The following is a 55,454-nucleotide window of genomic DNA, read 5'->3' as shown; positions in this document are numbered from 1 at the left end:
CCTGTACGCGGTGCACGCCAATCGGGCCGATCGGGATACCGCGGCCCACCGCTTGCTCACCAGTTTCGGGCTGACCGGCATCGTCGGCATGGCGGTGTTCGCGGGCGCGGTCGGCCAGAGCCGGGGCGTGGACGCGGGATTCGTCCTCGCGTACCTGGTGGCCCGGGCCGGTGTCGCCCTGCTGTACGCCTGGGATTCCCGGCGGAATCCGGCACTGCGGGCCGTATTCCGTTCGTTCACACTGGGTTCGGCCGTGAGCGCGGTGGGTTGGGTGGGCGGCCTCGCCTTCGACGCCGGCCCGCTGCGTTATGGCGCCTGGACGCTGGCCATGCTCGTGGAGCTGGCCCTGCCGCTGGTGGCGACCCGGCGGCTGGCCGGCGTCGAGCAGGAGACCGACCATCTGCGAGAACGCTTCGGGCTCTTCACCATTGTGATCCTGGGCGAGTCGGTGCTCGGCTTCACCAATGGCCTGGCGGCGGTGCACACCGCGGGCTGGGCGGCGGTGACCGCGGCCGCCGCGTTCGCGCTCACCGTGGGCCTGTGGTGGTCGTATTTCAATGGCAGCGGTATGCGCCCGGGTTCGCACACCGAGCTGGCGCGCACCGGAAAACTGCTGCACCTCTATACCTTCGGGCACCTGCCGCTGCTGCTCGGCCTGGCCTTGACCGGGGCATCCATGGGCATCGCCGTGACCGGCGGCAACGCGCATTCGAATGCCACCGCCGTTGACTGTGTCGTCGGCGGCGTGATCGTGTACCTGGGGTCGGTAGCGCTGACCCGGGCCGCCTTCACCGGAATTCGCGAGAGCGTCGTGGTGATCCGCCTGCTCACCGCCGTGCTGGTGGCGGGGCTGCTGCCGATCGCGACCCGCATTCCGGTGGCGGGATTGCTCAGCGCGCTGGCCGGATTGGTGATCGGCTCGGTGGTGGTAGAGACTCCAGCCCAGCGGCGCCGGCTGGCGACGTTGGGCTGAATCGCCGGTCGTCGCCGCTCATTTGGCGCGGTCGCGCCGAAACTCCAGTCCGTCCAGGATGAGTCCGAGCTCGGAGTCGAAGAAGTCGCTCCTGGACTGCGTGGGGTCGAGTTCCCGGTAGACGCCGTACCGTTTGGCGACGTGGGGGTAACCGCGTACCGCCTGTTCGGACACGGCCATCATCTTGGCGAACCATTCCTGTTCACTGAGCCCGCTGCGGGAGACGCTGGTGAGCATGGCGGTTTCGGTGCCGGCGGAGCCGAGGACGAAGGCCCAGAAGGCATTCGAGGCCCGGTCCGCCTCCCCGTCGTCGAAGCCCGCCGCTTCGAGGGTCGCGAGCATGGCGTTCGACAGGCGCATGAGATTGGGGCCGAGGTAGGCGAGTCCGGCGCCGGTGATGGCGGTGCTCATCCAGGGGTGGCGCAGGACGGTATCGCGCACATCGCGACCCAGAGCGAGTAGATCGGCGCGCCAATTCTCCGGTGCGATGGTGGCGGGCTCGTGGACCTCGCCGAACGCCTCATCGATCACCAGTTCCAGGATCTCGTCCTTGTTCGTGACATGCGTGTAGAGCGAGGTGGCTCCGGCATTGAGGCGGGTGCCGAGCTTGCGCATGCTGAGCGCGTCGTAGCCCTCGGTATCGAGCAGCGCGAGAGCTTCGGACACGATCTGTTCCCGGCTCAGCGCGGGCTGATCCCGCCGCTGTCGCTGCGGGCGGGTCCACACCGACGAGAACTCCTGTGCCTTGGCCGCCATGGCTCTTCCTCCTTTGTCTGCGGAACAGCATAACCCCAGCTAGAACGCCGTTCGTTCGACCGTACACCGTTCCTTCTTGCGAACAGTGTACGGAGACCGTACAGTGTTCGACAACGCTGCACAGTGTGCGGGAGAGCTTCTCGAAGGGGAACCGAAATGACTGCCGACAAAATGACCGAGGCGCTGACATCGCCTGCGGCCCAGCGCAACCCGAAGCGCTGGCTGATTCTCGTCGTGCTCTGCCTGGCCACGCTGGTGCTGGTGATCGACAATATGGTCCTCACCGTGGCGCTGCCGGAGATCGCGATCGACCTGCACGCCGGGTCCCAGGCCCTGCAGTGGGTGATCGACTCCTACATCCTGGTCTTCGCGGGCCTGCTGCTCACCACCGGCAGCCTGTCGGACCGCTTCGGCCGCAGGCTGGTGATGGTGCTCGGGCTGGCGCTCTTCGGCGCGGCCTCGCTCATCGCGGCCTACGCGACCAGCGCGGGGATGCTCATCTCCGGCCGCGTGATCATGGCGGTCGGCGGCGCGCTCATCATGCCGAGCACGCTGTCCATCCTGATCACCGTGTTCGACGAGGACGAGCGGCCCAGGGCGATCGCCGCGTGGACCGGTGTGTCCGTGCTGGGCATGGTCGGCGGCCCGGTGCTGGGCGGCGTGCTGCTGAACCACTTCTGGTGGGGTTCGGTCTTCCTGCTGAACGTGCCGATCGCGGCACTGGCCATCACGGCCGCCTTCGCCCTGATGCCGGAATCCAAGGGCCCCGCCCGTCCGATCGATCTGCCGGGCATGGTGCTCTCGATCGTCGGCACGGTGTCGCTGGTGTGGTCCATCATCGAGTTCCCCGCCAAGGGTCTCAGCGGTACCTGGGTGACCCTGGTGCTGGCGGTTGTCGTGCTGGTGGCCTTCGTGATTCGGGAACTGAAGGCCGAGCACCCGATGGTTCCGCTGCAGCTGTTCCGCAACCGGGTCTTCACCGGATCCAGCTTCTCGCTGGTGCTGGCCACCTTCGCCAATGCCGGCCTGACCCTGGTGCTGACCCAGTACCTGCAGTTCGTGCTCGGCTACTCGCCCATCAAGACGGCTCTTGCCTTCACGCCGTTCGCGCTGACCGCGCTGGTGTTCAACGGCCTGGGTGCCGGTCTGGTGCAGAAGCTGGGCGTGCGGCCCGTCGCCCTGGTCGGCATGCTGGTGCTGGCCGGCGGCTTCGGCGCCCTGGCCGCGCTGACCTCCGACTCCGGCTTCTGGCTGCCGGCCCTGGCCATGTCGCTGGTCGGCGCCGGTGCGGGCCTGGCCATGCCGGCCGCCGTCGGTGCGTTGATGGGCGCCATCCCGCCGGAGCAGGCGGGTGTGGGTTCGGCGCTGAACGACACCATCCAGCAGACCGGTGGCGCGCTCGGTGTGGCGGTGCTCGGCGCGGTGCTGGCCGGTACCTACACCGATGGCATGCCCGGGGATGCCCCGGCGGCGGCCCGGGAGGGCATCGCCGGCGCCTTCGCCACCGGTGACGGCACCCTGGTGGCCGCGGCCCGCGACGCCTTCACCGACGCCATGTCGAACACCTTCCTGGCCGGTGGCGCGGCGGTGCTGGCCGCCACGGTGGTCGCCTTCTTCTTGATGAAGGGCGCGAAGCCGGCTGCACCGGAAGGTGTTTCGCCCGAGTCCGAGGCCGCGATGGTCGAGGCCCGCTGAGCACAATCCGAAGGGCACACCGCGCCCCCGGCGAATCGCCGGGGGCGCGGTGCTCTTTGTCGCCGATCGACCGCGCGGAGCCGAAGGGCGGGAATCGGTTTCGCCCCGACAGCGCCGGCAGGGCGAAACACGCGAGGACTATCGGTCAGCCGAGCAGCTGCTCGATCCGGCTGGTGCAGAACCCGGTGATGTTCATCTCCGGCGGCAGTCGGACCCGATGCGACATGCGCAGCAGCGGAATCGACAGCAGCGCCGCAGAGAAGATCTCCTGGTAGCCGATATTGCGCACGGTAGTTCCGGTGCGCTTCTCGTAATAGGCGATGGTCTCCTCGCGCGACGGGGTGCCGGGCAGAGGGGGATGGCCCTCATATTCGCTGCAGGCCCAGTCCAGGAACAGCAGCCACGCGAGATCCGACTCGGGCGCGCCGAGGTGCGCGATCTCCCAGTCCAGTACGCCGCGAACCTGGAAGTGGTTGTCGTAGAGGATGTTCGACATGCGAGCGTCACCCCAGCACAGGCTGACCTGCTCCGGCTCGTAGACGTTCTCCCGCAGATACGCGATGGCGCGCCGATAGGTCTCCGGCGGATTGCCTTCACAGGCCCAGTTCAGCGCGGCGTCGAGATAGTTCACACCCTGCTCGATGACTCCGGTTCCGTATTGTGGGAGGGCGAGGAAGCTCAATCGCAGTGCGCGCCAGTCCAGCTGGTTGATGTCCGCGATGGTGTCCACGCACCCCCACCACATGCGGGCCCGCTGTTCGGGCGTGGCCTCGAAGTAGTTTCCGGCCGTGTGATACGACGGATAATCGCTCGGCGCTCGGCCTTCCAGCCGGTTCATGACGAAATACGGACTGCCGAGGGAATTGTCGCCGCGGTCCAGCCAGGCGACGGTCGGCACCGGGATTCCGGTCTCGGCAAGGCGCTGCATGACCAGAACCTGCCGCAGCAGGTCGTAGTCCGGGAACAGCGACATGTCGGGCGGCCGCCGCAGGACCAGCGGCACGGTGCCGAAATTGTCCTCGACCTCGAAAAGGTAGGTCTCGGTGGCGAATCCGCGTTCGGTGCGGGCCAGATTGCGAACCTGCGCGGTGCCCGAGCCCGGGAAGTGTGCGCGCACCAGGGGGCCCAGGGCCTCGCCCAGGTGCTCGGCGGGAATTCGGGTGGTGCTCACCGTCAGTATCCCTCGTACCCGTACCGCGTATTGCGACCCAGGAACACCATTTCGACCAGCCCGTAGCCGACCTTGCCCTCGGTCTCGACGCGGCAGAAGGTCTCGCTGAGCATGCTGGCCTGTTTCAGATCGGCCGTGTCGGTGAGGTCGACGGTCATGCCCTCGCTCCAGTTCTCACCGCGCCACAGACCCGACGCGTACCCGCGATAGAAGTCGTATCCGGCGATGCCGGGCCAGAAGTCGGAGACCGGGGTGATGGAGAATTCGCGATTGCGCCCGTCGGCCGAGCGCACGGTGAAGCTGCCGCCGCTGACGATGCGGAAGTCGTCGCGGAAGCTCAGCGCGTGGTCGGTGGTCACGATCGGCGTGGGCTGCTTGCCGGAGTCCAGGGGCGGCAGCACCGTGCCCTCGAAGTGCCAGCGCTGTCCGTCTGCGGTCTCGCGCTGTGCGAAGTGCACCAGCTCGTCCTCGAACTGGAAGATGCCCATGTAGTAGAGGACGCCGTCGGGGATCTCACCGGGCTGCAGGCCCTCGCCCTCGCCGAGGCTGCCGCCGCCACCGCCGTGCCGGGTGCCCCAGGAGTGGTCGCGACCGAACCACCAGGTCTCCGGGTCGATCTCGTAGCGCTTGCCCTCGACCTCGATCCAGCCGGAGATGCGGCCGTTCTGGTAGTAGCGCCGGGCGTCCTCGCGGACCCGGCCGCGGGTGCGGAAGAACGCGGGTTCCTGCTCGTAGGCGGGGAACTGGCCCTGGAAGTCGAGGCGCAGCCGCACGCCGTGCTCGTTGTCGCCGAGGGTGGCGCGCACCTCGCGCAGCGGTTCGAGGATCTCGTACTTGAACGGCCCGACGGTCCAGTCGGCGATGCCGTCGTACTTTCCGCCGATCTCGCGGGACAGCCGGACCACGTGGGCGGTCTTGTTGCCGATGGTGACCATGGCATACGCGTCGAGCACGTTGCGGTTGGGGTAGCGCGCCATGCCGGTCATCACGCTGATCTCGCCGGTGGTGTCGAACCCGTACATCACGACGCGTTCGGTCCAGCGCAGATCGCTCTGCTGGACGTGGTCGAAGGTGGTGGGGAGCTGGTGGGCGAGCAGTTCGTCCTGGGGCGTCAGCATCGACGTGCCTCTCGCAGTGGGTGGCCTGGGCCACACTGAATTAGAATACGGTGCGTAGCGTATTCCAAATATGACGAGAATGTAACCTGTTCCAGAAAAGTTCGCCGACCCGACCGAGGGAGACCACGTGACCGCAGCAGGGACCGCCCGCACGGGCCCCGGCCGTCCACGCGACCCGCAGCTGGACGCCCTGGTGCTCACCGCGACCCAGGAACTCCTGGTCCGCGACGGCTACCAGGCCACCACCATCGCGGCCGTGGCCCGTCGCGCCGGGGTCGTCACGACCTCGATCTACCGCCGCTGGCCCGGCAAGCGTGCCCTGGTGGAGGACGCGATCTTCGCCCTGGACACCGAGAATCACCCGGTACCCAGCGGCGATCTGCGCGCCGACCTACTGGCCTGGACCCGCCTGTTCCTCAATGCCGCCGCGCACCCGGCGGCCCGCTCGGCCATTCCCGGCCTGCTCTCGGAGTATCACGACGATCGGGAGAGTTACCGCCGCCTGCTCGACGGCGGCGAGCGGCCGACGATTCAGGCGCTACGCGAGCTGCTCATGGCCGCTGCCGAATCGGGTCAGGCGGCCGGCGCCTGCGATGTCGAGGCGATCTTCGAATTCCTGCGGGGTGCGACCCTGATGCGCGCCCTTACGCACGGCACCGAGGATGCCGACCACTTCAGCCGCCGCATCGCGGACGCGCTGCACGCGGTCGCGCAAACTCCCACGTCAGAGTAGGCCCCACCAGTAGATCAGGCAGGCCAGCACGAAGACGACCACGGTTTCCATCGGCAATCCCAATCTTCTTGGCGCACTTACCTACATGATGCCGTGTGCCGGGCGGACAAAGCCACAAATCGGACGAACAAGATCGCTAACCGTTAGCCTGCCACACAAAGAACCCGCCGTGCCCGACACCCCTCGTGGTCGGACTCGGCGGGTTCTGCGCTGGCCTACCACCCCCTTCGCGGCAGGCCATGTCCCCAATCGAGTACCGGTTGGTTGGTTTGCTGTGGCCGACCCGCCACCCCTCGTAGACGGGTCGGCCCCAGCGTTCCCACCCCCGGATGGTGGCTCGTTGGGTCCGCCGGTGTGTTCCGGCGGTGACACAAACGATGCCGAGCCGCGCTTGGCGCAGCCTTAACAAGATCTTGTAATTGTGAAAATGCCTGCTAATTGGCAGTTTTCGCGGAGTCGGGCGGCGACGATGACCGCCGTCGAGCACCACCGTGCCCGAATCGGCTATCGCGGCAGCGCAATTGGTGACCACGGCATCCACAGTCTCGAGGTCGGCTGGGGACAACTGTGGATCATCGGAGACCACACGATTCCCGGCCCTTTCGGAGAGTCGATGCTCAACGCGTGCGAAACTCTAGCCGTGCAGCGCGGCTACCAGGTCGGCGATGGCGGCATCGGTGACCTGGTAGCCCGGGAAATAGCAGCAGACGCGAGAGGCGCTGTCGCCGAAGCGGGTACTGATCAGCTCCGCGCATTCGACCGGTGTGCCGCTGACGGTGAGCGCGTCCACCATCGGGTCCTCGATCAGCCCGGCCATCTCCCGCCACCGCCCCTGCTTGGAGAGCAGGTTCAGCTCGGGTTGCAGCTCCGCCCAGCCCTCCACCTCCAGGACCGGACGGTAGGCGGGCGTGGAACCATAGAAGGCCAGCAGGTTTCGCACGGCCCGGCGCGCCTCGATCAGCTCCCGCTCCGAATCGCCCATGGCCACAATTGCTTCCACGATGATCTCGAAGGGCCGGGTCGAGTCTCCGCGCCCCTGTGCGACCGCGGCGAGAGTCCGCTCCCGGAAGTGCCGCTCGGTATTGAACGGCATGACCAGCAGGCCGTTCGCCACCTCCGCCGCCATGGTGGTCATGCGCGGCCCCAGTGCGCCGACCAGAACCGGTGGCGCCCCATGGGGATTCGGCCCGGGATCGAACTGCGGGGTCATGAGCGTGTGCTGCCAGAACCGGCCGCGGTAGTCCAGTCGTTGCCCGTCCTGCCAGGCCCGCAGGATCGCCTGCACCGCCAGCACGGTGTCACGCATTCGTTCCACCGGCTCCGACCAGGTGCTGCCGTAGCGCCGCTCGATATGGGTCCGGATCTGACTGCCGAGCCCGAGCCGGAACCGCCCGCCCGACAACGACTGCAGATCCCACGCGGTGTGAGCCAGATGCATCGGGCTGCGCGGGAACGCCATCGCCACATTGGTCATGATGTCGACGCCGGACGTGGCGGCCAGCGTCAGCGGCAGGAACACGTCGTGCGCGCCTTCGAAGGTGAACACCCCGTCCACCCCGAGCTCGCGCAATCGCGCTGCGCGGGAGCCCGATTCGGTGAGTGGCGCGTTGAGCCAGATATCGACCGGCAGGGACACCGTGACTCCTCTTGATACGAGAAAACAACAGCCCCGGGCCGAGAGGTAGTAGGCCCGGGGCTGTTTCGGGTCAGCGGTGGTCGTGAGCCACTGACCCGCGCGGGGGAGCTACCAGGGAAGTAGCAGCACGCCTCCGCGGGCTTGTGGTCAGCCGATGAATTCGGCCGCCTTCTCGCCGATCATGTAGCTCGGCGCATTGGTGTTGCCGCCGGTGATGCTGGGCATGATCGAGGCGTCGGCGACGCGCAGGCCCTCGATGCCGTGCACCTTCAGCGTCGGGTCGACGACCGCGCGCTCGTCCACACCCATGCGGCAGGTGCCGACCGGGTGGTAGATGGAGTGCACGCGGTTGGGCAGCTCGCGGCGCAGCGCCGTCTCGTCGGCCCACTCCTGGCCCGGGAAGAAGTTCTCGGTGATGTCGCCCGCGATGCTCTTGTGCGACATGACCTCCCGGATCATCTTGATGCCCTCGATCAGGAACTCGGTGTCCCACGGGTCGGTCAGGTAGCCCGGGTCGATGAGCGGCGAGGCGAACGGGTCGGCGGAGGCCAGCTTCAGTTCGCCACGGCTCTTCGGGTAGATGAGGCTGGGCATGACGGTGAGCGCCGGACGGCGGTCCACCAGGTGCAGCTTGTCGGCGTCCTGGTTGGGCGTCGGGTAGCTCCACGGCAGGGTGTGGATCTGCATGTCCGGGTGGTCGCCCTCGGCGAACTTGGTCTTGACGAAGCCGGCGGCCTCGAAGACCGTGCGGCCCATGAAGGAGCTGCCCGGGTTGCGCATCTCCTTGAGGATGCCGCGCGCGAAGTAGGTCGGGATGCCGCGGTGGATGGCCTTCTTGGACACGAAGGTCATGGGCACGAACAGGTGGTCGTGCAGGTTCTGGCCGACGGGCAGGTCGGCGACGACCTCGATGCCGAGGTCGCGCAGGTGCCCGGCCGGGCCGATGCCCGAGAGCATGAGCAGCTGCGGCGATCCGATGACACCGCCGGAGACGATGACTTCCTTGGCGGCGCGCACGATACGGCGCGAGCCGTTCTTCTCGGCGATCTCGACGCCGGTGGCGCGGCCGTTCTCGATCACCACGCGGGTGGCCTGCACGTGGGTGAGCACGGTCAGGTTCGAGTTCGGCATGTTGGTGATGAAGCCGCGCGAAGAGCTGTAGCGCACACCGTCTTTCACGCTCTGCTGGAAGATCGAGATGCCTTCCTGCGACGCGCCGTTGTAGTCCTTGATGATCGGCGCGCCGAGGGTCTCGGACGCGGCGGTCATGAACTCCTCGGAGATCGGGGTGATGTCGCGGGGGCGGGTCACCTCGATCGGGCCGCCGGTGGCGCGGTAGTCGTCCGCGCCGTCGACCCAGTTCTCGAGGCGCTTGTAGGCGGGCAGGACCTCGTCGTAGCTCCAGCCGGTGTTGCCCTCGGCGGCCCAGGAGTCGAAGTTGGCGCGGTTGCCGCGCACGTAGAGCATGCCGTTGATGGAGCTGGAGCCGCCCAGTACCTTGCCGCGGGTCATGGGGATCAGTCGGTCGTTGGCGTGCTTCTGCGGGACCGAGTACTGCTTCCACGCCACCAGCTTCTTCAGCTGCGGAACCGTGTGGACCATCGAGATCATGCCGGGGCGGGTGACCAGCTGGGTGTTGTCCTTGCGCCCGGCCTCCAACAGAATCACGCTCGCGCCACGCTGAGCGAGCCGTCCGGCCAATACTGCACCGGCGCTGCCCGCGCCAACGACGACGTAATCGGCTTCGGACGTGGAGCCCGGGGAAGCGGTCATATCAGTTACCTCATCTTCGAGTGTGCCTGGCATCACTGTAGAACAAGTTCTAGTCTGCCGACACAGTGGACATGCTGTCCAGTCACAAGATCGACTTCAGGACGGGTTGGCCGATCTTGTCGACGCGGCGAATCTTGGTTGAACATGTTGCAGATCCACTGCTGCTGGGTAGCTGCCCCCGCAGGGCGTGCGGGAACCGGGGGATCGGAGGCTGAAACGCTGCCCGGCCGCAGGTCGGCATGGTTCAATTTCTGTGAAACACGTTCCAATTTCGTGATCATAGCGGCACCTTGCTCGAGGAGGAACAGTGTCTGTTCCGTCATTACCGGCCGGATTCGATTTCACCGATCCCGCGCTCTGGGCCGACCACAGCCCCGCCGAGGAGTTCGCACTGCTGCGCCGCACGGCGCCGGTCTGGTGGAATGCCCAGACTCCCGAGCAGGCCGCACCCATGGACGACGACGGTTACTGGGTGATCACCCGTCACGAGGATGTCAAGGAGATCTCCCGCAGACCGGAACTCTGGTCCTCGAATCGCAAGGGCTCCATCATCAAAATGCCCGCCGACTCCGAACCCGAACAGCTCGAACTCGGGCGCGAGGCGCTGCTGGTGAATATGGATCCGCCCAAGCACACCAAGATCCGGCGCATCGTCTCCAAGGGATTCACTCCGCGCGCCATCGAGGGATTGCGGGCCGCGCTCACCGAACGCGCGGAAAAGATCGTACGGGAGGCGAAGGCGAGCGGCGGTGGCGATTTCGTCCAACAGGTGGCGTGCGAGCTGCCGCTGCAGGCCATCGCGGAACTGCTCGGCGTGCCGCAGGACGACCGCCACAAGCTGTTCACCTGGTCCAATCAGCTGCTCAACTACGACGATCCGGAATTCGCGGGCAGCAATATGACCGCCAATGCCGAACTGCTCGGATACGCGTACGTCATGGCCGAACAGCGCCGGGCCCACCCGGTCGGCGACATCGTCTCCCAGCTGGTCACCGCCGATGTGGACGGGGAGGCCCTGGGGTCGGACGAGTTCGGGTTCTTCGTCATCCTGTTGTCGGTGGCGGGCAATGAAACCACCCGCAATGCCATCGCGCACGGCATGAAAGCCTTTGTGGATCACCCCGATCAGTGGGAGCTGTACAAGCGGCGCCGGCCGCGCACCGCACCCGACGAAATCGTGCGCTGGGCGACTCCGGTCTCGGCGTTCCAGCGAACCGCCATGCACGACACCGAAATCGGCGGGCAGAAAGTGCTGGAGGGGCAGCGGGTGGGGCTGTTCTACAGCTCTGCCAACTTCGATGAGGAGGTCTTCGAACACCCCTTCGAATTCGATGTGGAGCGTGATCCCAATCCGCATGTCGGCTTCGGCGGGACCGGAAACCACTTCTGTGTGGGCGCGAATCTGGCGCGGCTGGAGATCGACCTGATGTTCAATGCCATCGCCGACGCCATGCCGGAGATCACCGAGGTCGCGCCGCCGCAGCGGCTGCGGTCGGGCTGGATCAACGGCATCAAACACTGGCAGGTGCGTTACTCCTGAACCGGTGACCTCCACGAACCCGTTCTAGTATTCGTGTTTGTGACGAATCTTCGCGAAATTCCGCTCCGCACGCTCACCGACAAGCCCACCACGCTGGCCGAACTGGCCGGCGACAAGGTCGTGCTGCTGGTCAATGTCGCCTCCAAGTGCGGGCTCACCCCGCAGTACACGGGCTTGGTCGAACTGCAGCAGACCTATGGGCCGCAGGGCTTCACCGTGGTCGGCGTGCCGTGCAACCAGTTCATGGGCCAGGAGCCCGGCACCGCCGAGGAGATCGCGGAATTCTGTTCCGTCACTTATGGAGTGGACTTCCCGCTGCTGGAGAAGAGCGACGTCAACGGCGAGGGCCGGATCGCGCTGTACCGGGAGCTGACCCAGGTCGCGGACGCCGCCGGCGAGGCCGGGGACATCCAGTGGAACTTCGAGAAGTTCCTGATCGGCCGGGACGGCGCGGTGCTGGGGCGGTTCCGTCCGCGCACCGAGCCGAAGGACCCGGCGGTCGTGGCCGCCCTCGAGGGCGCGCTGTAATTCAGCTTTCCGGCGGTCGTGTGCGGCGGCGGTACCGCACCGCGCACGGCTGTCGCGGCTCCGCCGCCATCCCGGAATGATCGTCGCCGTAGCTGTCCGATGGCTGCGCGAGCTCGAACTCCCAGTCCCGCAACAGGATCGAGAAGATCGCCTTCAGCTGTATGAGCGTGAATGCTTCGCCGACATCCGGAATCCGTATGGAGACGGCGGGACTCGTGGCCATCAGGTCACCGGGATCGATGATGAGCGGTGGGTGCCGGCGCAGGACTTCCTCGAGGACAGCCTCCAGATTCGGCATCTGCTGCAGCGCGGCGGAACTCGCGTCCGCGCCGTCGGCGTAGAGGCTGTCCAGTTCGATGACGACCTGCGCCAGCACCTGCGGATTCCGCAGTAATTCGATGATCGTCCAGGCTGCCGCCCCCGAAGCGGTGTGGTGGCCGGCGACCATGATCGAGATGAAGATTCCCGTGACCTCGCTGGGTGAGAAGCATGGCCGGCCCTGCTCGTCCGGGTCCGATACCAGCTCGTCGAGCAGGTCCCGCTCGTTCTCGCCTGTCGATGGATTCGCCATCCGCCCGGCCATGATGTGGCGCACCAGTTTCATCAGCTGGTGGCGGGCGTCGTCGTGGCGGCGGTCGTGGAAGAGGCGCGCGAAGCGACCGTCGAGTTCCTCGCGGAACCTGGGACCGATCAGGCAGGCCGAGGACGTGTACATGGTGAGTTCGGCGAGGAATTCGAGCAGGTCGACCTCGCCCGCGTCGCCCCAGCCGGCCAGCATGCGGTTCACCTCGCGGGCGATGGTGGTGGCGTGGCCGCGCATCTTCTCGCGGTAGCCGAGCTCGTGCTCGCCACCGGTTACCGCGCGCGGTTTGCCCAGGGTCATCCGCGACCTCCCGGATAGGCACCTGTCCAGAAGGTACAACGGGAGTTATTGCCCGGCAAGAGAGTGTTATTGCCCGGCAAGCGTTCTCAGCTGCGCAGTACGCGCAGCGCGAACTTCTCCATCCGATCGGCGATCTCGGCGTAGGACACGTAGCCCATGCCGGCGCGCACCAGTGCGCCCGCGTAGATCATCTCCAGGGTTTCCACGAGTTCGGGATCGGCGTCCGCGCCCAGCGCGTCGATCAATCGCCGCCGGATCTCACCACCGATCCGCAGTCGCAGATGCGCCACATCCGGATCGGTCCCCAGCAGTGCGGCCGTCACCGCGCCCGCGAGGGTCGGCTCGTCGGCCAGTAGCAGCGCGATCTGCCGTAGCACCGCCAGCACCCGCGCGGTCGAATCGGAGCCCTCCGCGGCGGGCGGCTCGGTGGCGGCCAGTCGCCGCCAGAACATCTCCGCGACCAGGTGTTCCTTCGAGGAGAAATAGGTGTACGCGGTGGCCGTGCCCACCCCGGCCTGCGCCGCCACCATGCGCACGGTGAGCCCGGAGAACCCCTCCCGCGACAGCACATCCATGGCCGCGCGGGTCAGGCGGTCCACGGTATCGGCCTGCTTCTCGGTGAGCCGCCGGCGAGTGGCCTCCATGCTCACCGCAGGGCGGGCGGAAAGGGGATCAGACACGTGTCCGGATGCTACTATGGCCGAGCCCGCCGAGCAACTCGCGGTATGCGCGAACCGTATGAATGAGCGCGCATCGGAAAGGCTTTCGAATGAACCGCATCGCGCTCCAGGCCACCGCCCGCGAAATGTTGGCACTGATCGAGCAAATCAACGGAACGTGGCCGGTTGACGAGGCTCGCGCATTGTCCGACGCCGCGCGCGCATATGCGGGCAAGGGCGTCATTCTGGAAGTCGCTGCTCGCGCCGACGAGGCCGCACCGGGTAATCCTGACGAAGCCACGCCGGGTAATTACGACAGCGAGGTTCGTGGGTGGCGTAAGCCGCTGCGTCTGCTCCTGATCGCCGAGCCGGGCTCCGATGCCGGCGCGGAGCGCGCCTACGACGACTGGGCTCACTGGATCGCCGGTGGCGGGCTGCTCGCGCTCCGCGACGCCGATGCCCTCTCTCGCCGAGTCGCGGCCGGCGGGAAGTTCCGTGAACTCGCTGCGGTCGGAGCACTGCGAATCCTGCAACGCATCGCCGCCTGCAACTAGACGGCGTGCGGCGCGAATCTCAGGATTTGCCAAGAGTTTTCAAGGCGCGTTTCGGTTATCTTGCTTCCTCCTGCCTCGACACAGACCGACCTCCGCGCCCTGCGGTCTCTTGCGGGCGGGGAGGTCGGTGTTGTTCCGGGCCGCGTGTCGGACGGGTCAGTCGGTCGCGGTGGTCAGGCCCAGCGGGGCGAGTTTGCCCGCCAGGCGGTCGAGGTAGGCGAGGACGTCGGGTTCGGGTTTGTCGGGGAGGCCGTAGAGGACGTCGGTGACTCCGGCTTCGGCCCAGGCCGAGAGCTTTTCGGGGTCGGGTTTGTGGCCGAGGGCCACCACGCGCGGAGTGCCTTCGCGGCCTGCTTCCTGCCAGTGCTTCATCAGCAGGGTGGTGGAGGCGGAGACGTCGGATTCGTAGGGGGTGGTGATCCAGCCGTCGCCGGAGCGGGCGATCCACTTGAAGGTCTTCTCGGTGCCGCCGGCGCCGATGAGGACGGGGATGTGGGATTGGATCGGCTTGGGCCAGGCCCAGCTGGGGCCGAAGGACACGAAATCACCGGAGTAGGCGGCTTCGTCCTCGGTCCAGAGGGCACGCATGGCTTCGATGTATTCGCGCAGCACGGTGCGGCGCTTGTTGCCGGGTACGCCGTGGTCGGTGAGTTCGTCGGTGTTCCAGCCGAATCCGGCGCCGAGGGTGACGCGGCCGCCCGAGAGGTGGTCCAGGGTGGCAATGGTCTTGGCGAGGGTGATGGGGTCACTCTCGGTGGGCAGCGCTACCGCGGTGGACAACTCGATGCGGGAGGTGACCGCGGCGGCCGTGCCGAGGGCCACCCACGGGTCGAGGGTGCGCATGTAGCGGTCGTCGGGGAGTTCGGAGGTGCCCGTCTGGGGGTGCGCCGCGTCGCGTTTGACGGGGATGTGGGTGTGCTCGGGGACGAAGAAGGAGTCGAAGCCTCGATCTTCGGCGGCCTTGGCGGCGGCCGCGGGCGTGATCCCACGGTCGCTGGTGAACAGGACGATGCCGAATCGCATGGGGGACGGCTCCTTTCAGAGCTGCTTGGCGGCGGAGACGCCGGCGCGGCGGCCGTAGAAGCTGCCGTCGCCGAGGGAACATCCCGAGGCGTAGCCGCCGGCGCAGATACCTGAGGTGACGCGGCCCGCGGCGTACAGGCCGGGGATGGGCTCGCCGGAGACGTGGAGGACTCGGGAGTCCAGGTCGGTGCGCAGGCCGCCCAGGGTGAAGCCGCCGGTGTAGCCGCGCAGGTCGTAGGCGCCGAGCGGGGTGCGGATGGGCTTGACCCATTCGGTCTTCTTGCGCAGCAACGGATCCTCGCCCTGCTCCGCGTGGTGGTTGTAGAGGTCGACGGTGGCCTGCAGGGTGTGTTCCGGCAGCCCCATCTCGCTCTCCAGCTCGGCGACCGTCTCGGCCACCCAGGTCGGTGCGGTGCGCAGGAAGGACAGCGAGGACTTGCTCTCCATCGCCTCCTCCAGCGCGAGTTCGTCGATCACCAGGTACGCCTGATTGCCCTGCTCCTGCAGCACAGCCTGACCCATGCGCCCGGCGTAGGTGTCCTCGGTGATGAAGCGCTGCCCGCGCCCGTTCACCAGGATGCCGCGCGCCACCACCTGCGGATCCACCACCAGCGCCACCTCGGTGGCGTCCATGTGCGCGAGATCCGCGCCCAGCGCCTGGGCGACCCGGATGCCGATGCCGTCGTGCTCCTCGACGGTGGCGGTGGGACGGCCGGAGATCTTGGGCGCGTAGCGCTGCACCATTTCATGGTTGTAGGCGAAGCTGCCGGTGGCCAGCACCACGCCGCGTTCGGCGCGCACGTGTACCGGCTTGCCGTAGCGGGTGGCGGCCACGCCCACCACGCGCCCGGTCTCGTCGACGATGAGCCGGCGCAGCCGCACGTCGTATTCGTGCCGCACGCCGAGCTCGTCGGCCTTGTGGGCGAGCGGTTCCATCAGCATGTAGCCGCCGCCCTTCTCGCCCAGCTTCTTGTCCTTGGTCCAGGCCAGGTGACCGCGCGGCGCGGGCGGGATCGAGTCCTTGAACGGCGCGGCGTTCTCGCCGCCGGAATACATCAGGCCCTGGTCGCCGGGCGGCTCGTAGCCGGGCTCGCCCCAGAACTCCTCTTTGAACGGAACACCCTGGGCGACGAGCCAATCGAAGTGCTCGATACTGCCCTGGCAGTAGTCGTGGACCTTGGCCTTGTCGACGCCCGGGCCCAGGGCCGCGGTGAGGAATGCCTCCATGTTCTCGGCGGTGTCCTCGAAGCCCAGTTTCTGCTGCAGCGCGGTACCGCCGCCGAGATAGATGAAGCCGCCGGACATGGCGGCCGCACCGCCCCAGCCGCCGGTGCGTTCCAGCACCAGGACATCGGACCCCGAGCGTGCGGCCTCGATGGCCGCGCACACCCCGGCGATGCCGAAGCCGACGACCACGACGTCGGCCTGGTGATCCCAGGTCTCGACCTCGCCGGCCAGAAGCGGTCGGACGCTTGCGGTTTCCGCCATTGTCTCTGTATTCCTCACTGCGGGTAGGGATTACTTCTTCTTGTCCTTGGCGAGCGTCTTGCGAATGACGCCGTCCAGCTTGGTGGCCGCGGGCCAGCCCACGTAGTGCGCGAGGAACACCGCGATCTCACGCAGCTGATCGGCGTCGAGCTCGCCATTGCGCAGGGCCGCGCCGACCTGGATCTCGGCGATCTCCGAATGTCCCTGCGCCGTAATGGCGCCGAGCAGCAGCAGCCGCCGGTCGCGCAGCGACAGGCCGGGCCGATTCCAGATATCGGCGAACAGGTGATCGACGGTGACCTCGAAGAACGGATCACCGGCCAGGTTCGGCAGATCGAACCCGTACACCTCCGACATCTTCTTCAGGCCCTGCCGCCGCTGCTCCGAGGGACTCTGATCCGCTGTCATGACTGCTCCTTCGCGATCGTTCCGGGCCCCACACCGAGCCCGTCACCCAGGTCGTGCAATGCGCGCCGCGCCAGCGGCAGATCGACATCCAGCCGCCCGGCCAGATCCAGCGCCAGCGCCAGATCCTTCTCGCCGAGGTCGCGGACGTGGCCGAGAACCGGGAACCAGAAGTCGTCCGCGGCGACCGGCGCGGTGGTCTTGCGCAGCATGATCGCGCCGGGCCCGCCGGTGTGCGAGTCGGAGTGCCGGACCACCTTGCCGAGCGTGGCGATGTCCAGCCCGCCCGCCTCGGCCAGTCGCTGTGCCTCCGACGCCGCGGTGAAGGCGACGAAGTGCAGCAGGTTGCGCGCCAGCTTCATGCGCGTACCCGCACCGACCTCGCCGGCGTGGATGACCAGGGATCCGAAGCGCCCGAACGGTTCCCGCACCGTCTCGAAGGCGGCCGTACTGCCGCCCACCATGACCGCGAGCTCCCCGCGCTGTGCGGCCGGCGCCCCGCCGCTGATCGGCGCGTCCACGAATTCCACGCCGTGCGAGGCGCATTCGGCGCCCAGTTCGACGGCCGTGCGGTCGGAGATGGTGGAGTGCACGGCGATGACCGTGCCCGGTTTCGCGGTCTGCAGCAGCCCATCGGGGCCGGTCACGACCGAGCGCACCTGGTCGTCGTCGAGGACCACGACCGAGACGACGCCGCATCGCCGCGCAACCTCGGCGGCGGTGGCGGCGGCAGTCGCGCCCGCATCGGTGAACGGCTGCACCGCGTCCGGCCGCATATCGCACACCACGAGCCCGCCCGGCCAGTCGACCAGGCGCTGCGCCATCGGCGCGCCCATATTGCCGAGTCCGATGAACCCGACCGGGATTTCCTCGTTCTCACTCATGGCCGGAATACCTGCCCCCCATCGACATTGAGCACCTGACCGGTCACCCACGCGGCATCGTCGGACAGCAGGTACAGGCACGCCCCGACCATGTCGTCGGTGGTGCCGAGCCGCTTGAGTGCCATCTGCTTCACCAGCTGATCCACGAACTGGTCGGGCACGATGCTGCGGGTGGCCTCGGTATCGGTGGGCCCGGGCGCGATGGCGTTCACCCGAATCCTGGAGTGCCCCAGCTCGTGCGCCAGCTGCTGGGTGAGGCTGTTGATGCCCGCCTTGGCCAGTCCGTAGAACCCGGAGTAGGTCCAGGCGGCGGTGGACGACTGATTGACGATCGACCCGCCGCCCCGGGCCGCGATGTGCTGGTATACCGCGCGCGTCATATTCAGCGCCCCATCGAGATTCACGGCCATGAACTTCTTGTAGTAGTCCCACGGCACGGTCAGCAGAATGTCGAGCTTCATATCGCCGTAGATGGCGGCATTGTTGACCAGGTGATCGATGCCGCCGAACTCGGCGACGGTGAAGTCGGCGACCGCCTTGGCGGACACCGGGTCGGCCACGTCGACCTGCGCGAAGACCGCGACGCCGCCGGCGGCGGTGATCTCCTTGGCGACGGTCTCGCCCAGTTCGCTGTTGAGGTCGGCGACAACCACTTTCGCGCCCTCGGCGGCCAGCGCCCGCGCGTAGGCGGCGCCGATGCCGCGCGCGGCGCCGGTGACGATGATCGACCTGTCGGTGAATCGGTTCATCTCAGTTCTCCTCGGACGCCGTCGCGATGAGCTTGGTCTCGGTGTATTCCTCGAAGCCGAGGACGCCCATTTCCCGGCCGATGCCGGACTGCTTGTAACCGCCGAAGGGCGCGTCGGCCGAATACCAGATGCCGCCGTTCACGCTCAGCGTCCCGGTGCGCACGCCCTCCACGACCGCGCGCAGCCGCTCGGGATCGCGTCCCCAGACCGAGCCGGACAGGCCGTAGGGGGAGTCGTTGGCGATGCGGACGGCATCCGCGTCACCGTCGTGCGGGATGACGGTGAGGACGGGCCCGAAGATCTCCTCCTGGGCCACGGTGGAACTGTTGGGCAGCCCCGTGATCAGCGTCGGCTCGATGAACCAGCCGCCGGCGCGCTCGGGCCGCCCGCCGCCGGTGACGATGGTGCCGCCCTCGGCGCGCGCGATCTCGAGATAGCGCTCGACGCGCGCCAGCTGCCGTTCGGAAATGACGGGGCCGCAGACGGTTCCGGGTTTCGACGGATCCCCGGGCTTGATCCCGGCCAGGGTGCGCGCGGCCGCTTCGACCGCCCGATCGTGCAGCTCGCGCGGCACCAGCAGCCGGGTACTGATCGCACAGCCCTGCCCGGCGTGCACGCACACCCCGAACGCCGCGTAGGCGGCCGCCGCGGCGATGTCCGCGTCGTCCAGCACGATGAACGCCGATTTCCCGCCCAGCTCCAGGAACACCTTCTTCAAAGACGTTGCCGCAGCGGCCATGACGGCCCGGCCGGTCCGGGTCGACCCGGTGAACGAGATCATGTCCACCCGCGGATCGGTGACCAGCTGGGCGCCCAGCCCATGGTCGTCGGAGGTGACGATATTGACCACCCCGGCCGGAATATCGGTCTCCTCGGCGATGATCCGTCCCACGGCCGCCGCGCACCAGGGCGTATCGGGCGCGGGCTTGAGCACCACCGTGGTTCCCGCCGCGAGCGCCGGGCCCAGCTTGGCGAAGTTGATCTGGTGCGGGAAATTCCAGGGCGTGATCGCCCCGACGACGCCGATGGGTTCCCGGCGCACCCGCCGCGCACTCTTGATTCCCATGGGTGAGGCGATGCCGAGATCAGTTTCCCACGCATAGTTCTCGGCGAGGTCGGCGAAGTACCCGAGATCGCCGACGGGGCCCTCCAGCTGCGGCCCGCTGGTCAGCATGCGGGGTGCGCCGGCCTCGGCGATGGTGATCTCGCGCAGTTCCTCGAGGTGCCCGCGCAGCGCGTCCCGCAGCTGCCGCAGGCAGGTCGCGCGAAAACCCGGATCGCCCGGCCAGTCGGTGGTGTCGAAGGCGGTACGGGCGGCGGCGATGGCCGCGTCCATATCGGCGGCGTCGGCATTGGCGGCATAGCCGAGGGTTTCCCCGGTGGCGGGGTTGGCGGTGGTGAACACACCGCCGCCGCCGGGCGTCAGCTTGCCGCCGATCAGCAGGTGCGAACCGCCGTCGGGGACGAGATCGCTCGGGCTCATAGGTAGCTCCCATGCTGTCCGGACACGTGTACGGACTATAGGTTCGCGGCTCGGATACACGCAAGAACCTGTTTCAGTTTGCGCGGACATTGCCGATTCTGTTCGCGGGATTCCGTTGTCAGGCGATCCCGTCGCTAGTACCGTACAGACACATGTCCAGCTATGTGTCTCCATTGCTGGAAAACGTTCATCGGAGCCGATGAACGCGTTATCGAAGACGAGGTGCAGACACCATGACCGCAGCCTCCCTAGAGCCGCTGCTGTTCGACCCCTACGACTACCGCATCCACGAGGACCCCTACCCCGTGTACCAGCGGTTGCGCACCGAGGCGCCGGTGTACCACCACCCCGACCTGGACTTCTGGGCACTGTCCCGGCACGCCGACGTGACGGCCGGCTTCCGGGACAATATCCGGCTCTCCAGCGCCAACGGCGTCTCCCTGGACCCCGCCGCCTGGGGTCCGCACGCCTGGCGGACCATGTCCTTCCTGGCCATGGACGATCCGCGGCACCTGCGCCTGCGCAAGCTGGTCTACCAGGGCTTCACGCCGCGCCGGGTCACCGAGATGAGCGATCGCATCCGCGATATCACCCGGCGCTACCTCGAATCCGCGCTGGCCGGAGGCGATTTCGACTGGATCGACGCCGTGGCGGGACAGGTCCCGATGGATGTCATCTCCGAACTGCTGGGCGTCCCCGAATCCGATCGCACCGAACTGCGCAGGCTCGCGGACCTGCTGGTGCATCGCGAGGAGGGCGTGCTGGATGTGCCGGCCGCGGCCATGGAGGCCGCCTTGCGGCTGGCGGGCTACTACAACGAGATGCTCATGGCCCGGAAGCGGCAGCGCACCGACGATCTGACCTCGGCCCTGCTCGACGCCGAAGCCGACGGGGATCGGCTCACCGATGAGGAGATCCTCGGATTCATGTTCCTCATGGTGGTCGCCGGGAACGAGACCACCACGAAACTGCTGGGCAATGCGCTGTATTGGGCGGGCCGCAACCCCGGCGAGTATGCCAAGGTCGCCGCCCACCCGGAACTCGTGGCGGACTGGGTGGACGAGACGCTGCGCTACGACGCGTCGAGCCAGATTCTGGCCCGCACCGCCGCCGAGGACCTCGAGTACTACGGGCAGACGATTCCGCGCGGCTCGAAAGTGCTGCTGCTGGTCGGTTCCGCCAATCGCGACGCCGCCGTCTTCCACGACCCGGATCGCTACGACATCGAACGCGCCGACAAGGGCGGGCTGATCAGCTTCGGCCGCAGCGTGCACTTCTGCCTGGGCGCGCACCTGGCCCGGCTGGAGGCCTCGATCGTGCTGGGGGAGTTCGCGGCTCGTGTGCCAGCCTTCGGCATCGGTGAAACCGGTTGCCAGCGAGTGCATTCGGTGAATGTGCGCGGCTTCGCCCACCTGCCCGTCTCCGTGGAGGTCCGCCGATGACCCGTTTCCCCGCACATCCCGACCGCCGTCCCGCCATTGTCGCGGGCGCGTCCTCCGGCATCGGCGCCGCCACGGCGGAAGCCCTTGCCGCCCTGGGGCATCCGGTCGCGCTCGGCGCACGCCGGGTGGAGATCTGCGAGACCCTCGCCGAGAAGATCCGCGCGGCCGGCGGTGAGGCGTTCGCCGGACGGCTGGACGTCTCCGACACCGCCTCGGTGCACGAATTCGTGACCGCCGCGGAGGCAGCGCTGGGCCCCACCGAGATCCTCGTCTCCGGCGCGGGCGACCTCGAATTCGGCCGGGCCTGGGAAATGGATCCCGACGTCTTCGAATCCCAGGTCCGCGTGCATCTGGTCGGCGCGCAGCGCCTCGCGTACCGGGTGCTGCCGGGCATGATCGAACGGCAGCGCGGCGACTTCGTCGTCATCGGCTCCGACTGTGCGGTCCGGGTGCGTCCCGGCGCCGGCGCGTACAACGCGGCCAAGACCGGGGTGGAGGCCTTCGCCACCCAGTTGCGCATGGAGCTGGAGGGCACCGGGGTGCGCTCGTCCATCGTCCGCCCGGGTCAGACCCTCACCGGCATGGGCATGCAGGCCACCCCGGAAGTCGTCGGCCCGCTGCTGGAGAACTGGGTGAAATGGGGCTTCGCCCGGCACCCGCAGTTCCTGCGGCCCGCCGATCTCGCGGCGGCCGTGACCGCGGTCGTCTCCACCCCGCGCGGCGCGCATCTGGTGCTGGTGGAGGTGCAGCCGGAAGCGCCGATCCAGGACAGGAAGGACGCCTCCTGATGCGACTGATCGTCGATCTCGATCTCTGCCAGGGCCACGCCGTCTGCCAGGACGAGGCCCCCGAACTCTTCCACGTGCCCAAACAGGGGCAGGTCCGGATCCTGCGCCCCGACCCCGGTGCCGACCTGGAGGCGGCCCGCGCCGCCGTCCGCTACTGCCCGACCCAGGCGCTGTCGCTGGTCGACGACAGCGCGACCGAATAGCGCATCCCGAACAGAAGGAGACCGCGGTGAGCTGGTCCCGCGACGAACTCGACGAAATGATCCGCCGCTGGGTGGACGAGAACAAACAGTGTGAGGCACAGGGCGATTGGAAGCCGCTCGAGCACTTCTACACCGAGGACGCCACCTACGGCTGGAACTACGGCCCGCAGCAGGAGTTCATGGCCGTCGGCCGCGACGAGATCCGTGACATCGCGCTCGGCCAGGAGATGTTCGGCCTCGAGGGCTGGACTTATCCGTATCAGGAATTCGTGGTCGACGAGCGCAGCGGCAGCGTCATCGGCTTCTGGAAGCAGGTCAACGAGGGCCGGCGGGCGGATGGCCGACCCTACAGTCCGGAAGGCATCGGCGGGAGCTGGTTCCGCTACGCGGGCGATTTCCAGTGGTCCTGGCAGCGCGACTTCTTCGACTTCGGCAATGTGACCGCGCTCTTCGTCGAGATGATCTCCAGCGACGCGCTGTCGTCCGGAATGCGCAAGCGCATGGAGCGGGCCATGACGGGCGAACCGCTGCCCGGCTGGTACCCCATCGGAGAGGGGCCGGTGCCCCTGTGGTGAACAGCAGATTCGAAGCCCTGACCAGATCCGAACTGGCTCTGCTGGTTCCGGAGCTGCTGCTGTGCGGTCACCTCATCGACCGCTCCGGCATGGCGCACGTGCTGGGCGCGCTCGGCCGCGAGGGCATGACCGCGGTGGCCATCGACGAATGGCAGCTGGCCAGCCCGGTCTACACCCGGCGCATGCGGCGGGCGCTCGACATCACCGGCGACGGCGTGGACGCCATCTTCAAGGGCTTCCAGCTGGATATCGGCGCGCCACCGCAATTCATGGACTTCCGCTTCCGGGTGATCGACCACGACCACGGCGAATTCCACCTGGACCACTGCGGCGCGCTCGCCGACGTGGAGCCGATGGGCACCGAGTTCGTGGTCGCCATGTGCCACGACATCGAGGACCCCACCTTCGACGCGACCGCACTGGCCACCAACCCCTATGCGCAGGTCCGCCCGGTGCACCGCCCGCCCCGCGAGCCCGCCGACCGGCTGGAACACCACAAGAAACCGGTGTGCGCGTGGACGGTCACCATCGATCCCGCCCACGAGCCACCGGTCCCGCCCGCCGACGCGCAGGTGGTGGCCGGATCCGAGGCCGCCGCCACGGTATTGGCGCCCATCGATCCGGAAGATCCGGGGCGGCAGGACTATTCGGGCCCGCTGCTGAGCGATCTGCGCTTCGAGGACTTCTCCCGCTCCGCGCTCATCCGGATCGCCGACGAGGTGTGCCTGCAGCACCACCTGCTCACCCTCGGCTACAAGACCGCCGTCGAAGCCCGGACGAAACCAGAAGTGGCGCTGGATATCCTGCGTAAGCAGTGGACGGGAATCGCCGGACTCACCGCCGAACGCATCCGCACGGCGCTCGGGCTCGGCGACGACGCCGCGGCGCTGGCCCAGGTGCTGCGGCTGCATCCGGCCTTCAATCCGGCCGCCTACGTCGACATCGAGGTCGCCACCGAGACCACCGGCGGCGAACAACTGGTGGAACTGCGGATCGGCCGCGGCTGCGGCGCGATCGACGACGGCGCGTGGCCCGCCCTGCTCGACCCCGAGCACCTGGCCCCGCTCGACGCGCTGGTGCGCGGGGTCAACCCGCGCTTCCACACTCGGGTCCGCTCCGTCGACGAGTGCGGCCTCACCCTCGAAATCGGTTGTGCGGACGTGCCGTACCGCGAGGCCGACGAGGTCGCCATCACCCGGTTCAGCTCCGGGGCCGCCTTCACCTTCACCGACCGGGGCACCCCGCTGCCGCTCACCGTCCTGTAGCCGGAACACACCAGGAGATACGGCCATGGCGTGTACTTTCGCCGACCTCTACGAACACGCCGCCGACGCCGTGCCGGACCGGACCGCCGTCATCGAGGGCCCGCGCCGGCGCACCTTCGCCGAACTCGACGCCCGCGCCAACCGGCTGGCCCACCACCTCGCCGCCGCCGGGGCGGGGCCGGGCACCCACGTCGGCTTCCACATGCACAACAGCATCGAGAGTCTCGAAACGCTGCTGGGCTGCTACAAGATTCGCGCGGTGCCGGTCAATATCAACTACCGGTACCGCGCGGAGGAACTGCGCTACGTCTACGACAACGCCGACCTCGAGATGGCGGTGCACCACCGCTGCTATGCGCCGCTGATCGAGGAGATCCGGCCGCAATTGCCGAAGCTGCGGCACACCCTGGTGGTCGAGGACGATCAGGGCGGTGCGGGGCTGGCGACCGTCTCCGTGCCGTACGAGCAGGCGCTCGAATCAGGTTCGCCCGACCAGGATTTCGGGCCGCGCAGCGCCGACGACCACTTCATCATGTACACCGGCGGCACCACCGGCCTGCCCAAGGGCGTCATCTGGCGGCAGGAGGACATGTGGCGGGTGCTGGGTGGGGGCATCGACTTCTACACCGGTGAACCCGTCGCCGACGAGTACCAGCAATCCCGCGCCGGGGCCGAAAACCCCTCGCCCATGACGTGGTTCGTGCTGCCGCCGCTCATCCATGCCGCCGCTATGATGCCCACCTTCACCGCGCTGTGGTCCGGCAACGCGGTGCTGTTCCAGCCGCGCTTCGACGCCGACGAGGTGTGGCAGGTGGTGGCGCGGGAGCGACCCCAGGTCCTGGTGGTCACCGGTGACGCCATCGCCCGGCCGCTGGTGGACTCCTACCGGGCCGCTCCGGTGGACGCGTCCTCGCTGATCTCCATCGGCTCCGGCGCGGCCCAGCTCACCCAGCCGGTGAAGAACGCACTGCTGGAACTGTTCCCGAACACCCTGGTCACCGAATCCATCGGTTCCTCCGAAACCGGTTTCGGCGGTATCGGATTCGCGCACAAGGATGACGATCCGGCCCGCGCGCCACGGGTCGTCACCGGGCGCGGGGCGCTGGTGGTGGACGACGCCGGGCGGCCGGTCGCGCCGGGCGGCGAGGGCTGGGTGGCCAAGACCGGCAACGTGCCGATCGGCTACTACAAGGATCCGGTCAAGACCGACAAGCTCTTCCGCACCGTGGACGGGGTGCGCATGGTCATCACCGACGATCGCGCGCGCGTGGAGTCCGATGGGTCGGTCACCCTGATCGGGCGCGGCAATATGGTCATCAATACCGGCGGCGAAAAGGTTTTCCCGGAAGAGGTCGAGGCCACCGTCAAGGCCCATCCCGCCGTTTACGACGCGGTCGTCATCGGGGTGCCACACGAGCGCTGGGGGCAACTGGTGGCGGCCGTGGTGTCGCCGGCCGCGGGCGCGATCGACTTCGCCGCCCTGGCGGAGCACGTGCGCGAGCATCTCGCGGGATACAAACTGCCGCGGCGGATCTGGGTGGCCGAGACCGTCGTGCGCACGCCCAGCGGCAAGCCCGACTACCGCTGGGCCAAGGCGTATGTGGCCGCGCGGGAACCCGACCACGAGGTGAGGTGAAGAAACTCGGTGAAACGACCGGCGTCCGTCACTGAAACCTGTTCTAATTCTGGCATGGAGGCGCATACCGTACTCGGCGAACAGGTCCGCATGCCGGTGCAGATCCGGCATGCGGACGCCTGCTCGGCGCTGTTCCTCGCCGACGCGGCCGCGGCCCGCGACCTGCTCGCCGGCACCGGGCTGGAGCCGATCACGACGCTGCCCGGAAAGGCTGTGCTCTCCCTGGCCTTCGTCCGCTACATCGACGGAGACCTCGGGCCGTACCACGAATTCGCGTTCTCGCTCATGGCCAGACAGCCCGGGCGCAAGAACAGCACCGGCGCGTACATCCACTGGCTGCCGGTCAACCAGAGCTTCACCTGTGAAGCGGGACGGTCCATCTGGGGCTTCCCGAAACTCATGGCCGATATCGACATCACGCCGGACGGCCGCGGGCACCGCTGCGAGGTCCACGTCGACGGGCAGTTCGTGCTCGCGCTGCGGGTCGCCGGCGGCTTCCGCATGCCCGGCGGCGCGGGCGGGGCATCCATCGACGCCTACACCGCTCGCAACGGAATCCTGCGGCGCACACCGTGGGTCATGAATCCGGCCCAGGTCCGGGGACGGCCGGGCGGCGCGCGCATCGAACTCGGAGACCATCCGGTCTCCGAGCAATTGCGGGCGCTGGGACTCCCCGCGCGTGCACTGTTCTCCAGCCGGATCGGCGCACTCCGCATGACCTTCGAGGACGCCGCGACGGTATTGCAGACCCGGGAGGTCCGATGAGCCGGACAGCACTCGTCACCGGAGCGGCCAGCGGCATGGGCCGCATCGTCGCGCAGCGACTCGCCGCCGCGGGCTGGCAGGTGGCCGCGGTCGACCTGAACGCAGACGGCCTGGCCACCATGGCCGCGCGCTCGCCCAACACCCACACCTACGCGTGTGACGTGTCGGATTCCGCGCAGGTCCGCGCCGTCGTCGACAAGGTGCGCGCGGAATTGGGCACCATCGACCGCCTGGTGCACGCGGCCGGCATGGCCCATGTGCACGCCTCCGTGCTGGACCACGACGTGGCCCAGATCCGGAAGATGATGGACATCAACTACATCGGCACCGTCAACCTCTGCCAGGCCGTCATCCCCGCCATGAAGCAGGCCGGCGCGGGCACCGTGGTGCTGTTCGCTTCGCTCGCGGGCTGGCTGCCCTCACCCGGCATGGCCGGGTACACGGCCTCCAAGCACGCGGTGGTCGGCTTCGCCGACAGCCTCTCCTATGAACTGCACGGCACCGGCGTGCGGCTGCTCGTGCTCTGCCCGCCCATGGTGGAGACCCCGTTCCTGGACGCGGTCCGCAAGGAGAACGCCAGCGTGCTCGGCAATGCCGGCGGCGCCACGCCCGAGAGCATTGTCGACGCGCTGGAAAAGGCGCTCGCCAAACCGAAGGCGCCGCTGTTCGTCTTCCCCGGACAGGCGCGGCCGGCGTATCTCGTGCGGAGGCTGCTTCCCGGCCTGGCGCGTGCCATCGTCCGGCGCTCGGTGCACCCCACCGAGTAATCCCCCGAACGTGGATGCCGGCACGTGCTCCGATCGGCATCCGCTCCCGGCGCTGGGCAGCCGGCCCTGCGGCTGCCCAGCGCTGAAACCGCTGGGCCGGCGTCGGAAACCAGTTACGGCATGGCAAAAATTCGGTGGCGAACCCTCTCCCCGCCAGGCACTCTGGGCTGTCTGCACTGCTCGAAGCACCTATTCGAGAGGGGATGGATGAGTTCGCGCACATCCGCAGTCAGGCTGGTTCTGCGCTACTACGGCCGGGAAATGGCCCGGCGCAAGGCAATCACGATTCCGGCCATGCTGGGGCCCGCCCTCGGCAATGTCTGCCAGCTCTACATCGCGCCGCTGCTGGTCGCGGTGGTCGTGGGCAAGGTGGCCGCCACCGGTGACTCCTCGTTCGGCACGCTCGCGCCGTACGTGATCGGTTTCGGCGCGCTGCTGTTCATCGCGGAAGTCTTCTGGCGGTTGGGCATCCACTGCCTCAACCGCCTCGACGCCTACGGCATCGAGAGCCTCTACAACACCGCCATGGACGAATTGCTGGCCAAGGATTCGGCGTTCTTCCACAACAACTTCGCGGGCTCGCTGACCAAGCGCGCGCTGAGCTTCGCGACCCGGTTCGAGGAGTTCGCCGATACCTTCGCTTTCGAGATCGTCGCCGCCCTGGTGCCGTTGAGCTTCGCCTCGGTGGTGCTGTGGCGCTACGACCCGATGCTGGTCGTCGTGCTGCTCGGCCTGATCGCGGTGAGCGGCGTCGTGGTCGCCCCGCTGATCCGGCGGCGCCAGCACCTGGTCGACGATCGCGAGGCCGCCATCGCGCGGGTGTCGGGCCACGTCTCCGACACCCTGTCGAACATGCAGGCGGTGCGGGCCTTCGCGGCCGAACCGCAGGAGATCGACGAGCATCGGCGGCGGGTGGCGGTGCAACGGCGAAAGTCGTTGCGGTCCTGGGACTACAACAACCTCTACATCGACACCGCGGTCACGCCGCTGATGGTGATCGTGAACGTGTCCGGATTGCTGATCGCCCTGGGCATCGGCGGCGGGCACGCCTCGGTCGAGGTGATCATGGTGGCCTTCACCTACTACTGGAACGCCACCGGCATCATGTTCCGGTTCAACCAGATCTACCGACGGCTGGAGAGCTCCACCACCGAGGCCGCGCAGTTCACCGAACTGCTGCTGGAATCGCCGACGGTGCTCGACGCGACCGAGCCGGAACCGCTCTGCCCCAAGGGCTCCGGCATCCGGTTCGAACGGGTGGACTTCGCCCACGCGGGTGCGCCGCCCCTGTTCCGCGGGCTGGATCTGGATGTGGCCAGTGGCGCGCGCATCGGCCTGGTCGGCCGGTCGGGCGGCGGCAAGAGCACGCTCACCCAGCTCCTGCTGCGCATGATGGACGTCGACGGCGGTGTCATCCGGATTGGCGGACAGGACATTTCGCGCCTGCGTCAGCATGATCTGCGCAGCCTGCTGTCCTACGTGCCGCAGGACCCGGCCATGTTCCACCGGTCACTGAGCGAGAACATTCGCTTCGCCCGGCCCGAGGCCACCGACGAGGAGGTGCGGCGCGCCGCCAAAGCCGCGCACGTCACCGAATTCGCGGACGGGCTGCCCGAGGGCATGGACACGCTCATCGGCGAGCGCGGCGTGAAACTCTCCGGCGGGCAACGCCAGCGGGTCGCGCTCGCGCGGGCCATCCTGCGCGACGCCCCGATCCTGCTGCTGGACGAGGCCACCAGCGCCCTCGACTCCGAGAGCGAAATCCTTGTGCAGCAAGCACTCTGGGAGTTGATGGAGGGGCGTACGGCGCTGGTGGTCGCGCACCGGTTGAGCACGGTGGCCGGGATGGACCGGCTGATCGTGCTCGATCGCGGGCGGATCGTCGAACAGGGCAGCCATGAGGAGCTGCTGCGCGGCGAAGGTACGTACGCGCAGCTGTGGCGGCACCAGTCCGGCGGCTTCCTCGGCGAGGAATTGGCCGCCCGCTGACGGTGAGGTGGCGATGCGAGAGGTCCGTCGCCACCTCATCTCCGGGGACAGTCCCCGGAATTCCTAGTTGCCCTGGAAATTCGGCTTGCGCTTCTCGGCGAAGGCGCGCGGGCCCTCCTTCGCGTCGTTGCTGCGGAAGACCGGCAGGCCGACCTTGGCGTCGATCTTGAACGCCTCTTCCTCGTGCATGCCCTCGGTGTCGCGGATGACCTTGAGGATCGCCTGCACGGCCAGCGGGCCGTTGTTGTTGATCAGCTCGGCGATCTCCAGCGCCTTGTCCAGCGCGGTCCCGTCCGGCACCACATGGCCGATGAGGCCGAAGTTCAGTGCCTCGGCCGCGGTGATGTGGCGGCCGGTCAGCAGCAGCTCCGCGGCGACGGTGTAGGGGATCTGGCGCGGCAGCCGCACCGCCGAGCCGCCCATCGGGAACAGGCTCCACTTCGCCTCGGAGACACCGAACTTGGCGCTCTCACCGGCGATGCGGATATCGGTGCCCTGCAGGATCTCGGTGCCGCCCGCGATGGCCGCGCCCTCCACCGCCGCGATCAGCGGCTTGGTCAGGCGACGGCCCTTGAGCAGACCGGGCATGCGGGACGGGTCGAACGCGCTGCCCTCCTTCATGCCGTCGTCCGGGCTGCGCTTGTTCATGGCCTTCAGATCCGCGCCCGCGCAGAACGCGCCGCCGGCACCGGTGAGGATGCAGGAGCGGATCTCCGGATCGTTGTCGACGGTGTCCCACGCCTCGGTCATGATCGCCAGCATCTCGCCGGTGAGGGCGTTCTTGGACTTGGGGCGGTTCATGGTGACGATCAGCGTCGCGCCGCGCTTCTCGACCAGAGCGTGCGGTTCGGTGTTGCTAGGTGTTTCAGCAGTCGCTGCGGTCATCGCCGACCCTTCTTTCCACATGGGCGAACCAAGATTCCGGCACGAAACTACCCCGCGCCGTTGTCCTGAACAATAACGTGTTCTAGTTTGGATCATGGTGACCGCCGTCACGGGCGGCAAGTAGTGGAGAGAGTCCCATGAGCACAACGAGCAAGGCGAAGCTTCCGCCGCGCGTCACGGAATCCCTCATCAACCGGCTGACCGCGATGGTGACGGCGGGCAAGGCCGGTGAGGCCCGCGAGCCCTTCGAGATGGTCGAGGTCTACACCGGCGACGTCGTCGGCTACCTGCCGCAGTCCTCGCCCGAGGACGTCGAGGCCGCCGTCGAGATCGCCCGCGCCGCCCAGAAGGAATGGGCCGCCCGGCCGCTCAAGGACCGTCTCGCCGTATTCGAGCGCGCGCACGAGCTGATTCTCTCCGAGATCGAGACCATCGCGGACCTGATCCAGATCGGCTGCGGCAAGGCGCGGCGGATGGCCATCGAGGAGGCGTGCGATACGCCGATGGTCATCGCCCACTACCTGAAGACCGCCGAGAAGACCCTCAAGCCCAAGAAGCGCAGCGGCCCGATGCCGGTCATCACCTCCTCCACCGAGGAGCACCGGCCCAAGGGCGTGGTCGCGGTCATCGCACCGTGGAACTTCCCGTTCGCCATCTCCATGTCCGACTCCACCCCGGCGCTCATGGCCGGCAACGGAGTGATCATGAAGCCGGACAACAAGACCGCGCTGTGCACCCTCTACGGCATCGAACTGCTGCAGAAGGCGGGCCTGCCGCGCGGGCTCATCCAGGTGGTCTGCGGCGGCGGCCCCGACGTCGGCCCCACCCTTATCGACAATGTCGAATTCGTCATGTTCACCGGCTCCACCGCCACCGGCCGCACCATCGGTGAGCAGGCCGGGCGCAACCTCATCGGCTGCAGCCTGGAACTCGGCGGCAAGAACCCGATGATCGTGCTCGACGACGTCAACCTCGACGAGGCCATCCCCTCGGCCGTGTTCGCCGTCTTCGGCAACACCGGCCAGGCGTGCATGCACATCGAGCGCATCTACGTCCACGAGCGCATCTACGACGAGTACCTGCGCCGCTTCGTGGCCGCCGCCGAGGAACTCGCCGGCAAGATGGGCGCCAGCTACGACTTCGATCCCGAGATGGGCTCGCTGGTCTCGGTGGACCACATGAAGCGCGTCGCCTCCCACGTCGACGAGGCCCGGGAGAAGGGCGCGACCGTCGTCACCGGCGGCAACCCCCGCCCCGACATCGGCCCCGCCTTCTTCGAGCCGACCGTCCTCACCGGCGTCACCAAGGACATGGCCCACGCCACCATGGAGACCTTCGGCCCCGTGGTCAGCATCTACAAGTACGGCACCGAGGACGAGGCCGTCGCGCTCGCGAACGACACCGCGTACGGTCTCAATGCCAGTATCTGGACCGGAAACATCGACCGCGCAACGAAACTCGCCGAGCGCGTCGAAGCCGGCGCCATCAATATCAACGACGGCTTCGTCACCAGCTACGCCGCCAAGGGCACCCCGTCGGGCGGCGTGAAGCAGTCCGGCGTCGGCACCCGCCACGGCGCGGCCGGCATCCTCAAGTACACCGACACCATCAATGTAGGCGTGCAGAAGAAGCAGATCATGGCGGCCCGCGCCTCCATGCCCTACGAGAAGCAGCTCAAGTCCACCCTGGTCACCCTGCGCCTCATGCGGCGCCTGCACCTGGGCTGAAAGCCGTTCCACCACACCGGGTCCCGGCCGAGTCAGCCGGGACCCGGCGTGCGTTCCGGGGTCAGGGTCGCTGCGCGGTCAACGACAGCCGGGCCACGCCGATGATGTGCGAACCCATCGAGAAGGACGCGACCGTCGGGGTGGTCGCCGCGGGCAGGTCCAGGGTCGGGGTGTCCAGGGCCAGCACGGAGATCTGATAGGTGTGCGGCCGGTCGCCGGCGGGCGGGCAGGGCCCCAGGTAGCCGGGGACACCCGCGTCGTTGACCCCCGCCACACCCACGGTGCCCGCGGTGAAATCGGTTGCGGCAGCGGGGATGTCCCAGTTCATCCAGTGCCAGAAGCCAGCCGCGGTCGGGGCGTCCGGATCGAACATGGTGACCGCGAAGCTCTTCGCTCCGGCGGGAGCGCCGGACCAGTGCAGGCGCGGGGCGTGATTGGCGGCCGTGCAGCCGAACGCGCCCGCGTAGAAGTCGGCCGGGAAGGCGTTGTCGGCCGTGGCGTCGCCGGTGGTGACGGTGAACTGGGCGGCCGACGCGGGGACCACGGCCCGAACCTGAACGGACGGAGCCGGATTCGAGCTCGGGGTCGCGGAGGACGCATCCCGGTCGCTGCCGCAGGCGGCGGCCGACAACAGGGCCGCCACCGCGAAGGTCGTGGAAACGATGCGTGCGGTGCGATTCATGGCGGTTCTCCTCGTCGTTCGAATGACAAGAAGAGAATCTCGAGATCCGGTACCGCCAGGGAGATCGTCCGCACCCTGGTATCCCGCGTGCCACCCGGCCGCGCCTTAGGCTGAGGGCCGGGAGCCCGGGCGGTGCCGGGGCTCCGGTGAGAAGGAGTGTGAGCGTGGACACTACGGCATCGGGAAGGGAGCTGGGCGCCTTCCTGCGGGCCATGCGGGAGCGGCTGACCCCCGAACAGGCGGGGCTGCCGAACGTCGGGCAGCGGCGCACTCCGGGCCTGCGACGGCAGGAGGTGGCGCAGCTCGCGGCGGTCAGCGTCGACTGGTACATCCGCCTCGAACAGGGCCGCGTCGGAACCCCCGGCGCCGCCATCCTCGACGCCCTCGCCGACGCGCTGCGGCTCACCGATACCGAGCGCGCGCACCTGCACCTCATCGCCCGCGGCGCCCAGCCGCCCACCCGCCGACCGGCCGACCCGCCGGAGTCACTGCGCGCCATCCTCGACGGCCTGCCGGCCCTCCCGGCCTACCTGTCCGACTTCCGCCTCGACGTGCTGGCCCGCAATACCGCCGCGTCCGCGCTCTTCGGCCCGGGCTTCGGACCCGGCATCAATGTCGCCCGCCTGACCCTGCTCGACCCCGCCACCCGCGCCACCCAGCTGGACTGGGAGCGGGTGGCCCGCGAGACCGTCGGCAACCTGCGCCGCAACCTGGCCCGCCACCCCGACGACCCGCGCCTGCGCGAGGTGATCGGCGAATTGCGCACGGAGAGCCCCGAATTCGTCACCTGGTGGGACGACCATGCGGTCCAGGACCGCAGCCACGGCACCAAACGCATCCGGCATCCCGAAGCGGGCGACCTGACGGTCTGCTACGACAACCTCACCAGCCCCGACGGGGCCGACCACAGCATCACGGTCCTCACCCCCGTGGACGCGGCGTCCGCCGCCGCCCTGCGCGCCATCCTCACCGACCACGCGGATCGCCTGGGCGGCACCCGCCTTCGTCCGGTCGCGGGCTGACGACTGAAAATCAACCCCGGAAGCACGCTGGGTCCCGAAAACACAAAACCCCTCGGCTCTCGAAAGAGCCGGGGGCCGAGTTGTGTCTCAACCACACAGTCGGGGTGACGGGATTTGAACCTGCGACCTCTTCGTCCCGAAGAAACGGGCATTGATCTCAGATGGTCATGGCTCCGGTGGTTCGGCCTGCTCGTGACCGACTGGTGCGTCTCAGCTGTGCAGCTGGGTCCAGGACGTTTCGGGCTGTTCCGCTGGGTTCGGTGACCAAATCGGTGACCACTCGGAGTGTCCGCTCATGCCGATGACAGTCAGAATTCTTTATTGGATTCGGAACGCTTGGACCGTTCTTCGAAAGGTGATGCCGGGCCGAACGCGTTCCGGAGCGTGCCGTCCTGCCTCAGCTGGTGCCGTCCTGCACCGGATAGTCGATGACGACCGCACCGCCGGTGGCGTAGTTGACGACATCGGCGGCCGCCCGCTGGCCGTGCTGCGATGCCCGTGCCGCGGCCATGGCGGCGGCGTCGGCGAAGTCGGCTTCGAAGACCGCGAAATACGGCGCTTCTCCGTTGGTCGCCGCTACGTCGAAGCTGTAGCGCCACGCAAGCAGGCCGGGCCAATTCATAACCAGTGGAAGGTGGTTGGTCACGTAGTAGTCGCGGAAGTGGTCAGGGTCGGCGGGCTTGGAATACAGGACTACCAACTTGTGCATGACTACCTCCCGGTGTGTGTGAGTGCGGTGTCCAGTACCGCGGTCAGTTGAATCGTCATATGCGCAGGTTAGGGCTTGATGTGTGGTCGGGGGAAAGACCGGGACGCGATAGGCTCAGAACGGATCGTTATCAATCGGCAGGGAGGGCATGTGGCGCCGGATACGGTGAGCCTGCGGTACTTTCTGGTGCTGGCGCAGGAGTTGAACTTCACCCGCGCGGCCGCACGGATCGGTATCGCGCAGCCCGCACTCAGTGCCCGGATGCGCCGATTGGAGGCGGAACTCGGTACGAGCCTGCTGGTTCGTAACACGCGTAGCGTCGTATTGACCACGGCCGGTGCGGCCTTGGCGGAGTCCGCGCCGCCCGCGCTGGCGGCGCTGGACCGGGCATGGGACACCGCCCGGAATGCGGGGGCCGGTGAACTGGGCACGCTGCGCATCGGATACAGCATCAGCACTGGGGCCGAGACGGCACCGGCCCTGGTGGACGAGCTGATTCGCAGCAGCCCCGGACTCGAGGTCGGCGCGGTCCTCATGGCGACACCGGAGATCTCCCCCGCGGTCGCCGACGGCCGCATCGATGCGGGGATCACCCGCGGTGAACAGCCGGGTCGTGGCGTGCGCCGGTTCCTGCTGCGGCGCGTGCGCGTCGGGGTCCAATTGGCACAGCATCATCCGCTGGCCGAACACCCGGAGATCGAGATCGCCGATGCGGCCGCGTATCCGCTGCGACTGCCCGACCGCACGGCCAACCCCGTGATCCACGATCAGCTGTCCGCACTGTTCCGCGACACCCGGCCGAACCCCCGATTCCTCACGCCCGCAGTCTCTTTCGACATGTCTCAGCGTGACCTACGCGACGGGTTCACCCTCGCCCCGGCCGGTGAAGTCGCGGTCACGACACAACCGGCCGGTCTCACGTGGCGACCGCTGCGGGGCGTACCCACCTTGACGATCCACCTGGTCCTCCCGCGCGTACAGTCACCACTACACCGCCGCATCCGCACCGTCGCCAAAACCCTGGCACGCGAGTTGCACTGGCTGCCGGACTGACGCGCAGCAGGTCACGCAGATTGCCGACGACGATGACGATCCCCCGCACCGCCAAAACCTTCAACAGCGGATGTGTCCAGGAAATCGGTACGAGCACGAGCAATTGCCCAACCGGCACCACGATCCCGAGTACTACCACCACCAGCAGCCAGCTGGTCACCCGTGCGACCCACCCCCCGCGCCGGCGTGCGGTCCCCGAGGTCTGTCGCCGAAACCGGCCTTGCCAACCAGAACGCCCACCACCGCCCGTCTCGTGGGCGGCATGTTCGCCGCTTTCCGACGTCCCGAAAATATCGCGCATCAGCGAACTCATGACAATCACGCTGGGTGGTGTCCTGACGCCAGCACCGCCACCTTCGCAGTAACAGATCCACCGCAACGTCCGCCCCCTGCGTGACCGCGCCAACCGCAGGGGGTCGAGAACGCACTACATTGCCGCATATCGCTCGATCCGGTGCCCGGCCTAGTCCTCTTCCACCTTCCTCATACTGGCCGCCCTCAGCGGAGGGAGGACGACTCCGGAGCGTCGGTGTGACCAAATCGGTGACCAAAGACCGGGGATCAGACGGGAATCGCGGTGACCTGGCCGCAGATACGAGGAAGGCCCCGACCAACTGAAATGGTCAGGGCCCTCGCTGTGTCTCAACCACACAGTCGGGGTGACAGGATTTGAACCTGCGACCTCTTCGTCCCGAACGAAGCGCGCTACCAAGCTGCGCCACACCCCGTGAAGCGAACCTGCAGTAGCTTAGCGCACCCGCCGTCCAGGTGTTAAATCGGCTGGTCAGGTGCTCTAAAGCAGGCGAAAGGTGGCGAACAGCTTACGGGCGAAATCAGCCGTGACCGAGCGATCCACGCCCGTGTCGGCGAGAATCACCAGCACCAGCGAACCCTTGCCGGCGCCCACGCTGAGGGCGAAGGTGTAGATCGAATAGCCGGTGGCGCACCCCGCGGGAGCGGTGAAGCCGCCGCTGGTCTCCAGGAAGGTGCCGTGCAGCTGGCCGTCGCTGGTGTCGAGGGGTTGCGCGGTGCCCGCGGCGAGCGAGGTCTTGGTGGTGTAGCCGATGCGGGCGGCGTGCGCACCCACATCGGTGGCCGCCGCGGTCGCGTCCGAGATATCCGAGGTGGACAGGAACATGGTGGTACGTACATTGCTCGGGCAGTAGTCCGAGCCCTCCTGCGCGAAGCCGGCCGCGGGAATGCTGTCGGTGCCGTTCCCGTAGGTGGTGGCGGTCAGATCGGTCGTCCAGTCGCTGGGGATGTCCCACGCGGCCTTCAGGTCCTTGGGCACGTCGACCTGATAGCCGGGAATCTGGGGAGTCAGGGTGGACGCCGGGGCCGTGGTGGTGCGCGGCGTGGTGGCGGCCGTGCCGGTGATCGAGGTGGGCTTGGCGGCGGTCGGGGTGGGGCCCGTGCCGGAATCGCGCGTCACGATCACGATCGCCACGACGGCCACGACCGCCACCACGAGCGCGCCTACGCCCGCCAGCAGCCACACCTGCCCGCGATTGCCGCCCGGCGGGGGTGCGAAGCCGCCCGGTTGCGCGGTGGCGAAGGGCGACGGGCCGGTGTTGTGCGAATTCGCGTTCGGCGGAACGGGATTCGGCCCGGACCGATAGGGCGAGGATTGGTAGGGGTTGGGCCCCGACTGGTACGGGCCCGGCCGCGGCACCGGGCCCGGGATCGGATTCGGCCCGGAGGCATAGGGATTCGGGCTCGGATGGGGATACGGCGGCGGGCTGGGCCGGGGCCGTTCGTGTACCGGCCCTTGCCACCAGTCCCCGCTGGACGTCGTCTTCTCGGGATCGATGTCCTGACCGTCGGTTCCATCGCTCATCGTCGGACCCCCTGTCTGACGAGTCGTGCCGCCTACTGGATCGGGCGGATGCTGGCGAGAATCTTCTTCGCTAGGGTCGCGTCCACGGACTGGTCCACTCCGGTGTCCGCGGCGATGGTGAACACGAAAGCGCCGCTGTCGCCGGGGAAGGCGAAGGTGTAGACCGAATACGTCGAGGCACAGCCCGCCGCCGGAGCCGGGGCAGTGCCCTTGGTCTCCATGTAGACGCCCTGCAGCTGCCCGTCCGACGACTGGAACGACTCCGCCGCACCGGGCGTCGCACCCGTCGACGTGGACCAGCCGATACGGCCCATCCGAGTGCCGATGTCGGCCGCCGCCCTCGCCGGATCCGTCTCGTCGGACTGGGTCAGAAAGATGTTGGTGCGCACGTACTTCGGGCAGTACTCGATGCCGTCCTGCGCCAGCCCGGCCACCGGAATGCTGTCCGCGCCGCTGCCGAAGGCGCTCTGCCCGGTGCCGTCCACCTTCCAATTCTGCGGAATGTCGTATGCCGCACCGTTATCCGGGATCGTGACCACCTGGTACCCGGGGATCACCGCGGCGGGCGTGCTGGTCACCTTCGGGCCGGTGGTCCTGGTGGTCGTCGGCCGGCCCGACTGGGTGGGCTTGGCCGCGGTCGAGGTGAGCGCGCTGATCAGCGACGGTGTGGTGTTCGACTTGGCCGAGGCGTCGTTCGAGTTCCGGTGCACCAGCGCCACGACCACCACCGCGACGATGATCGCCAGCACCAGCACGCCGACACCGGCGAACAGCCACACCCGGCCCTTGCCGCCACCGGGCGGCGGGGGATAGCCGGGAGGCTGGCCATAACCCTGCGGCGCGCCGAACGCCTGCGTCTGCGGGTACCCGGTGGGGCCCGCCGGGTACCGGGCCGGTCCGGGCGGATAGGGCTGGCCGTACGGACCGCCGGTGAGGGGGGTCGTCGGCTGTGGCTGCCCGTAGCCGGGCTGCTGCCAGCCCGGATTGGGTTGCGGCGCGCCATAACCCGGCTGCGGCGGCTGCTGCCAGGTCTGACCCTGTCCGGGCACACCCTGCCACCAGTCCGGATCCGGTTCCGGACGGCCGGGCTCGTTGCTGTGGTCGTTTCCGCTGGTCACGGTTGCCCCCTGACTGACGACTACATACCGCGCTGTATATCGCGGCGGGCGCTCACCGCGCGACAGCCTCCGACGACGCGGTGCGACCCCGCCCCGACTCGGCGACCGGCTTCTTCGGCGGCGCGCCGACCAGCGTCAACAGCGTCGCCTCCGGGCGGCAGCAGAACCGGTACGGAGCCCAGGGCGAGGTCCCCAGACCCGCCGACACGTGCAGCCGGGTGTGCGCGCCCCAGCGCGAGGCGCCCTTCACCCGGGCCCGGTCGATCCCGCAGTTGGTCACCAGGGCGCCGAAGCCCGGCAGGCACAGTTGCCCACCGTGGGTGTGGCCCGCCATCACCAGGTCGTAGCCGTCGGCCGCGAACCGGTCCAGTACCCGCGGCTCCGGCGAGTGGGTGAGCCCGATGCTCAAGTCCGCCAGCGGATTCGGGGAACCCGCCACGGTGTCGTAACGGTCCCGCTGCAGATGCGGGTCGTCCACGCCCGCGGTCGAGATACGCACCCCGGCGACCTCGATATCGCGGCGCACATGCGTCAGATCCAGCCAGCCCCGCTCGGTGAACGCGGCCCGCAGATCCTGCCAGGGCAGCGGATCGCCGTAGACCCGCTTGTGGTCCTTCTTGAAGTACTTGAGCGGGTTCTTCGGCACCGGCGCGAAGTAATCGTTGGAGCCGAACACGAAAATGCCGGGGCGCGCGAGCAATCCGCCCAGCGACTGCACCACCGCGGGCACCGACTTCTGGTGCGAGAGGTTGTCCCCGGTGTTCACCACCAGATCCGGCTCCAGCCGGTCCAGCTCCCGCAGCCAGGCCTGCTTCAACTGCTGCCCGGGCATCATGTGCAGGTCGCTGATGTGCAGCACCCGTAGGGAGGGCTTGCCCGGTTCCAGCACCGGTAGCGTCGCCTCACGCAGCGTGAAGGCATTGCGCTCGATGAGCGTCGCGTATCCGATTCCGGCGACCGCGGCCCCGGCGGCTCCGAGTGCGGCACGGCTGAGTGCGGAGGTCGAGAAGACGGGCATTTGCCCAGAATAGGCGACCCGGCGGAGAAACATCGAGTCAAATGAGCTGGACCACGATAGAAGTCCCTCGTACCGTGTCGCTCATGTCGGAACTCAAATCCAAGCTGCGGTCGGATATGACCACCGCGATGAAGAGCAAGGACACGCTGCGGCTGGCCACCCTGCGGATGCTGCTGTCCGCGGTTCAGAACGCGGAGGTCGCCGGGCCCGAGGCCCGTGAGCTTTCCGACGCGGAGATCATCGCAGTCCTGCAGAAGGAGGCGAAGAAGCGCAATGAGGCCGCCGTCGTCTACGAGCAGGCCGGGCGTGGCGAACTGGCCGCCAACGAGCGCGCCGAGGAATCGATCATCGACGAGTACCTGCCGACTCAGCTCACCGATGCCGAGGTGGGCGACATCGCCGACACCGCCATCGCCGCCATCGCCGAGCAGCTGGGGGAGCGGCCGGGGATGAAGCAGATGGGTCAGGTCATGAAGGCCGCGACGGCGCTCGCTTCGGGCCGCGCGGACGGGTCGCGTATCTCGGCCGCCGTGAAGGCGCGACTCTGACGCTGTCTTATTAATACGAAAGGCCCGGAGTGAGTGAATCACTCCGGGCCTTTCCTTCGCTTACCGCGGGATCGGGATGGGAATCGGGATCGGCGGCAGTTGCGGGAGGGGGATGCTCGGCAAGCCCGGCACCGCGGGCGGCGCGTTCGGCGCCGGCGCCGGGATCTGACTGCCGTCGCTCACGTAGAGCGTGATCACCGAGCCCGGGATGGCCGACCCGTTGGGCGAGACGTTCATGACCGTCCCCTTGTTCGCGCCCGGCTGCGTCGTCACCGACACCTGGAAGCCCGCCCCGACCAGGGTGGAGGTGGCCTCCGCCTGGGACATGCCGATCACATCCGGGATCTGCGAATTGTTCGATCCGCGAACGTACTTGTCGTCCAGCGGCGGCAGCGCCGCCGGCGGGAACCGGTCGAGCACGTTCTTCATCGCGCCCAGATAGGTTTTAGCGGGTTCATTACCGCCGTACAGGTTTCCGCTGCCGCAGCTGCGCAGCGGGAACGAGCAGATCTCGCCCGGCGTCGGGCTGTCGCCGTAGATGTAGCTGGCCCCGGCGAAGGAGTTGGTGAAGGCCAGGAAGGCCGAGGACCGGTGGGTCTCGGTGGTGCCCGTCTTGGCCGAGGTCGGGACGTTCCAGCCCACCGAGTGCGCCGAACCGGCACCGGTACCGCTCACCACGTCCTGGCTCAGGGCATTGGCGAGGGTGTTGGCCAGGCCCGGATCCACCACCTGCTCACAGGCCTGCTGGGTCAGCGGCACCTGCTTGCCGTTGCGGTCCACCACCTCCTTGATCGGGGTGGGCGGGCACCACTTGCCGCTGGAGGCCAGTGTGGCAGCCACATTCGATAGTTCGAGGGGGTTGATCGCCACGGGGCCCAGGGTGAACGAACCCAGGTTCTGGTCCTTGACCATGTCGGCCAGGCTCTGGTTGCCATGGCCGGAGGTGCCGGGCTGGGTGTAGGAACGCATGCCCAGGCGGACCGCCATATCGACTGTCGGCTGCACCCCGACGGCCTGGATCAGCTTGACGAAGGCCGTGTTCGGCGAGGTCGCCAGCGCCTGCGTCACCGACATCGAGCCCGCGTAGTTGCCCGCGTTCTTCACGCAGTAGGTCTCCGGCGGGCAGCCCGGCGTCCCTGAATTACCCATGCCCTTGGCCGAGAAGAACGACGGGACATCCAGCGTGGCATTGATGCCCAGGCCCTTCTCCATGGCCGCGGCCGTGGTGAAGATCTTGAAGATCGAGCCCGCGCCGTCACCGACCATCGAGTACGGCTGCGGCTGCACGGTCTGATGCGCGTTGGCGTCCAGGCCGTAGACGCGGCTCGAGCCCATGGCCAGCACCGGATGCGAATCCTGGCCGGGCGCCACGATATTCATGACCTCGGCGATGTCGTCCAGGGTCGGGTTGGTGTTGGCGGCCAGCGAGTCGCGCACCTGGTCCTGGACCGCCGGATCCAGCGTGGTGCGGATCAGGTAGCCGCCCTTCTCGAGCTGATCGCGGCTGATGCCGGCGTTGTTCAGGTATTGCATCGCGTAGTCGCAGAAGAAGCCGCGGTCATTGGCCGCGATGCAACCGCGCGGCAGACCCTTGGGCTCGGGCAGCACGCCGAGGGGCAATTCCTTGGCCTTGCGGTATTCGTCGGCGCGGTTGGGAACGTTCTGGATCAGCGTGTCCAGCACGGTGTTCCGGCGCTCCAGCACACCCGCGGCGTTGGTGTACGGGTTCAGCTTGGAGCTGGACTGCACCATGCCGGCGAGCATGGCCGACTGCACCACGTTCAGATCCTTGGCATCCACGCCGAAGTAGGTCTGCGCGGCGTCCTGGATGCCGTAGGAGCCGTTGCCGAACGGCACCAGATTGAGATACCGGGTGAGGATCTCGTCCTTGGTGAGCCGCTTGTCCAGGGTCAGTGCCATCCGGATCTCGCGGATCTTGCGGGCGGGGGTGGTCTCGATGGCGGCCCGGCGCTCGGCGTCGGTCTTGGCCACGACCAGCAGCAGGTAGTTCTTCACATACTGCTGGTCGATGGTGGAGCCACCCTGTGAGACCTGGCCGCCCGACGTGTTGGTCAGGAAGGCGCGGAAGGTGCCCTGCCAGTCCACACCGTGGTGGTCGGCGAAGCGCTTGTCCTCCACCGAGACCAGGGACAGCTTCATGTCATTGGAGATCTTCTCGCTGGGGACCTCGAAGCGGCGCTGCTCGTACAGCCAGGCGAACGGTGTCCCATTCGCATCCACCATGGTCGAGACGGCGGGCACACTGCCCTCGACGAGTTCGGCGGAGACATTGTCGACGGCGTCCGCGGCTCGGTTGGAGATGAACCCGAAGCCACCGGCGAGCGGGAACAGCAGACCGGCGAGCAGCACGGCGGCCAAGACGCACGCGCCTGCCAGTCTCCAGAGCGTTCGTGTGATCGGCACGGGCCCTAGCCTAATTGGCCTTCCGGACACTCGGTGTTCGCCCGGGCGGGGTGTTCATTCGTCCTGAAAGAGACGGACTGCCCGGTTCCATGCAACGAATGCGTGGACGGACGTACCAGAAAATCTCGGGACGGTCTTGCGCAGGCCGCACACCTTTACCTAGATTGAGAACCCAGTGTGATAGAGCTAACACTCAAAGTGGAATGTGGTGCAGAACGCAGTGGGGTTGGGTAACTGCGCGCTGCACTCGCGATTCTGGAGCGCCGTGACCCGGTGTTCGGACTGCAAAGGGGCACACCAAATGCACATGACTACCCCGATCGCTCGATTGGACGTGGAGCAGGCCGAAGCGAGAATCGCCTGGGTTTCCCAGGCCCGATGCAAGGAAGTGGATCCCGACCAGCTGTTCGTGCGTGGCGCAGCGCAGCGCAAAGCGGCAACCATCTGCCGGCACTGCCCGGTGCTGATGGAGTGCGGGGCGGATGCCCTGGACAACCGTGTCGAGTTCGGAGTGTGGGGCGGCATGACCGAGCGGCAGCGCCGCGCGCTGCTCAAGCAGCATCCGGAGGTGACGAGTTGGGCGGACTTCTTCCGCGTCCAGCGATCACAGAAGGTAGCAATGTAAGCGAGTATCCCTTACCCAGATCCCCCCTATAAGCAGAACGGATCGAGCCCGCGAAAGCGGGCTCGATCCGTGTCCGGGGTCGGATCGGGCATTTCAAACCAAAGGGTCGAACTGCCTAACTCTCAGGCGGACTTCACGCCGGGCTCGACCAGCTGGTCACCCACCACACGCAGCGCTTCCAGGTCGGCGACCTCGAACGGCAGCGCGGTGACGGCCACGATCGGGACGCTCGGGTGCGCGCCCGTGAAGCGGTGCAGCAGATGCTGTTCCCGCTTGGCGGTGGCGGCCCGGTGGGCGTGAATGCGCAGCACCGCGGCGGCCAGGGCCTCCGGGGTCTCCGCCTCGGGTTCCGGCGTCGCGCCGTTGGTCGCGGGCTCCGGCGCGAGCCGATCCGCGGCGACCTGCGCCTCCTCCGCGGACAGGCCGCTCAGCACCGGGTGCGTCCGGTTCAGTACCAGGCCGGCCAGCGGCATCCGGTCGGTCGAGAGGCGATCGACGAAGAAGCTCGCCTCGCGCAGTGCGTCCGGCTCGGCCGCGGCCACCACCAGGAAGTGGGTGCCCGGCCGCGACAGCATGGCGTAGGTGCGGTCCGCGCGATCCTGGAAGCCGCCGAACATGGACTCCAGTGACTGCAAGAAGACACTGGCGTCTTTGAGCAATTGACCGCCGACGATGGTCGACACGCCGCGCAGTGCCAGGCTCATGGCGCCCGCCACGAACTTCCCGACCCCGCGGCCCGGGGCCATGATGACCCGGATCATCTTGCCGTTGAGGAAGTTGCCCAGCCGTTTCGGCGCGTCCAGGAAGTCCAGGGCATTGCGGGAGGGTGGGGTGTCGACCACGATCAGGTCCCACTCCCGCTTGGATGCCAGCTGCCCGAGCTTCTCCATCGCCATGTACTCCTGGGTGCCACCGAAGGAGGACGCGACGGTCTGGTAGATCGGGTTGGCGAAGATCTGTTCGGCCTTGTCCGGGCTGGTGTGCTCCAGCACCATGTCGTCGAAGGTGCGGCGCATGTTCAGCATCATGGCGAACAGCTCGCCCTCGGCCTCGGGCCCGAGTTCGACCTTCTGCGGGACGTTTCCGAGATCGCTCACGCCAAGCGACTGGGCCAGCCGTCGCGCCGGGTCGATGGTGAGGACGACGACCTTGCGGCCGGACTCGGCGGCGCGCAGCGCGAGGGCCGCGGCCGTGGTGGTCTTGCCGACGCCGCCGGAGCCGCAGCACACCACGATGCGAGCCGACGGATCCGCGAGGATCTTCGAAATGTCCAGGGGCACAGTGCCTGCCGGTACGACCATGACTAGCGAACCCCCTGCGCGCTCAAGACTTCGGCCAGCTCGTAGAGCCCGCCCAGATCCATGCCGTCGGTCAGCGACGGCAGGTACAGCCGCGAGATGTCGAGCTGGGCCAGCTCCGCGGCGCTCTCGTCCTGGGCGGCCAGCCGTGCGGAATGCTCCACGGTCTCGGCGACCAGGCCCTCGAAATCGGTCTCGGACAGGCTGATCCCGGCCTCGGTCAGCCCGGCCCGCAGGGCGTCGATGTCGACCGTGCCCTGCGCGGCCTGTTCGCGCACCGAGCGCGGCAGGTAGCCCTCGCTCGCCCGATTCACGATGACCGTGCCGATATTCAGGTCGTTGGCGGTGAGTTCGGCGACGGCGTCGGTGGTTTCCTGCACCGGCAGCGCTTCCAGCAGCGTGACCAGGTGGATCATGGTCTGCTCGGAGTGCAGCAGCTTGGACACGCCCTCGGCCTGCGAGGCGATGGGACCGCCGCCGGCGATCTCGGCCATGGCCTGGGTGACGTCCAGGAAGCTGGCGATGCGGCCGGTCGGGGGCGCGTCGATGACGATCTCGTCGTAGGCGGGCTTGCCGGACTTGTCGGCGCGCACCGCGCATTCCTTGATCTTGCCGGTGAGGATCACGTCGCGCAGGCCCGGCGCGATGGTGGTGACGAACTCGATCGCGCCCACCCGGCGCATGGCGCGACCGGCGAAGCCGAGGTTGTAGAACATGTCGAGGTACTCGAGGAAGGCGTGCTCGACGTCGAGGGCCAGCGCCATCACCTCGCCACCGCCGTCCGCGGTGGCGATGCGAGTCTCGGTGGGCGGCAAGGGCGGGAGATCGAACAGCTGGGCAATCGACTGTCTGCCCTCGACCTCGACCAGCAGCACCCGGCGCCCCCCGGCGGCCAGTGCCAGTGCGAGCGCCCCGGCGACGGTCGACTTCCCGGTGCCCCCCTTCCCGGAAACGTAGTGCAGGCGGGCCTTGTCCGCCCGCTCCGGCCAACCTGCTTCGACCCCCGGCTCAACCGAAACGGGCACTGCTATCGGTACTCCCACGCTCGCGAGCCTATAACTCGTTCCCAAATCCTGCCCAGAGGCGCGACAAACTGTCTGATACACCACTCCGAGTTCGCGGCCCGCCTAGGCCTGGACCGACGGAGCGGGCGAGCGAAGCGGAGGAGCGGAGGAGGGAAGGTCGAGGTACCGGCTCCATAGACCTGCGGCCTCGGCCGCGAACAGCCGGAGCGAAGCGGAGGCAGACGGGGCGCAGCACTGCGGGAACCTGGCCGGGGCTAGTCTCAGCGCATGAGTGATGTGACCGTGTGGGAGTACGCGACGGTGCCCCTGTTGACCCATGCCACCAAGGCCATTCTGGACCAGTGGGGTTCCGACGGATGGGAACTCGTCACGGTGCTGCCCGGACCCACCGGCGAACAGCATGTCGCCTACCTGAAGCGGGCGAAGAGCTGATGTCCTGGGCCGAGAACCTGAAGGAGCTCGGGCTCGAACTGCCGCCGGCCCCGAAGCCGGTCGCGGTGTACGTGCCCGGCGTCCGGTCCGGCAACTACGTCTACACCTCCGGCCAGTTGCCATTCGTGAACGGCGAGCTGCCGCTGACCGGCAAGCTCGGCGCCGAGGTCACCGTCGAGCAGGGCGCGGAGATGGCCAGGCTGGCCGCCCTCAACGCCCTTGCGGTCGTGCATGATCTGGTCGGCCTCGACAATGTCGTGCGCATCGTCAAGGTCGTCGGCTTCGTGGCCTCCGCGTCCGGCTTCAACAGCCAGCCGCTGGTCATCAACGGCGCGTCCGAGCTGCTCGGTGCGGTGCTCGGCGAGGCCGGGGTGCACGCCCGTTCCGCTGTCGGCGTCAACGAGCTGCCCCTGAACACCCCGGTCGAGGTGGAACTCATCGCCGAGGTGCGATAGCCCCGAAATGCTTGGGGCACAGTCGAAAGCGTGATGCGTTCAACCCTGGACGCATCACGCTCGGTGCATTAGGACGAAACAATGACGCTCACTCACCCCGCGTACGGGCAACTGCGGCAGGTGACTCCGTCCGCCGCCGTCGTGCTGGCCGACAATCCCAGCGGAATGACGTTGCAGGGCACCAACACCTGGCTGCTGCGCGCCCCCGGCGCCACGGAATACGTGGTGGTGGACCCGGGGCCGAAGGATCGCGCGCACACCGCGAATCTGGTGCGCGAGACCGGTGGGAACATCGCTCTCACCCTCATCACCCACAAGCATCACGACCACACCGGCGGCATCGACCACCTGGTCGAGGCCACCGGTACCCCGGTGCGCGCCAAGGACTCCGAGTTCCTGCGCGGTACCGGTACCGACCTGACCGACGGTGAGGTCATCGAGGTCGCCGGGCTGCGCATCACGGTGCTCGCCACCGCGGGGCACACCGAGGACTCGCTCAGCTTCCTGCTCGACGGCCCGGACGGTGAGCAGGCGCTGCTCACCGGTGACACCGTCCTCGGAAGTGGTACGACCGTCCTGGAATCCTGGGATGGCGCGCTGGCGGCCTATCTGGACTCCCTGAACCGGCTCGTTTCGGTCGCTCCCGGCCGCACCCTGCTCCCGGCCCACGGTCCCGATCACGCCGACGCCGAACCGGTCATCCGCTACTACATCGCCCACCGTGAGGAGCGCCTGAACCAGGTCCGCGCCGCCCTGGAGAAGCTGGGCCCCAAGGCCGAAGCGTTGCAGATCGTCGCCGAGGTCTACGCCGATGTGGACAGGAGCCTCTGGCCGGCCGCGCACAGTTCGGTCGAAGCGCAGTTGGCGTATCTGCGTTCGCAGGGATAGGGGTTTCAGGGGCGAAGCCCCCGAGAGTCCAAAAAGTTCGGCCCCTTCACACGTCGAGCCGCGTCACCACCGCTACGGGGGTGGCGACGCGCCTCGCGTATATGGCCTCGCGTGTGTAATTGTCGCCGCTCAGCGAGCGCGGCGAGCCAGTCTCTCCGAGTCGGAGATCAGCACGCTCTTGCCCTCGAGCCGCAGCCAGCCGCGGTGCGCGAAGTCGGCGAGCGCCTTGTTCACGGTCTCGCGGGAGGCGCCGACCAGCTGGGCGATCTCCTCCTGGGTGAGGTCGTGGGTCACGCGCAGCGCGCCCGCCTCCTGGGTGCCGAAGCGCTGGGCCAGCTGCAGCAGCGCCTTGGCGACACGACCCGGAACATCGGTGAAGATCAGGTCGGCCAGGTTGTTGTTGGTGCGGCGCAGGCGACGGGCGAGCACCCGCAGCAGCTGCTCGGCGATCTCGGGTCGCTGATCGATCCACGCCTTGAGGGCGTCCCGGTCCATGGTGACCGCGCGGACCTCGGTGACGGTGGTGGCCGTCGAGGTGCGCGGGCCCGGGTCGAAGATCGAGAGCTCGCCGAACATGTCCGACGGGCCCATGATCGTCAGCAGGTTCTCACGACCGTCGGGGGAGCGGCGGCCGATCTTCACCTTGCCCGAGGTGATGATGTACAACCGGTCGCCGGGTTCGCCCTCGTTGAAGATGACGTGACCGCGCGGGAAGTCAACGGGCTGCAGCTGCTTGGCGAGAGCGGCCACCGCGGTGGGCTCGACGCCTTGGAAGATGCCTGCTCTGGCGAGGGCCTCGTCCACGAATGTGCTCCTTTGGGAAATGGCTCTGTCCTGGACCGAAACGACTCGGCCGACAGTGCAGTCTACTTTGCAATACCGCCGGGTAGTGATAGACACCACGCGCCGAGCTCATTCTCAGACACGCGGAGCCCCGGTACGCGACACACAGCGACGGTTTCGCGACACGCTTCACAAGTAATCTACGACACGCCGTGAGACCGGCGTCATGAAGATCGTAAAAAGTGGTCCGGAGCCGAAAGCCTCCGGACCACTCGACCACCGACCCGCGCGGATCAGCTGGCCTGTGCGACGTCCATTCCCTTGGCCGCGGGCCGGGCGCGCCGCGGACGCGCCGCCGCAGCCGGCAAACCCAGCTTGGTCAGATCACTGACCTCGGCATTCGTGGCTCGATCGAGATACTGCTGGACCTCCGGGTCTGGTTCGAGAAGCTTGCGGAGTCGATTCTCGACCCGTTCCATCACCAACGCGAACAGCATCAGCGCTATCGGAAACAGCACCACAGCGAGTCCTTGCATAGGCAGCAGTAAACACGCCGAAGGTCTCAGATGGAACACGGCGGATACTCAGCCCGGTTGTGGGGCAGGGGTGGTTCCGTAAGGTGGGGGCGTGCGTGTCTCTGAATCCAACGCGGCCGTGAGCGGGGCAGACCCGGATAATTCGGGCGTTCAAGCGCCCCTTGACGGGGCTCCGGTCGATGTCTCGGATGCGCCACGGTTTTCGCGTCCGGCCAAAGCGCGCAAGCGCGACAAAGAGACTCGGATCGGCCTGGTTCGGCGGGCTCGGCGCATGTACCGGGAAATGACCCTCGAGTTCCCCGACGCGCACTGTGAGCTGGATTTCACCACGCCCCTCGAATTGGCGGTCGCCACAATTCTTTCCGCGCAGTGCACCGACGTGCGGGTGAACCTCACCACACCCGCGCTGTTCGCGAAGTACCGCGGCGCACGCGATTACGCCGAAGCGAATCGGGCCGAGCTGGAGGAGTACATCCGGCCCACCGGCTTCTACCGCAACAAGGCCAATTCCCTCATCGGGCTGGGCCAGGAACTGGTCGAGCGTTTCGACGGTGAACTGCCGGGCACCCTCGGCGAACTGGTCACCCTGCCCGGCATCGGGCGCAAGACCGCGAACGTCATCCTCGGCAATGCCTTCGATGTCCCGGGCATCACCGTCGACACCCATTTCGGGCGGCTGGTGCGGCGCTGGGGCTGGACCGCGGAGGAGGATCCGGTCAAGATCGAGCACGCCGTCGGTGAGCTGATCGAGCGCCGCGACTGGACCATGCTCTCGCACCGGGTGATCTTCCACGGCCGCCGCGTCTGCCATGCGCGCAAGCCCGCATGCGGCGCGTGCCTGCTGGCCAACGACTGCCCGTCCTTCGGCGAGGGGCCGACCGATCCGACCGAGGCCGCCAAGCTGGTGAAGGGTCCGGAGACCGAGCATCTTCTCGAACTGGTCGGCCTGTGAGCGCCGAGACGGCGCGGGGCAATACCAGGTGGCGGTGGGCGCTGGCGGCGGTGATCGTCGCCGTGGCGGTGGCGGTCGCTTTGTGGCCGCAGTTCACCCACACCGACGACAAGAGTGCCGCGACCGGCTCGACGACGGCCACCGGGCCCGCCGAACCGGCTGTCGCCGAATCGGATCGGGCCGCGGCGGCGCTGGCCGCCTGTCCCGTGCCCACCGGCGCGCCCGTCGGCGACAGCCCGCTGCGCGGCATCACACTGGACTGCCTGGCCGACGGCCGGCCGGTGGATCTGGTCGCAGCGCTGGCCGGTAGGCCCGCGCTGCTCAATCTGTGGGCCTACTGGTGCGGTCCGTGCGCGGAGGAACTGCCGCTGCTGCAACAGTTCTCGCAGCAGGCCGGGAACGCGCTCACGGTGCTGACCGTGCACACCGATCAGGGGACCGCCAAGGCGCTGTCGCGGCTGAGCGGACTTGGCATCCACCTGCCCGGGGTCGGGGATCCGAATGCCAGGGTCCGCACCGCCGTCGGCGCGCCCGCCGTGCTGCCGATCTCGGTGCTGTTGCGCGCCGATGGCACCGTTGCGAAAGTCGTGGTGCGCCCGTTCACCAGCGTCGAGGACATTTCCGCCACCGTCGCGGCCGAATTGGGGGTCAGGGCGTGAGGGCGGGACGAGTGGATCTTTCGACAAGGGTGTGGTGATGAGACTCGAGCCGTCTGCGAATGGCATTCCGGAGTGGCTGCGCGGGGTGGCGGAGCACGACCCGGCCGATCCCACCGGCGTGAACCCGGTGCTGCGCCGTAGCACCATGCGGCGCTTCGCCGCCGCGACGACCCGGGCCCGGGAGGCGTCGGTGCTGGTGCTCTTCGGCGGCTCCCCCGAGCCGGATCCGACTGCGCCGGGCGGGCTTCCGGCCGATGCCGACGTGCTGCTCACCCAGCGTGCCGCCACCCTGCGCCAGCACAGCGGCCAGGTGGCGTTCCCGGGCGGCGGGGTGGAGCCGCAGGACGACGGCCCGATCAGCACCGCACTGCGCGAGGCGCGCGAGGAGACAGGCCTCGACCCCGCCGGCGTGGAGCCGATCGCGGTGCTGCCCAAGATCTTCGTGCCGCCATCGCGGTTCGATGTGACGCCGGTGGTCGCCTATTGGCGCACCCCCGGCGAGGTGGGGGTGGTGAGCGAGACGGAGGCCGCCCGCGTGGCACGGGTGCCGCTGTCGGAGCTCATCGATCCGGCCAACCGTTTCGTGGTGCGCCACCCACTGGGCTATGTGGGCCCGGCGTTCACCGTGGACGGAATGCTGGTGTGGGGGTTCACCGCCGGGGTGCTCGCCGGATTGCTGGCGGTGTCCGGGTGGGAACGTGAATGGGACCATCACGACGTACGTGATCTGCAGGCCGCATTGGCCGCGGTAGGGATGACATTATGAGCGCCTCGGGCTGGCTCGACCTCGGCATCATCATTCTGGCGCTGCTGGCCGCCACCTCCGGGTGGCGGCAGGGCGCGGTCGCTTCGGCGCTGGCCTTCCTAGGCGTGATTCTCGGTGCGGTCGCGGGCATTCTGATCGCGCCGCACATCCTGAAGCACCTGAACGAGGGCCGTACCCGGGTGCTGGTGGGCGTGCTGCTCATCGTGGCGCTGGTGATCGTCGGCGAGGTCGCGGGCATGGTGCTCGGGCGGGCCGCGCGCGGCGGCATGCGGGATCCGTTCACCCGCAGCGTGGACAGCGTGGTGGGCGCGGGCCTGCAGGCGGTGGCGGTGCTGGCCACCGCGTGGCTGCTGGCGCTGCCGCTGACCAACTCCTCGCAGCCTGGAATCGCGGCCGCGGTCACCAACTCCCAGGTGCTGCGCAATGTCGACCATGTCGCGCCGGACTGGCTGCGGCGGGTGCCGACCGACTTCTCGAACCTGCTCAACACCTCCGGGCTGCCGGATGTCATCGGCCCGTTCGGGCACGTCCCGATCACCGCCGTGGAACCGCCCGATCCCAGCGTGCTGCAGCTGCCGGTGGCCCAGCAACTGCAGGGCAGCGTGCTGCGCATCCGCGGCATCGCGCCCAGTTGCCAACGGCAGCTGGAGGGTTCGGGCTTCGTGGTGGCCCCGCAGCGCATCATGACCAACGCCCACGTGGTCGCGGGCACCAACAATGTCAGCGTGGACACCGCGCGCGGGTCACTGCCCGCCACCGTCGTGCTGTTCGACTCGTCCAAGGACGTGGCGATCCTCGCGGTGCCGGGCCTGAACGCGCAGCCGCTGGACCTGGCTCCGGCCGACGCCGCCTCGGGGGAGAGCTCCATCGTGCTCGGCTACCCGGGCGGCGGGCGCTACACCGCCAGTGCGGCCCGCGTGCGCGAGACACTGAACCTGAAGGGTCCCAACATCTACCGCGACGCCGACGTCAAGCGTGAGGTCTACACCATTCGCGGCCAGGTTCGGGCCGGTAACTCCGGCGGCCCGCTGGTGGACACCGACGGCCGGATCCTGGGCGTGGTGTTCGGCGCGGCGGTCACCGACGACGACACCGGATACGTGCTCACCCTCGACGAGGTACGGCCCGAACTGAGCTCGGCGGCAAGTCAATCGGCGGCGGTCGGCACCGGCAGCTGTGTACTGAGCTGATCCCGGCAAAACGGAAAACGGCTCAGGCGAACATGATTCGCCGGGGCCGTTTTCCGGATTGGTGAGCCTGGTCAGGCCAGCAGTTTGGCGATCTCCGCGGTCACCGGCTCCGGATTCTCCTGGTGCGCATAATGACCCGCGTCCGGGATGGCCACCACCCGGCGCTGCGGTGAGAGCTGCTGGCCGCGGCGGATGGTGCCCGGCAGGATGTACCGGTCGCGGTCGCCGTAGAGGGCCAGCGTGGGCATCAGCACCGGTTCACTCATGGCCGCCATGAAGCGCCGGCCGTCGGGCCGCCATTGGCTGCGGAAGGCCCAGCGCTGATATTCCAGCGCACAGTGCGCCGCGCCGGGGATGCGGATGGCGGTGCGCATGCGGCGGGCGGTGTCGGTGAATTCCTCGGTGGCCGACCAGCGTTCGCCCACCCGGTCGCGGAGCAGTAGTTCGATCTCGATGCCGTCGTCGCGGGTGAGCCGGGCCTCGGGCACGCGCGGCACCTGATAGCGCAGGAAGTCCGGCAGCCAGGCCGAGCGCTGCGGCTTGTCGCGCAGCACCGCCCGTTTCAGCGCCACCGGATGCGGGGAGCTGATCAGCGCGATGGACCGCACCAGCCGCGGGTGCAGCACGGCGGTGGCCCAGCACACCAGGCCGCCCTCGGCGTGCCCGACCAGGGTCGCCTCGGTGTGGCCCAGCGCGCGGATCAGGCCCGCGACATCACCGGCGAGGGTCCAGCCGTCGTAGCCGCGCGGCGGCTTGTCGGTGTCGCCGTAGCCGCGCAGGTCCACCGCCACCGTGCGGAACCCGCGCGCGGCCAGCCCGGTCAGCTGGTGGCGCCAGGACCACCAGAAGTCGCCGAAGCCGTGCAACAGCACGACCAGCGGCATGTCCGGGTCCGCGTAGGCCGTCCCGGCGGGCACGGCCTCGACCACGTGGAAGCGAATGCCGTTGGCATGCACGTCCCGATGGGTCCACGGCCCGTCATAGCGGACTGCGGACGGATCCGGATGCGAATTCGACGACACGCCGATGGAGCGTAATCGAAGGTCTAGGTCCGGGGCTTGTCGAGTTCGACGGAGACCTCGGCCGTCTCCGTGCCGGTGTGGCCGAAACCGCTGGGCAGCACGCTCTTCGCCTCCTTGAGGGACTCGATGGTCTTCTCCGGGGCGCGCAGCTTGCGCACCTTCAGGTAGCCCAGCAGCGCGAAGGCCGCCACCGCAGCGATCATCAGCAGGAACACCACCAGGAACGCGGCCCAGCGATACAGCCAGATGTTGAGCAGTTCGGCGAGGAAGAAGAAAAAGAAGAAGGAGCTGAACAGCAGGATGGTCAGCGCCAGGATGAAGAAGACGCTGCCCTGCAGGCCCTTCTTGATCTCACCGGTCACCTCGGCCTTGGCGAGCTCCACCTCGGCGCGCACCAGGGTAGACATCTGCTCGGTCGCGTCGCGGACCAAGGTGCCGAAGGTGGCCGACTGATGGGCGTCGACATCGGACAGCGGAATCGAAGTGACGGTGCGGGTGCGGTTCCCGTCGTAGCCGTTACCGCCCTGTGTGAAGCTCAATTGCTCGACCCTTCTCCATGTCCCGGTAGTACTGTCCGGTGTCACTCTTGATTTTGCGGTGCCCGCTCGTCACGCCGTGCCTGGTGGGCACGGCCCCGACGCAACAGTAGCGCCGAACCCGCCAGGGAAGCCGCCAAAGACGTGAGCAACACCGCCGCTTTCGCGAGTTCTGCCGCCGACCCGTCGCCGACGTCTTCCAAGGCCAGTTCTGCCACCAAGAGGCTAACGGTGAAGCCGATCGCGCCCAGTACCGACAGGGCGAACATGTCCCGATAACCGAGATCACCGGGTCGTTCCGCGATCCCCAACCGTACGGCGAGCCAACTGGATCCGAAGATGCCGATCGTCTTGCCGACCAGTAGACCCAGGATGATGGCCAGCGCCAGCCGGTCGGTGAACAGCTTCGACAGCACGCTCGCATCCAGCGGAACGCCCGAGGCGAACAGCGCGAACAACGGTACGCACAGTGCGGCGGAGATGGGCTGGAAGAAATGCTCGAGCCGGGCCGCGGGCACGGAGTGCTCGTCCTCGCCCGGATCCGGGCGCACCCGGGTGAGCAGGCCGCAGGCCACGCCCGCGAGGGTGGCGTGAATTCCGGCCTCATGCAGGGAGTACCAGGCGATCAGGGCCAGCGGGACGTAGATGAACGGGCTGCCGAGGCGGAAGCGCTGGGCCAGCGCCCAGCAGGCCAGGCACAGCACGGCCACCAGCAGCCACAGCATCTTCAGGGTGGTGGTGAACAGGACCGCGATCAGGATGATGGCGATCAGGTCGTCCACCACGGCCAGGCTGAGCAGGAACACCCGGGCGCTGGCCGGAATCCGCGATCCGGTCATGGCGAGCACGGCCAGCGCGAAGGCGATATCGGTGGCGACCGGGATGGCCCAGCCGCGGTCCATGCCCGGTGCGCCCCAGCCGACGGCGGTGGCGATGAGCGCGGGTAGCACCACACCGCCGAGGGCGGCCACGATGGGCAGGGTGGCGCGTTTGCGGTCGGCGAGTTCACCGACCACCAGCTCCCGCTTGAGCTCCAGCCCGGCCACGAAGAAGAAGATGGCCAGCAGGCCGTCCTTGGTCCAGTCGGCCAGCGTGAGGTCGAGGTGGAGGGCGGGAATGGCGAGCTTGGTGTCGACCACGGTCGTGTAGCTCGCGCCCCACGGCGAATTGACCCAGATGAGCGCTGCGGCGGCGGCGATGAGAAGTAGTGCGCCGCCGAAGGTTTCGGTTCTCAGATAGCGGGCCAGCTCGGAACGGACATGAGTGATCACGGTGCAGCCTTCCGGTCGGTCGACGAAAAAGCGGCGTGCGACACCACTCCAGGGACCGACGACACAACCGCATGCCGACCAGACTTCCCGGCACACCTTTTGCGCAATTCTAACGGTTTGCCCGGAACTTCTTGACCACCCCACACCCGTAGCGGCCCCCTGATCGGTGATCAGGGGGCCGCTCGCCGGTCTGTCGGTTTACGCCTTGCCGGCGCGGATGGACTCGAACACGTTGGGGTCCACCAGGGTTGAGGTGTCGCCGAGTTCGCGGCCCTCGGCGACATCGCGCAGCAGGCGGCGCATGATCTTGCCCGAGCGCGTCTTCGGCAGCTCCGGCACCACGTGGATCTCGCGCGGGCGGGCGATGGGGGAGATCTCGCGGGAGACCTCGGCCTTGAGTTCGGTGATCAGATCCGCGCCGGTGTCGGTGGCCTCGGCGGTGAGGATCACGAATGCCACGATGCCCTGGCCGGTGGTCTCGTCGGACGCGCCGACCACGGCCGCCTCCGCGA

54 protein-coding genes, 1 tRNA gene and 1 pseudogene (1 of these 56 running past the window's edge) are annotated in these 55,454 nt (G+C 68.0%); 27 read left to right on the top strand and 29 right to left on the bottom strand.

Annotated elements, in window-relative coordinates:
- Window positions 1-973, top strand: the 3' portion of a protein-coding gene (locus tag ACIRRA_RS06250) for a low temperature requirement protein A (protein ID WP_402763847.1). The gene continues 188 nt to the left of window position 1, outside the view; 973 of the gene's 1,161 nt are visible here — the last part of the coding sequence; its start codon lies beyond the left edge, outside the window; its stop codon occupies window positions 971-973.
- A gap of 18 nt (window positions 974-991) precedes the next feature.
- On the opposite strand, the gene ACIRRA_RS06245 is transcribed toward ACIRRA_RS06250, so the two are convergent.
- Window positions 992-1,729: a TetR/AcrR family transcriptional regulator gene (locus tag ACIRRA_RS06245; RefSeq protein WP_402763844.1), complete on the bottom strand. Its 738-nt coding sequence runs from the start codon at window positions 1,727-1,729 to the stop codon at window positions 992-994.
- A 156-nt stretch (window positions 1,730-1,885) separates the two neighbouring features.
- On the opposite strand from ACIRRA_RS06245, the gene ACIRRA_RS06240 reads away from it, so the two are divergent.
- Entirely contained in the window at window positions 1,886-3,424 is a 1,539-nt protein-coding gene (locus ACIRRA_RS06240) for an MFS transporter (protein ID WP_402763841.1), read from the top strand.
- Between the two features lie 145 nt (window positions 3,425-3,569).
- Here the strand turns inward: ACIRRA_RS06240 and ACIRRA_RS06235 are convergent, their stop codons facing one another.
- Together ACIRRA_RS06235 and ACIRRA_RS06230 are read right to left on the bottom strand one after the other, a co-directional pair.
- Entirely contained in the window at window positions 3,570-4,595 is a 1,026-nt protein-coding gene (locus tag ACIRRA_RS06235) for a phosphotransferase family protein (protein ID WP_402763838.1), read from the bottom strand.
- Between the two features lie 2 nt (window positions 4,596-4,597).
- Window positions 4,598-5,713, bottom strand: a complete 1,116-nt coding sequence (locus ACIRRA_RS06230) for a hypothetical protein (RefSeq protein ID WP_402763836.1) — start codon at window positions 5,711-5,713, stop codon at window positions 4,598-4,600.
- 127 nt (window positions 5,714-5,840) lie between these two features.
- Between ACIRRA_RS06230 and ACIRRA_RS06225 the strand changes: the two genes are divergently transcribed.
- The gene (locus ACIRRA_RS06225; protein WP_402763833.1) at window positions 5,841-6,446 is read left to right on the top strand and encodes a TetR/AcrR family transcriptional regulator; all 606 of its coding nucleotides are present in this window, start codon (window positions 5,841-5,843) and stop codon (window positions 6,444-6,446) included.
- A gap of 634 nt (window positions 6,447-7,080) precedes the next feature.
- On the opposite strand, the gene ACIRRA_RS06220 is transcribed toward ACIRRA_RS06225, so the two are convergent.
- Together ACIRRA_RS06220 and ACIRRA_RS06215 are read right to left on the bottom strand one after the other, a co-directional pair.
- The gene (locus ACIRRA_RS06220; RefSeq protein ID WP_402764824.1) at window positions 7,081-8,076 is read right to left on the bottom strand and encodes a TIGR03617 family F420-dependent LLM class oxidoreductase; all 996 of its coding nucleotides are present in this window, start codon (window positions 8,074-8,076) and stop codon (window positions 7,081-7,083) included.
- 153 nt (window positions 8,077-8,229) lie between these two features.
- Window positions 8,230-9,855: a GMC family oxidoreductase gene (locus ACIRRA_RS06215; protein ID WP_402763830.1), complete on the bottom strand. Its 1,626-nt coding sequence runs from the start codon at window positions 9,853-9,855 to the stop codon at window positions 8,230-8,232.
- 307 nt (window positions 9,856-10,162) lie between these two features.
- Between ACIRRA_RS06215 and ACIRRA_RS06210 the strand changes: the two genes are divergently transcribed.
- Window positions 10,163-11,395: a cytochrome P450 gene (locus tag ACIRRA_RS06210; protein WP_402763827.1), complete on the top strand. Its 1,233-nt coding sequence runs from the start codon at window positions 10,163-10,165 to the stop codon at window positions 11,393-11,395.
- Window positions 11,396-11,434: 39 nt separating this feature from the next.
- A complete protein-coding gene (locus tag ACIRRA_RS06205; RefSeq protein WP_402763824.1) occupies window positions 11,435-11,923 on the top strand; it encodes a glutathione peroxidase in 489 nt (162 codons plus the stop codon).
- Between the two features lies 1 nt (window position 11,924).
- Here the strand turns inward: ACIRRA_RS06205 and ACIRRA_RS06200 are convergent, their stop codons facing one another.
- Together ACIRRA_RS06200 and ACIRRA_RS06195 are read right to left on the bottom strand one after the other, a co-directional pair.
- Entirely contained in the window at window positions 11,925-12,806 is an 882-nt protein-coding gene (locus ACIRRA_RS06200; protein WP_402763821.1) for a cytochrome P450, read from the bottom strand.
- An 86-nt stretch (window positions 12,807-12,892) separates the two neighbouring features.
- Complete coding sequence (locus ACIRRA_RS06195; RefSeq protein ID WP_357001199.1) at window positions 12,893-13,456, bottom strand: helix-turn-helix domain-containing protein; 564 nt, start codon at window positions 13,454-13,456, stop codon at window positions 12,893-12,895.
- 119 nt (window positions 13,457-13,575) lie between these two features.
- On the opposite strand from ACIRRA_RS06195, the gene ACIRRA_RS06190 reads away from it, so the two are divergent.
- Window positions 13,576-14,019 carry a hypothetical protein gene (locus ACIRRA_RS06190; RefSeq protein WP_402763818.1) on the top strand — a complete coding sequence of 148 codons (444 nt, stop codon included), beginning with the start codon at window positions 13,576-13,578 and terminating at the stop codon, window positions 14,017-14,019.
- 156 nt (window positions 14,020-14,175) lie between these two features.
- On the opposite strand, the gene ACIRRA_RS06185 is transcribed toward ACIRRA_RS06190, so the two are convergent.
- Genes ACIRRA_RS06185 through ACIRRA_RS06160 form a run of 6 tightly spaced genes read right to left on the bottom strand, consistent with a single transcriptional unit; the run spans window position 14,176 to window position 20,051 of the window.
- The gene (locus ACIRRA_RS06185; RefSeq protein ID WP_402763815.1) at window positions 14,176-15,042 is read right to left on the bottom strand and encodes an LLM class F420-dependent oxidoreductase; all 867 of its coding nucleotides are present in this window, start codon (window positions 15,040-15,042) and stop codon (window positions 14,176-14,178) included.
- 15 nt (window positions 15,043-15,057) lie between these two features.
- The gene (locus tag ACIRRA_RS06180) at window positions 15,058-16,530 is read right to left on the bottom strand and encodes an FAD-dependent oxidoreductase (protein WP_357000620.1); all 1,473 of its coding nucleotides are present in this window, start codon (window positions 16,528-16,530) and stop codon (window positions 15,058-15,060) included.
- Window positions 16,531-16,560: 30 nt separating this feature from the next.
- Window positions 16,561-16,938 carry a carboxymuconolactone decarboxylase family protein gene (locus ACIRRA_RS06175; protein WP_402763812.1) on the bottom strand — a complete coding sequence of 126 codons (378 nt, stop codon included), beginning with the start codon at window positions 16,936-16,938 and terminating at the stop codon, window positions 16,561-16,563.
- On the bottom strand, window positions 16,935-17,819 hold the full coding sequence (locus ACIRRA_RS06170; RefSeq protein WP_402763809.1) for an NAD(P)-dependent oxidoreductase: 885 nt from the start codon (window positions 17,817-17,819) through the stop codon (window positions 16,935-16,937). Before ACIRRA_RS06170 ends, ACIRRA_RS06175 begins: the two co-directional genes overlap by 4 nt.
- Window positions 17,816-18,568, bottom strand: coding sequence for an SDR family oxidoreductase (locus ACIRRA_RS06165; RefSeq protein WP_402763806.1), 753 nt, complete (start codon window positions 18,566-18,568; stop codon window positions 17,816-17,818). The genes ACIRRA_RS06170 and ACIRRA_RS06165 overlap by 4 nt, the downstream gene beginning before the upstream one ends.
- 1 nt (window position 18,569) lies before the next feature.
- On the bottom strand, window positions 18,570-20,051 hold the full coding sequence (locus ACIRRA_RS06160) for an aldehyde dehydrogenase (RefSeq protein WP_402763803.1): 1,482 nt from the start codon (window positions 20,049-20,051) through the stop codon (window positions 18,570-18,572).
- Window positions 20,052-20,284: 233 nt separating this feature from the next.
- Between ACIRRA_RS06160 and ACIRRA_RS06155 the strand changes: the two genes are divergently transcribed.
- From ACIRRA_RS06155 to ACIRRA_RS06115, 9 genes are all read left to right on the top strand, one after another.
- On the top strand, window positions 20,285-21,493 hold the full coding sequence (locus ACIRRA_RS06155; protein ID WP_402763800.1) for a cytochrome P450: 1,209 nt from the start codon (window positions 20,285-20,287) through the stop codon (window positions 21,491-21,493).
- The gene (locus ACIRRA_RS06150) at window positions 21,490-22,281 is read left to right on the top strand and encodes an SDR family oxidoreductase (RefSeq protein WP_402763797.1); all 792 of its coding nucleotides are present in this window, start codon (window positions 21,490-21,492) and stop codon (window positions 22,279-22,281) included. The genes ACIRRA_RS06155 and ACIRRA_RS06150 overlap by 4 nt, the downstream gene beginning before the upstream one ends.
- Complete coding sequence (locus ACIRRA_RS06145) at window positions 22,281-22,484, top strand: ferredoxin (protein WP_402763794.1); 204 nt, start codon at window positions 22,281-22,283, stop codon at window positions 22,482-22,484. The genes ACIRRA_RS06150 and ACIRRA_RS06145 overlap by 1 nt, the downstream gene beginning before the upstream one ends.
- A 56-nt stretch (window positions 22,485-22,540) precedes the next feature.
- Window positions 22,541-23,059 carry a nuclear transport factor 2 family protein gene (locus tag ACIRRA_RS06140; protein ID WP_402764821.1) on the top strand — a complete coding sequence of 173 codons (519 nt, stop codon included), beginning with the start codon at window positions 22,541-22,543 and terminating at the stop codon, window positions 23,057-23,059.
- Window positions 23,056-24,324: a hypothetical protein gene (locus ACIRRA_RS06135; RefSeq protein WP_402763791.1), complete on the top strand. Its 1,269-nt coding sequence runs from the start codon at window positions 23,056-23,058 to the stop codon at window positions 24,322-24,324. Before ACIRRA_RS06140 ends, ACIRRA_RS06135 begins: the two co-directional genes overlap by 4 nt.
- Window positions 24,325-24,349: 25 nt before the next feature.
- Window positions 24,350-25,960, top strand: coding sequence for an acyl-CoA synthetase (locus tag ACIRRA_RS06130; RefSeq protein WP_402763788.1), 1,611 nt, complete (start codon window positions 24,350-24,352; stop codon window positions 25,958-25,960).
- Between the two features lie 54 nt (window positions 25,961-26,014).
- Window positions 26,015-26,725, top strand: coding sequence for an acetoacetate decarboxylase family protein (locus ACIRRA_RS06125; RefSeq protein ID WP_402763785.1), 711 nt, complete (start codon window positions 26,015-26,017; stop codon window positions 26,723-26,725).
- Complete coding sequence (locus tag ACIRRA_RS06120) at window positions 26,722-27,492, top strand: SDR family oxidoreductase (RefSeq protein WP_357000590.1); 771 nt, start codon at window positions 26,722-26,724, stop codon at window positions 27,490-27,492. Before ACIRRA_RS06125 ends, ACIRRA_RS06120 begins: the two co-directional genes overlap by 4 nt.
- A gap of 207 nt (window positions 27,493-27,699) precedes the next feature.
- Complete coding sequence (locus ACIRRA_RS06115; protein WP_402763782.1) at window positions 27,700-29,481, top strand: ABC transporter ATP-binding protein; 1,782 nt, start codon at window positions 27,700-27,702, stop codon at window positions 29,479-29,481.
- A gap of 63 nt (window positions 29,482-29,544) precedes the next feature.
- Here ACIRRA_RS06115 and ACIRRA_RS06110 read toward each other — a convergent pair whose 3' ends face one another.
- The gene (locus ACIRRA_RS06110; protein WP_354839022.1) at window positions 29,545-30,366 is read right to left on the bottom strand and encodes a crotonase/enoyl-CoA hydratase family protein; all 822 of its coding nucleotides are present in this window, start codon (window positions 30,364-30,366) and stop codon (window positions 29,545-29,547) included.
- A 137-nt stretch (window positions 30,367-30,503) separates the two neighbouring features.
- On the opposite strand from ACIRRA_RS06110, the gene ACIRRA_RS06105 reads away from it, so the two are divergent.
- Window positions 30,504-32,093, top strand: coding sequence for a succinic semialdehyde dehydrogenase (locus tag ACIRRA_RS06105; protein ID WP_402763778.1), 1,590 nt, complete (start codon window positions 30,504-30,506; stop codon window positions 32,091-32,093).
- 61 nt (window positions 32,094-32,154) lie between these two features.
- Here ACIRRA_RS06105 and ACIRRA_RS06100 read toward each other — a convergent pair whose 3' ends face one another.
- The gene (locus ACIRRA_RS06100) at window positions 32,155-32,775 is read right to left on the bottom strand and encodes a YbhB/YbcL family Raf kinase inhibitor-like protein (protein WP_402763775.1); all 621 of its coding nucleotides are present in this window, start codon (window positions 32,773-32,775) and stop codon (window positions 32,155-32,157) included.
- 164 nt (window positions 32,776-32,939) lie between these two features.
- Between ACIRRA_RS06100 and ACIRRA_RS06095 the strand changes: the two genes are divergently transcribed.
- A complete protein-coding gene (locus tag ACIRRA_RS06095; protein WP_402763772.1) occupies window positions 32,940-33,797 on the top strand; it encodes a helix-turn-helix transcriptional regulator in 858 nt (285 codons plus the stop codon).
- Between the two features lie 397 nt (window positions 33,798-34,194).
- On the opposite strand, the gene ACIRRA_RS06090 is transcribed toward ACIRRA_RS06095, so the two are convergent.
- Window positions 34,195-34,506 (bottom strand): EthD family reductase, encoded by a 312-nt coding sequence (locus tag ACIRRA_RS06090; protein WP_402763769.1) that lies wholly within the window; start codon window positions 34,504-34,506, stop codon window positions 34,195-34,197.
- A gap of 150 nt (window positions 34,507-34,656) precedes the next feature.
- Here ACIRRA_RS06090 and ACIRRA_RS06085 point away from each other — a divergent pair, with 150 nt between their 5' ends.
- Entirely contained in the window at window positions 34,657-35,559 is a 903-nt protein-coding gene (locus ACIRRA_RS06085; protein ID WP_402763766.1) for a LysR family transcriptional regulator, read from the top strand.
- 654 nt (window positions 35,560-36,213) lie between these two features.
- On the opposite strand, the gene ACIRRA_RS06080 is transcribed toward ACIRRA_RS06085, so the two are convergent.
- The 4 genes from ACIRRA_RS06080 to ACIRRA_RS06065 all read right to left on the bottom strand — a co-directional run bounded on the left by ACIRRA_RS06080 (window position 36,214) and on the right by ACIRRA_RS06065 (window position 39,532).
- Window positions 36,214-36,287: transfer RNA gene (locus tag ACIRRA_RS06080), tRNA-Pro, on the bottom strand.
- 65 nt (window positions 36,288-36,352) lie between these two features.
- Window positions 36,353-37,396 (bottom strand): hypothetical protein, encoded by a 1,044-nt coding sequence (locus ACIRRA_RS06075; RefSeq protein WP_402763763.1) that lies wholly within the window; start codon window positions 37,394-37,396, stop codon window positions 36,353-36,355.
- A 32-nt stretch (window positions 37,397-37,428) separates the two neighbouring features.
- Entirely contained in the window at window positions 37,429-38,514 is a 1,086-nt protein-coding gene (locus ACIRRA_RS06070; protein ID WP_402763760.1) for a hypothetical protein, read from the bottom strand.
- 52 nt (window positions 38,515-38,566) lie between these two features.
- Complete coding sequence (locus tag ACIRRA_RS06065; protein WP_402763757.1) at window positions 38,567-39,532, bottom strand: metallophosphoesterase; 966 nt, start codon at window positions 39,530-39,532, stop codon at window positions 38,567-38,569.
- An 83-nt stretch (window positions 39,533-39,615) separates the two neighbouring features.
- On the opposite strand from ACIRRA_RS06065, the gene ACIRRA_RS06060 reads away from it, so the two are divergent.
- Window positions 39,616-40,080, top strand: a complete 465-nt coding sequence (locus ACIRRA_RS06060) for a GatB/YqeY domain-containing protein (protein WP_402763754.1) — start codon at window positions 39,616-39,618, stop codon at window positions 40,078-40,080.
- Window positions 40,081-40,140: 60 nt separating this feature from the next.
- On the opposite strand, the gene ACIRRA_RS06055 is transcribed toward ACIRRA_RS06060, so the two are convergent.
- Window positions 40,141-42,504: a penicillin-binding protein gene (locus ACIRRA_RS06055; protein ID WP_402763751.1), complete on the bottom strand. Its 2,364-nt coding sequence runs from the start codon at window positions 42,502-42,504 to the stop codon at window positions 40,141-40,143.
- Window positions 42,505-42,805: 301 nt separating this feature from the next.
- Here ACIRRA_RS06055 and ACIRRA_RS06050 point away from each other — a divergent pair, with 301 nt between their 5' ends.
- Window positions 42,806-43,129, top strand: coding sequence for a WhiB family transcriptional regulator (locus ACIRRA_RS06050; protein WP_033089817.1), 324 nt, complete (start codon window positions 42,806-42,808; stop codon window positions 43,127-43,129).
- 122 nt (window positions 43,130-43,251) lie between these two features.
- Here ACIRRA_RS06050 and ACIRRA_RS06045 read toward each other — a convergent pair whose 3' ends face one another.
- Window positions 43,252-44,430 (bottom strand): ArsA family ATPase, encoded by a 1,179-nt coding sequence (locus tag ACIRRA_RS06045; RefSeq protein ID WP_402763747.1) that lies wholly within the window; start codon window positions 44,428-44,430, stop codon window positions 43,252-43,254.
- Window positions 44,431-44,432: 2 nt separating this feature from the next.
- Window positions 44,433-45,452 carry an ArsA-related P-loop ATPase gene (locus tag ACIRRA_RS06040; protein ID WP_402763744.1) on the bottom strand — a complete coding sequence of 340 codons (1,020 nt, stop codon included), beginning with the start codon at window positions 45,450-45,452 and terminating at the stop codon, window positions 44,433-44,435.
- 267 nt (window positions 45,453-45,719) lie between these two features.
- Between ACIRRA_RS06040 and ACIRRA_RS06035 the strand changes: the two genes are divergently transcribed.
- The 3 genes from ACIRRA_RS06035 to ACIRRA_RS06025 all read left to right on the top strand — a co-directional run bounded on the left by ACIRRA_RS06035 (window position 45,720) and on the right by ACIRRA_RS06025 (window position 47,227).
- Window positions 45,720-45,884 (top strand): DUF4177 domain-containing protein, encoded by a 165-nt coding sequence (locus tag ACIRRA_RS06035; protein ID WP_085996654.1) that lies wholly within the window; start codon window positions 45,720-45,722, stop codon window positions 45,882-45,884.
- Complete coding sequence (locus ACIRRA_RS06030) at window positions 45,884-46,339, top strand: RidA family protein (RefSeq protein WP_379387686.1); 456 nt, start codon at window positions 45,884-45,886, stop codon at window positions 46,337-46,339. Before ACIRRA_RS06035 ends, ACIRRA_RS06030 begins: the two co-directional genes overlap by 1 nt.
- Window positions 46,340-46,420: 81 nt before the next feature.
- On the top strand, window positions 46,421-47,227 hold the full coding sequence (locus tag ACIRRA_RS06025) for an MBL fold metallo-hydrolase (RefSeq protein WP_402763741.1): 807 nt from the start codon (window positions 46,421-46,423) through the stop codon (window positions 47,225-47,227).
- A 129-nt stretch (window positions 47,228-47,356) separates the two neighbouring features.
- Here the strand turns inward: ACIRRA_RS06025 and ACIRRA_RS06020 are convergent, their stop codons facing one another.
- Both ACIRRA_RS06020 and ACIRRA_RS06015 read right to left on the bottom strand, forming a co-directional pair.
- Window positions 47,357-48,031, bottom strand: a complete 675-nt coding sequence (locus tag ACIRRA_RS06020; protein WP_019044571.1) for a Crp/Fnr family transcriptional regulator — start codon at window positions 48,029-48,031, stop codon at window positions 47,357-47,359.
- A 272-nt stretch (window positions 48,032-48,303) separates the two neighbouring features.
- Window positions 48,304-48,531: a hypothetical protein gene (locus ACIRRA_RS06015; protein ID WP_081986109.1), complete on the bottom strand. Its 228-nt coding sequence runs from the start codon at window positions 48,529-48,531 to the stop codon at window positions 48,304-48,306.
- 286 nt (window positions 48,532-48,817) lie between these two features.
- Here ACIRRA_RS06015 and nth point away from each other — a divergent pair, with 286 nt between their 5' ends.
- From nth to ACIRRA_RS05995, 4 genes are read left to right on the top strand one after another with little or no spacing between them, the layout of a single operon-like run.
- Complete coding sequence (nth, locus tag ACIRRA_RS06010) at window positions 48,818-49,498, top strand: endonuclease III (protein ID WP_402763738.1); 681 nt, start codon at window positions 48,818-48,820, stop codon at window positions 49,496-49,498.
- Complete coding sequence (locus ACIRRA_RS06005; RefSeq protein WP_402763736.1) at window positions 49,495-50,157, top strand: TlpA family protein disulfide reductase; 663 nt, start codon at window positions 49,495-49,497, stop codon at window positions 50,155-50,157. Before nth ends, ACIRRA_RS06005 begins: the two co-directional genes overlap by 4 nt.
- A 37-nt stretch (window positions 50,158-50,194) precedes the next feature.
- The gene (locus tag ACIRRA_RS06000; protein WP_402763734.1) at window positions 50,195-50,923 is read left to right on the top strand and encodes an NUDIX hydrolase; all 729 of its coding nucleotides are present in this window, start codon (window positions 50,195-50,197) and stop codon (window positions 50,921-50,923) included.
- The gene (locus ACIRRA_RS05995; RefSeq protein ID WP_402763732.1) at window positions 50,920-52,113 is read left to right on the top strand and encodes a MarP family serine protease; all 1,194 of its coding nucleotides are present in this window, start codon (window positions 50,920-50,922) and stop codon (window positions 52,111-52,113) included. Before ACIRRA_RS06000 ends, ACIRRA_RS05995 begins: the two co-directional genes overlap by 4 nt.
- 71 nt (window positions 52,114-52,184) lie before the next feature.
- Here ACIRRA_RS05995 and ACIRRA_RS05990 read toward each other — a convergent pair whose 3' ends face one another.
- The 4 genes and pseudogenes from ACIRRA_RS05990 to ACIRRA_RS05975 all read right to left on the bottom strand — a co-directional run.
- Window positions 52,185-53,135 carry an alpha/beta fold hydrolase gene (locus ACIRRA_RS05990; RefSeq protein WP_402763730.1) on the bottom strand — a complete coding sequence of 317 codons (951 nt, stop codon included), beginning with the start codon at window positions 53,133-53,135 and terminating at the stop codon, window positions 52,185-52,187.
- A 23-nt stretch (window positions 53,136-53,158) separates the two neighbouring features.
- Entirely contained in the window at window positions 53,159-53,674 is a 516-nt protein-coding gene (locus ACIRRA_RS05985) for a phage holin family protein (RefSeq protein WP_402763728.1), read from the bottom strand.
- Window positions 53,675-53,715: 41 nt separating this feature from the next.
- Window positions 53,716-54,942, bottom strand: a complete 1,227-nt coding sequence (gene nhaA, locus ACIRRA_RS05980) for a Na+/H+ antiporter NhaA (RefSeq protein ID WP_402763726.1) — start codon at window positions 54,940-54,942, stop codon at window positions 53,716-53,718.
- A gap of 198 nt (window positions 54,943-55,140) precedes the next feature.
- Window positions 55,141-55,454, bottom strand: a pseudogene (locus tag ACIRRA_RS05975) (acetyl-coenzyme A synthetase); the annotation flags it as partial.

It is taken from the genome of Nocardia sp. NPDC101769 (genome assembly GCF_044766925.1).
Taxonomy (GTDB): domain Bacteria; phylum Actinomycetota; class Actinomycetes; order Mycobacteriales; family Mycobacteriaceae; genus Nocardia.
This window is presented reverse-complemented; position numbering and strand designations above follow the sequence as displayed.

Coding starts and splice junctions, on each gene's coding strand:
- ACIRRA_RS06120 (WP_357000590.1), top strand. CDS start 26,722: ATGAGCCGGACAGCACTCGTCACCGGAGCGGCCAGCGGCATGGGCCGC.
- ACIRRA_RS06030 (WP_379387686.1), top strand. CDS start 45,884: ATGTCCTGGGCCGAGAACCTGAAGGAGCTCGGGCTCGAACTGCCGCCG.
- ACIRRA_RS06090 (WP_402763769.1), bottom strand. CDS start 34,506: ATGCACAAGTTGGTAGTCCTGTATTCCAAGCCCGCCGACCCTGACCAC.
- ACIRRA_RS06060 (WP_402763754.1), top strand. CDS start 39,616: ATGTCGGAACTCAAATCCAAGCTGCGGTCGGATATGACCACCGCGATG.
- ACIRRA_RS06130 (WP_402763788.1), top strand. CDS start 24,350: ATGGCGTGTACTTTCGCCGACCTCTACGAACACGCCGCCGACGCCGTG.
- ACIRRA_RS06035 (WP_085996654.1), top strand. CDS start 45,720: ATGAGTGATGTGACCGTGTGGGAGTACGCGACGGTGCCCCTGTTGACC.
- ACIRRA_RS06170 (WP_402763809.1), bottom strand. CDS start 17,819: ATGAGTGAGAACGAGGAAATCCCGGTCGGGTTCATCGGACTCGGCAAT.
- ACIRRA_RS06110 (WP_354839022.1), bottom strand. CDS start 30,366: ATGACCGCAGCGACTGCTGAAACACCTAGCAACACCGAACCGCACGCT.
- ACIRRA_RS06140 (WP_402764821.1), top strand. CDS start 22,541: ATGATCCGCCGCTGGGTGGACGAGAACAAACAGTGTGAGGCACAGGGC.
- nth (WP_402763738.1), top strand. CDS start 48,818: ATGTACCGGGAAATGACCCTCGAGTTCCCCGACGCGCACTGTGAGCTG.
- ACIRRA_RS06200 (WP_402763821.1), bottom strand. CDS start 12,806: ATGACCCTGGGCAAACCGCGCGCGGTAACCGGTGGCGAGCACGAGCTC.
- ACIRRA_RS06175 (WP_402763812.1), bottom strand. CDS start 16,938: ATGACAGCGGATCAGAGTCCCTCGGAGCAGCGGCGGCAGGGCCTGAAG.
- ACIRRA_RS06240 (WP_402763841.1), top strand. CDS start 1,886: ATGACTGCCGACAAAATGACCGAGGCGCTGACATCGCCTGCGGCCCAG.
- ACIRRA_RS06155 (WP_402763800.1), top strand. CDS start 20,285: ATGACCGCAGCCTCCCTAGAGCCGCTGCTGTTCGACCCCTACGACTAC.
- ACIRRA_RS06145 (WP_402763794.1), top strand. CDS start 22,281: ATGCGACTGATCGTCGATCTCGATCTCTGCCAGGGCCACGCCGTCTGC.
- ACIRRA_RS06245 (WP_402763844.1), bottom strand. CDS start 1,729: ATGGCGGCCAAGGCACAGGAGTTCTCGTCGGTGTGGACCCGCCCGCAG.
- ACIRRA_RS06105 (WP_402763778.1), top strand. CDS start 30,504: ATGAGCACAACGAGCAAGGCGAAGCTTCCGCCGCGCGTCACGGAATCC.
- ACIRRA_RS06190 (WP_402763818.1), top strand. CDS start 13,576: ATGAACCGCATCGCGCTCCAGGCCACCGCCCGCGAAATGTTGGCACTG.
- ACIRRA_RS06180 (WP_357000620.1), bottom strand. CDS start 16,530: ATGGCGGAAACCGCAAGCGTCCGACCGCTTCTGGCCGGCGAGGTCGAG.
- ACIRRA_RS06050 (WP_033089817.1), top strand. CDS start 42,806: ATGCACATGACTACCCCGATCGCTCGATTGGACGTGGAGCAGGCCGAA.
- ACIRRA_RS06150 (WP_402763797.1), top strand. CDS start 21,490: ATGACCCGTTTCCCCGCACATCCCGACCGCCGTCCCGCCATTGTCGCG.
- ACIRRA_RS06045 (WP_402763747.1), bottom strand. CDS start 44,430: ATGGTCGTACCGGCAGGCACTGTGCCCCTGGACATTTCGAAGATCCTC.
- ACIRRA_RS06065 (WP_402763757.1), bottom strand. CDS start 39,532: ATGCCCGTCTTCTCGACCTCCGCACTCAGCCGTGCCGCACTCGGAGCC.
- ACIRRA_RS06100 (WP_402763775.1), bottom strand. CDS start 32,775: ATGAATCGCACCGCACGCATCGTTTCCACGACCTTCGCGGTGGCGGCC.
- ACIRRA_RS06115 (WP_402763782.1), top strand. CDS start 27,700: ATGAGTTCGCGCACATCCGCAGTCAGGCTGGTTCTGCGCTACTACGGC.
- ACIRRA_RS06075 (WP_402763763.1), bottom strand. CDS start 37,396: ATGAGCGATGGAACCGACGGTCAGGACATCGATCCCGAGAAGACGACG.
- ACIRRA_RS06025 (WP_402763741.1), top strand. CDS start 46,421: ATGACGCTCACTCACCCCGCGTACGGGCAACTGCGGCAGGTGACTCCG.
- ACIRRA_RS06230 (WP_402763836.1), bottom strand. CDS start 5,713: ATGCTGACGCCCCAGGACGAACTGCTCGCCCACCAGCTCCCCACCACC.
- ACIRRA_RS06000 (WP_402763734.1), top strand. CDS start 50,195: ATGAGACTCGAGCCGTCTGCGAATGGCATTCCGGAGTGGCTGCGCGGG.
- ACIRRA_RS06165 (WP_402763806.1), bottom strand. CDS start 18,568: ATGAACCGATTCACCGACAGGTCGATCATCGTCACCGGCGCCGCGCGC.
- ACIRRA_RS06160 (WP_402763803.1), bottom strand. CDS start 20,051: ATGAGCCCGAGCGATCTCGTCCCCGACGGCGGTTCGCACCTGCTGATC.
- ACIRRA_RS06125 (WP_402763785.1), top strand. CDS start 26,015: ATGGAGGCGCATACCGTACTCGGCGAACAGGTCCGCATGCCGGTGCAG.
- ACIRRA_RS06185 (WP_402763815.1), bottom strand. CDS start 15,042: ATGCGATTCGGCATCGTCCTGTTCACCAGCGACCGTGGGATCACGCCC.
- ACIRRA_RS06215 (WP_402763830.1), bottom strand. CDS start 9,855: ATGACCGCTTCCCCGGGCTCCACGTCCGAAGCCGATTACGTCGTCGTT.
- ACIRRA_RS05995 (WP_402763732.1), top strand. CDS start 50,920: ATGAGCGCCTCGGGCTGGCTCGACCTCGGCATCATCATTCTGGCGCTG.